This is a genomic window from Oleispirillum naphthae, assembly GCA_027864655.1.
Lineage (GTDB): Bacteria > Pseudomonadota > Alphaproteobacteria > Rhodospirillales > Rhodospirillaceae > Oleispirillum > Oleispirillum naphthae.
The window spans coordinates 113,136-161,052 of the sequence record JAQAZG010000009.1 but is presented as its reverse complement, the minus strand read 5'-3'; the positions used below and the strand labels follow the sequence as shown (position 1 = coordinate 161,052).

Annotated in this window: 43 protein-coding genes and 1 tRNA gene (1 of these 44 running past the window's edge); 28 read left to right on the top strand and 16 right to left on the bottom strand. The window is 67.7% G+C overall.

Annotated features, from left to right (window positions below; genetic code table 11):
• Positions 1 to 142: 142 nt before the first annotated feature.
• The 6 genes from O7R11_RS11310 to O7R11_RS11285 form a co-directional block, all read right to left on the bottom strand.
• Positions 143 to 1,021, bottom strand: coding sequence for an FkbM family methyltransferase (locus tag O7R11_RS11310; RefSeq protein ID WP_337997627.1), 879 nt, complete (start codon positions 1,019 to 1,021; stop codon positions 143 to 145).
• 4 nt (positions 1,022 to 1,025) lie between these two features.
• Positions 1,026 to 2,375, bottom strand: a complete 1,350-nt coding sequence (locus tag O7R11_RS11305) for a hypothetical protein (RefSeq protein ID WP_337997626.1) — start codon at positions 2,373 to 2,375, stop codon at positions 1,026 to 1,028.
• On the bottom strand, positions 2,372 to 3,121 hold the full coding sequence (locus O7R11_RS11300; protein ID WP_337997625.1) for a WecB/TagA/CpsF family glycosyltransferase: 750 nt from the start codon (positions 3,119 to 3,121) through the stop codon (positions 2,372 to 2,374). Before O7R11_RS11300 ends, O7R11_RS11305 begins: the two co-directional genes overlap by 4 nt.
• 19 nt (positions 3,122 to 3,140) lie before the next feature.
• Positions 3,141 to 3,857 carry a polysaccharide biosynthesis/export family protein gene (locus O7R11_RS11295; RefSeq protein WP_337997624.1) on the bottom strand — a complete coding sequence of 239 codons (717 nt, stop codon included), beginning with the start codon at positions 3,855 to 3,857 and terminating at the stop codon, positions 3,141 to 3,143.
• The gene (locus tag O7R11_RS11290) at positions 3,848 to 5,974 is read right to left on the bottom strand and encodes a GumC family protein (RefSeq protein ID WP_337997623.1); all 2,127 of its coding nucleotides are present in this window, start codon (positions 5,972 to 5,974) and stop codon (positions 3,848 to 3,850) included. Before O7R11_RS11290 ends, O7R11_RS11295 begins: the two co-directional genes overlap by 10 nt.
• A 90-nt stretch (positions 5,975 to 6,064) precedes the next feature.
• The gene (locus O7R11_RS11285; protein WP_337997622.1) at positions 6,065 to 6,556 is read right to left on the bottom strand and encodes a hypothetical protein; all 492 of its coding nucleotides are present in this window, start codon (positions 6,554 to 6,556) and stop codon (positions 6,065 to 6,067) included.
• A gap of 111 nt (positions 6,557 to 6,667) precedes the next feature.
• Here O7R11_RS11285 and O7R11_RS11280 point away from each other — a divergent pair, with 111 nt between their 5' ends.
• The 3 genes from O7R11_RS11280 (at position 6,668) to O7R11_RS11270 (ending at position 10,100) form a co-directional block, all read left to right on the top strand.
• The gene (locus O7R11_RS11280; protein ID WP_337997621.1) at positions 6,668 to 8,056 is read left to right on the top strand and encodes a lipopolysaccharide biosynthesis protein; all 1,389 of its coding nucleotides are present in this window, start codon (positions 6,668 to 6,670) and stop codon (positions 8,054 to 8,056) included.
• Positions 8,056 to 9,147 carry a sugar transferase gene (locus tag O7R11_RS11275; RefSeq protein WP_337997620.1) on the top strand — a complete coding sequence of 364 codons (1,092 nt, stop codon included), beginning with the start codon at positions 8,056 to 8,058 and terminating at the stop codon, positions 9,145 to 9,147. Before O7R11_RS11280 ends, O7R11_RS11275 begins: the two co-directional genes overlap by 1 nt.
• A 65-nt stretch (positions 9,148 to 9,212) precedes the next feature.
• Complete coding sequence (locus tag O7R11_RS11270) at positions 9,213 to 10,100, top strand: glycoside hydrolase family 18 protein (RefSeq protein WP_337997619.1); 888 nt, start codon at positions 9,213 to 9,215, stop codon at positions 10,098 to 10,100.
• Positions 10,101 to 10,185: 85 nt separating this feature from the next.
• Here O7R11_RS11270 and O7R11_RS11265 read toward each other — a convergent pair whose 3' ends face one another.
• Positions 10,186 to 11,109: a LysR family transcriptional regulator gene (locus tag O7R11_RS11265; RefSeq protein ID WP_337997618.1), complete on the bottom strand. Its 924-nt coding sequence runs from the start codon at positions 11,107 to 11,109 to the stop codon at positions 10,186 to 10,188.
• A 243-nt stretch (positions 11,110 to 11,352) separates the two neighbouring features.
• Between O7R11_RS11265 and O7R11_RS11260 the strand changes: the two genes are divergently transcribed.
• The 4 genes from O7R11_RS11260 (at position 11,353) to O7R11_RS11245 (ending at position 17,176) form a co-directional block, all read left to right on the top strand.
• Entirely contained in the window at positions 11,353 to 12,411 is a 1,059-nt protein-coding gene (locus O7R11_RS11260; protein WP_337997617.1) for a mandelate racemase/muconate lactonizing enzyme family protein, read from the top strand.
• 59 nt (positions 12,412 to 12,470) lie between these two features.
• Positions 12,471 to 13,955: an argininosuccinate lyase gene (argH, locus tag O7R11_RS11255; protein WP_337997616.1), complete on the top strand. Its 1,485-nt coding sequence runs from the start codon at positions 12,471 to 12,473 to the stop codon at positions 13,953 to 13,955.
• 93 nt (positions 13,956 to 14,048) lie between these two features.
• Entirely contained in the window at positions 14,049 to 15,029 is a 981-nt protein-coding gene (locus O7R11_RS11250) for a TAXI family TRAP transporter solute-binding subunit (protein ID WP_337997615.1), read from the top strand.
• A gap of 176 nt (positions 15,030 to 15,205) precedes the next feature.
• Positions 15,206 to 17,176: a TRAP transporter permease gene (locus tag O7R11_RS11245; protein ID WP_337997614.1), complete on the top strand. Its 1,971-nt coding sequence runs from the start codon at positions 15,206 to 15,208 to the stop codon at positions 17,174 to 17,176.
• Positions 17,177 to 17,185: 9 nt separating this feature from the next.
• On the opposite strand, the gene O7R11_RS11240 is transcribed toward O7R11_RS11245, so the two are convergent.
• Genes O7R11_RS11240 through O7R11_RS11230 form a run of 3 tightly spaced genes read right to left on the bottom strand, consistent with a single transcriptional unit; the run spans position 17,186 to position 19,448 of the window.
• Positions 17,186 to 17,632 (bottom strand): tautomerase family protein, encoded by a 447-nt coding sequence (locus O7R11_RS11240; protein ID WP_337997613.1) that lies wholly within the window; start codon positions 17,630 to 17,632, stop codon positions 17,186 to 17,188.
• Between the two features lie 56 nt (positions 17,633 to 17,688).
• Positions 17,689 to 18,804 carry a THUMP domain-containing class I SAM-dependent RNA methyltransferase gene (locus O7R11_RS11235; RefSeq protein ID WP_337997612.1) on the bottom strand — a complete coding sequence of 372 codons (1,116 nt, stop codon included), beginning with the start codon at positions 18,802 to 18,804 and terminating at the stop codon, positions 17,689 to 17,691.
• A gap of 8 nt (positions 18,805 to 18,812) precedes the next feature.
• Complete coding sequence (locus O7R11_RS11230; protein ID WP_337997611.1) at positions 18,813 to 19,448, bottom strand: TetR/AcrR family transcriptional regulator; 636 nt, start codon at positions 19,446 to 19,448, stop codon at positions 18,813 to 18,815.
• Between the two features lie 180 nt (positions 19,449 to 19,628).
• On the opposite strand from O7R11_RS11230, the gene O7R11_RS11225 reads away from it, so the two are divergent.
• From O7R11_RS11225 to O7R11_RS11215, 3 genes are read left to right on the top strand one after another with little or no spacing between them, the layout of a single operon-like run.
• Positions 19,629 to 20,804 (top strand): efflux RND transporter periplasmic adaptor subunit, encoded by a 1,176-nt coding sequence (locus O7R11_RS11225; protein ID WP_337997610.1) that lies wholly within the window; start codon positions 19,629 to 19,631, stop codon positions 20,802 to 20,804.
• A gap of 15 nt (positions 20,805 to 20,819) precedes the next feature.
• Positions 20,820 to 23,966 (top strand): efflux RND transporter permease subunit, encoded by a 3,147-nt coding sequence (locus O7R11_RS11220; RefSeq protein ID WP_337997629.1) that lies wholly within the window; start codon positions 20,820 to 20,822, stop codon positions 23,964 to 23,966.
• Positions 23,963 to 25,399 carry an efflux transporter outer membrane subunit gene (locus O7R11_RS11215; RefSeq protein WP_337997609.1) on the top strand — a complete coding sequence of 479 codons (1,437 nt, stop codon included), beginning with the start codon at positions 23,963 to 23,965 and terminating at the stop codon, positions 25,397 to 25,399. Before O7R11_RS11220 ends, O7R11_RS11215 begins: the two co-directional genes overlap by 4 nt.
• Positions 25,400 to 25,481: 82 nt before the next feature.
• Here O7R11_RS11215 and O7R11_RS11210 read toward each other — a convergent pair whose 3' ends face one another.
• Complete coding sequence (locus O7R11_RS11210; protein WP_337997608.1) at positions 25,482 to 26,930, bottom strand: SLC13 family permease; 1,449 nt, start codon at positions 26,928 to 26,930, stop codon at positions 25,482 to 25,484.
• A gap of 291 nt (positions 26,931 to 27,221) precedes the next feature.
• Positions 27,222 to 28,124 carry a LysR family transcriptional regulator gene (locus O7R11_RS11205; protein ID WP_337997607.1) on the bottom strand — a complete coding sequence of 301 codons (903 nt, stop codon included), beginning with the start codon at positions 28,122 to 28,124 and terminating at the stop codon, positions 27,222 to 27,224.
• A gap of 206 nt (positions 28,125 to 28,330) precedes the next feature.
• Between O7R11_RS11205 and O7R11_RS11200 the strand changes: the two genes are divergently transcribed.
• The 4 genes from O7R11_RS11200 (at position 28,331) to O7R11_RS11185 (ending at position 33,214) form a co-directional block, all read left to right on the top strand.
• On the top strand, positions 28,331 to 29,788 hold the full coding sequence (locus O7R11_RS11200) for a CoA transferase (protein WP_337997606.1): 1,458 nt from the start codon (positions 28,331 to 28,333) through the stop codon (positions 29,786 to 29,788).
• A gap of 183 nt (positions 29,789 to 29,971) precedes the next feature.
• Positions 29,972 to 31,117 carry a mandelate racemase/muconate lactonizing enzyme family protein gene (locus tag O7R11_RS11195; RefSeq protein WP_337997605.1) on the top strand — a complete coding sequence of 382 codons (1,146 nt, stop codon included), beginning with the start codon at positions 29,972 to 29,974 and terminating at the stop codon, positions 31,115 to 31,117.
• 81 nt (positions 31,118 to 31,198) lie between these two features.
• On the top strand, positions 31,199 to 31,843 hold the full coding sequence (locus O7R11_RS11190) for a flavodoxin family protein (protein ID WP_337997604.1): 645 nt from the start codon (positions 31,199 to 31,201) through the stop codon (positions 31,841 to 31,843).
• 153 nt (positions 31,844 to 31,996) lie between these two features.
• Positions 31,997 to 33,214 carry a hypothetical protein gene (locus O7R11_RS11185; RefSeq protein ID WP_337997603.1) on the top strand — a complete coding sequence of 406 codons (1,218 nt, stop codon included), beginning with the start codon at positions 31,997 to 31,999 and terminating at the stop codon, positions 33,212 to 33,214.
• A gap of 28 nt (positions 33,215 to 33,242) precedes the next feature.
• Here O7R11_RS11185 and O7R11_RS11180 read toward each other — a convergent pair whose 3' ends face one another.
• On the bottom strand, positions 33,243 to 34,028 hold the full coding sequence (locus O7R11_RS11180; protein WP_337997602.1) for an MBL fold metallo-hydrolase: 786 nt from the start codon (positions 34,026 to 34,028) through the stop codon (positions 33,243 to 33,245).
• Positions 34,029 to 34,309: 281 nt separating this feature from the next.
• On the opposite strand from O7R11_RS11180, the gene O7R11_RS11175 reads away from it, so the two are divergent.
• Positions 34,310 to 34,831: a hypothetical protein gene (locus O7R11_RS11175; RefSeq protein WP_337997601.1), complete on the top strand. Its 522-nt coding sequence runs from the start codon at positions 34,310 to 34,312 to the stop codon at positions 34,829 to 34,831.
• 60 nt (positions 34,832 to 34,891) lie between these two features.
• Here the strand turns inward: O7R11_RS11175 and O7R11_RS11170 are convergent, their stop codons facing one another.
• From O7R11_RS11170 to O7R11_RS11160, 3 genes are all read right to left on the bottom strand, one after another.
• Positions 34,892 to 35,935 carry an OmpA family protein gene (locus O7R11_RS11170; RefSeq protein ID WP_337997600.1) on the bottom strand — a complete coding sequence of 348 codons (1,044 nt, stop codon included), beginning with the start codon at positions 35,933 to 35,935 and terminating at the stop codon, positions 34,892 to 34,894.
• Positions 35,936 to 36,104: 169 nt separating this feature from the next.
• Positions 36,105 to 36,180, bottom strand: a tRNA-Ala gene (locus O7R11_RS11165).
• A 114-nt stretch (positions 36,181 to 36,294) separates the two neighbouring features.
• On the bottom strand, positions 36,295 to 36,669 hold the full coding sequence (locus tag O7R11_RS11160) for a TIGR02300 family protein (protein WP_337997599.1): 375 nt from the start codon (positions 36,667 to 36,669) through the stop codon (positions 36,295 to 36,297).
• A 266-nt stretch (positions 36,670 to 36,935) separates the two neighbouring features.
• Here O7R11_RS11160 and aroA point away from each other — a divergent pair, with 266 nt between their 5' ends.
• The 13 genes from aroA to O7R11_RS11095 form a co-directional block, all read left to right on the top strand.
• The gene (gene aroA / locus O7R11_RS11155) at positions 36,936 to 38,291 is read left to right on the top strand and encodes a 3-phosphoshikimate 1-carboxyvinyltransferase (RefSeq protein ID WP_337997598.1); all 1,356 of its coding nucleotides are present in this window, start codon (positions 36,936 to 36,938) and stop codon (positions 38,289 to 38,291) included.
• Positions 38,288 to 38,971: a (d)CMP kinase gene (cmk, locus tag O7R11_RS11150; protein ID WP_337997597.1), complete on the top strand. Its 684-nt coding sequence runs from the start codon at positions 38,288 to 38,290 to the stop codon at positions 38,969 to 38,971. Before aroA ends, cmk begins: the two co-directional genes overlap by 4 nt.
• A gap of 115 nt (positions 38,972 to 39,086) precedes the next feature.
• Positions 39,087 to 40,793, top strand: a complete 1,707-nt coding sequence (gene rpsA / locus O7R11_RS11145; RefSeq protein WP_337997596.1) for a 30S ribosomal protein S1 — start codon at positions 39,087 to 39,089, stop codon at positions 40,791 to 40,793.
• A 253-nt stretch (positions 40,794 to 41,046) separates the two neighbouring features.
• Entirely contained in the window at positions 41,047 to 41,337 is a 291-nt protein-coding gene (gene ihfB, locus O7R11_RS11140; RefSeq protein ID WP_337997595.1) for an integration host factor subunit beta, read from the top strand.
• A gap of 70 nt (positions 41,338 to 41,407) precedes the next feature.
• Complete coding sequence (locus O7R11_RS11135) at positions 41,408 to 41,725, top strand: LapA family protein (RefSeq protein WP_337997594.1); 318 nt, start codon at positions 41,408 to 41,410, stop codon at positions 41,723 to 41,725.
• A gap of 219 nt (positions 41,726 to 41,944) precedes the next feature.
• Positions 41,945 to 42,685: an orotidine-5'-phosphate decarboxylase gene (pyrF, locus tag O7R11_RS11130; RefSeq protein WP_337997593.1), complete on the top strand. Its 741-nt coding sequence runs from the start codon at positions 41,945 to 41,947 to the stop codon at positions 42,683 to 42,685.
• Complete coding sequence (locus O7R11_RS11125) at positions 42,682 to 43,338, top strand: phosphoribosylanthranilate isomerase (protein WP_337997592.1); 657 nt, start codon at positions 42,682 to 42,684, stop codon at positions 43,336 to 43,338. The genes pyrF and O7R11_RS11125 overlap by 4 nt, the downstream gene beginning before the upstream one ends.
• Before the next feature lie 112 nt (positions 43,339 to 43,450).
• A complete protein-coding gene (trpB, locus tag O7R11_RS11120; protein ID WP_337997591.1) occupies positions 43,451 to 44,662 on the top strand; it encodes a tryptophan synthase subunit beta in 1,212 nt (403 codons plus the stop codon).
• Position 44,663: 1 nt separating this feature from the next.
• A complete protein-coding gene (trpA, locus tag O7R11_RS11115) occupies positions 44,664 to 45,506 on the top strand; it encodes a tryptophan synthase subunit alpha (protein WP_337997590.1) in 843 nt (280 codons plus the stop codon).
• A 212-nt stretch (positions 45,507 to 45,718) separates the two neighbouring features.
• A complete protein-coding gene (locus tag O7R11_RS11110; RefSeq protein ID WP_337997589.1) occupies positions 45,719 to 46,309 on the top strand; it encodes a DUF2975 domain-containing protein in 591 nt (196 codons plus the stop codon).
• Positions 46,310 to 46,318: 9 nt separating this feature from the next.
• Entirely contained in the window at positions 46,319 to 46,552 is a 234-nt protein-coding gene (locus tag O7R11_RS11105) for a helix-turn-helix domain-containing protein (RefSeq protein WP_337997588.1), read from the top strand.
• A gap of 4 nt (positions 46,553 to 46,556) precedes the next feature.
• Entirely contained in the window at positions 46,557 to 47,402 is an 846-nt protein-coding gene (locus O7R11_RS11100; RefSeq protein WP_337997587.1) for a MipA/OmpV family protein, read from the top strand.
• A gap of 227 nt (positions 47,403 to 47,629) precedes the next feature.
• On the top strand, positions 47,630 to 47,917 hold the 5' portion of the coding sequence (locus tag O7R11_RS11095; RefSeq protein WP_337997586.1) for a carboxyl transferase domain-containing protein. The gene runs 639 nt beyond the window's last position; 288 of the gene's 927 nt are visible here — the first part of the coding sequence; the start codon lies at positions 47,630 to 47,632; the stop codon falls past the right edge of the window.

The following is a 47,917-nucleotide window of genomic DNA, read 5'->3' as shown; positions in this document are numbered from 1 at the left end:
CGGGGTGGAGCAGCCCGGTAGCTCGTCAGGCTCATAACCTGAAGGTCAGAGGTTCAAATCCTCTCCCCGCAACCAAATACCTAAACTAATACAATGCACAAGCGGGCGACATCAGTCGCCCGCTTTGCCGTATCCGCCCCCGTCACAGCAAACCGCCGAGACGGTCGTTCGCGGGGTGGGTGGCGATGACGTTGCAGAAATCCTGCGGCGGCGCGGAAAGCTTCACCGGGGCGTCGTCGATGATGCGGTGAAAGCCGTAGCCGAGGCCCTCCAGGAAATCCCAGGCCTGATGCGTGGGGCTGCTGCGCCGCCCGAGGGTGGCGATGTTCATCTCCAGGATCACCGCAGGATGAAAGCGCTCCAGGGTCGCCCGCCCGCCTGCGAGAACCAGAGGTTCGACCCCTTCGGCGTCCATCTTCACGCAGTCCACCTGCGCAAGGGCCAGATCGGCGCACATGGCGTCGAGGGTCGTCAGCGGCACGCTTTCCTCGCCGTTGGCGGTTTCGTCCGAGAGCAGAGAGAAGGCCTGCGGGTCGTACCCATTGCCGACATGGTAGAGGGTTGCCGTGCCCGTGTGGTCGCCCAGCGCGGCGGCCACCACCGTCACCGCGCGCTCCGGGTTGAGCGCCATGTTGCGGCGCAGCGCGGCGAGCGCATCGGCGCCCGGCTCGACGGCGACGATGCGTCCCTGCGGCCCGGCGAGGCTGGCCGCGCGCAGCGAATAGACGCCGATGTTGGCGCCGATGTCGATGAACACGTCGCCCGCGCGCACCAGCCTGGGCAAGTGGTGCAGCTCCGGCTCCAGATGATCCCGCATCACGAAGGCGGTCAGGGTGGTGTAGCGCAGGTTGGCGGGAACTTGCAGCCTCTCGCCGTCGGCGGTGAGATGGAAGGTGATCGGGCGGCCGAGCGCGACGCGGACGAGCAGCGCCGCGCACCGCCACAGCACCGCCGCCGGATGCGCCTTGAACCCGGGGTGGTCGAACAGCTTGCGAACCTTGGATACGATCCGACCGGTCATTCCGTCATCCCTTCCCTGTGCCGTGCGCGGAGAACTCCGCATCCAGATAAATCAGGCTCGCCGTCAGCGCGGCGACGATGCCCGGCGTGAACACCGGAGAGTAGATCGCCGTCTCCAGGCAGACCATTATGATCATGTCCCCCAGGGCTCGGCGGAAATCCCCGGCGGGGGTCCCGGCGCGCACCGGCGCGCGGCGCAGGGCACGGCGCAGGCCGACGGCATGGATCATGAGAATGAGGACCGCCCCCACCGCACCGTACTCGAAGACCACGCCGAGCCAGCCGATATCCGCGAGGAAGAACAGATCGGAGCCGAAGACGTCGTTCAGCGTCATCGAACTGAAGCGGGTGATCGAGCCGACGCCGAAGATCCACGACAGCGGGGAAACGAGCAGGTAGCGCGATGCCGTCGCCGCCGTCTCCTGCCGCACCGAGAGCGACGCGCCGAGGGAACCGATCAGCGTCTCGGTCCATCCGCCGTCGCCCCCCAGAAGCACCGTCAGGGCGGCGAGCAGGGCAAGGGTGCCGCCGACGCCGACCAGCCCGAGGATGAACCGCCGCGGCAGGCTGCGCAGCGCGATCAGCCCCACGACCACTAGCGCGGCGGCGATGGTGGTGCGCTGCTTGTAGATGACCAGCAGACTGATCAGTCCGAAGCCGACCGGCACCCACCAGGCCCACGCGGATAAGGACGACAGGGCGCGCCGGGCGGAAAAGAACATCAGGATCAGGCCGAAGGTCATCGGCATGTAGATGCGGTAGCCGCGCTCGTAGTCGAACAGGAACAGCTTGGTGACGGCGGAACTGCTGGCATAGAAGGACTTCGGCACGATCAGCCACAGCGCCCACATCACCGCGAAGGTGGCGATCCCCAGCGCCAGGACGACGCGGCGCAGGCGTTCCTCCCCCGGCTTCAGCAGCAGCAGCCCGCCGAGGGCGGAAAAAAAATAGGTCAGCGGCCAGACCTTGGCGGTGGTCGCCAGGGCGTCGAACACCGAATTGCCGAAGTGGATCATCGACAGGGCGGGCGTCACCCCCGCCACATAGACCAGGGTGAGGCCATAGACGCCCTGCGCCGCCGTCAGGCGGCCGCGCAGGCAGAGAAGGGCGAGCGGGAACGCCAGCACCGGCCACGCCTTGGAGAGATAGTAGAGGGGGCCCGCATCGACCATGTAGTGGAAGGACTGCAGGAACATCGGGAGCGCGACGAAAAGGATCAGGGTTTTCGCCCCGCCTTGCGCCTCCTCCGCGCCCTGCGGCGCGGCGGGTCGCGGAGTCCTCGGCCCTCCCCTGCCGGGGAGCGGGCGGATGCGGCCGATCCGCCCCGACGGTGCGACGATGCGCCCCCGGCTCATCGCCCGAACGCCCTGCGCAAGCGGTCGGCCGCCACCAGCCCCACCAGGGGCAGGGATTCGACGAATACCCGCCGGAAATGGCGGCGCGGGTCGGCGAGCAGGCGGTACAGCCATTCCAGGGCGAGGCGGCGCATCCACAGCGGCGCGCGCCGCGATTGCCCGGTGAGAAACAGAAGCGAAGCGCCGATGCACAGCCCCGTGCCGGTCGCGCCGCCGTGCCGGAATATCCGCTGCGCCATCGCCTCGCCCTGCGGCGTGCCGACGGCGAGGAACACGAAGCGCGCGGGATGCGCCGCCACGAAATCGACGCAGGCCCGCATCGCCGCGTCATCGCGCAGCAGGCCCATCGGCGGGAAATGGCATTGCAGGGCGCGCAGGCCGTAGATGCCGCGCAGGCGTTCCGCCATCTCCGCATCGCCGCCGACCACGGTGACCGTATCGTCGGGGCGGATGACCGAGCGGAACAGCCGCGCGGTGAGATCGCTTCCCGCGGCGGCGGGCAGCGCCGGGCCGCCCAGCAGGCGGGCGAGCAGCGCCAGCACCCGGCTGTCGCACAGGCGCAGCCACGCATCGCGGTAGGCGGTGGTGAGATCCGGGTCCGCGCGGTTGATCCGCACCACGTGCTGCGCGTTCGGCGTCACCACATAGGCGAAGGGCGCGTCCGCCGGCCTTTCCGCGACCGCGGCGGCCGCCTCGTCCAGCCCCAGGGGGGTAAAGGCGACGCCGAGGTACGGCAGGACGGGCACCGCGCGGATCATTCCGGCCTCACAGGTCGCGGTTCAGGGTGTAGCTGAACGCACGGCCGAACGGCAGGGCCCTGTTCACGAACTGCTCGATCCAGAGGTTCAACTCGCCGATGGAGCTGCGCGGCACGAAGACGATGTCGCCGGCGGCCAGCGGCACGTCGGCGGTTTTCGCCGCGGCGCCGCCCTCCAGGAAGCCCTGCAGGTCGATCACCTTCAGCATCGGCGTATCGCGCGGCGACCGCCGGATGAGGGCGATCGAACTCAGCAGCGCCTCGTCGCGGAAGCCGTTGGCCTGGGCGATCGCCTCCATCACGCCGATACGCCCGTTGATCGGGTAGGCGCCGGGGCGGGCCACCGCGCCGTCCACGTACACCTTGGCCGAAACCGCATCGGCCACCGCAACCGTCACGATCGGGTCGCGCAGCAGCTTCCGCGCCTTCTCCGTCAGCGTCGCCGTGGCTTCCTCGACGGTCTGGTCCATGACCGAGACGACGCCCGTGGTCTTCAGGGTGATTCGCCCGTCGGGCAGCACCACGGCGGTCTCGTCCATTTCCGGGGTCTTGCGGTACATCACGGAGAGATGGTCGCCCGGGCCGATCAGATAGGGCGGCGCCGCGTCGCTCCACGCGGCGAACCCCTGGGGGTTGCGGTCCCGGGGGGTGACGGTGGTGCCGCCGCAGGCCGCAACCAGCAGCGCCGCGGCGAGGATGAGGAAGCGGAACGGTCTCAGAGCCACCGCAGGACTCCTTTCGGGATGTAATAGCGCCGCCCGGCCACCAACGCCCCCAGCATGTCGCCGCCCACCGAGAGGATGGCGTCGCGGACGTACTGTGCGGTGGCGAGGCGCGTGGTTTCCGCCCGCACCACCAGGATCGAGCCATCGACCAGGGGCGCATAGCGCAGGCCGGCGCGGTTGGCGTTGAGCGGCGGCACATCGATGAGAATCAGGTCGAACGCCGCCGCCAGCTTGTCCAGGACCTCGCGGATCTGCGGGCGGTCCATCCGCGGGTCGCCGAAGACCGAGGCCGCCGCATTGGCGGTGAGGTAGAGGTTGGGCTGGAGCGTCTCCCAGACCTCGGGCGCCTCGCTGCCGCCCGCGGGGGCGATCTCCGGCGCGAACAGCGGCAGGCGCGCGGCATCCGGCGCGATCAGGTTCTCGCGGTGTTTGGAATAGGTCTCGTCGAGATCGAGCAGCAGCGTCTTCTGGCCGTAGCCCTGCGCCACCTCCAGCGCCAGCCCGCGCACCAGCCCGTGCCGGCCGACCGTCTGCGAGGGGGCGACCACCTGAATCACCGATAGCCGCCGCCCGTCCTCGCCGATATCGCGCAGGCGGTTGGCGAGGAAGATCATCTCGTCGGAATTCTGGCGGCTGCGCTCCGGCCCGGCGTCGTCGAAGGTTCCCAGCACCGGCAGGCCGACGCGCCGTTCCACCTCGCCCGGGGTCAGCATCACCTGCCGCCCGCGCGCCGCCGTCAGGCCGCACAGGGCGGCCAGCAGCACCCCGATGAACAGCCCCCCGGCAAGCAGGCTGGGCAGCATGCTGTGCCCGCTCGGCAAGGCGAACGCGGCTTCGATCACCCGCACGTTGGCGCTGCGGGAACGCGCCGCCGCCTCCTCCAGCCGCGCCGCCTCGGCACGGCGGCTGTATTCGCGGTAGTTCTCCTCCTGCACCGAGTAGAGCCGCTCCAGGTCCTTGATCGTCGGTTCCACGGTCAGCAGGTCGTTCATCCGCTCCTGCGCCCGCACTTTCTGCTCCGTCAGTTCCGCCACCTGGCGGTCCACCGCCTCCGCTTCCACCCTCAGGGTCAGCAGGTGGTTGGTCAAGAACTCGATGGCGGGGTTGCGGACCTGGCGGCTGGTCTCGTATTCGGGCTGGTATTTCTCGATGAAGGTATCGATCGCCTTCAGCTGCGTGTCGATCTCCTGGATGCGGGGGTAGTCCGGCTGGTAGCGCTCGATCAGCCGGTCGCGCTCCAGCTGCAGGGCGAGGCGCTGGTTGCGCGCCTGGTCGTTGTCGGTCTGGTTGGACTTCTCGGTGAAGCTGCCGACCACCTGCGGCAATTCGTCCAGGAACTTCTGCGCCTCGTCGATCTCCGCGCGCACCGCCACCCGGCGCTCCGCCATCTGGCGGCTGCGCTGGACGATGCTGTCCATCTGGTTGACCGCCAGCAGGGTTTCCTGTTTGGGGTCGAGCATGCTGTAGCGCGACTTCAGGTCGGAGAGGCGACGCTCGGTGACGTGCAGGTCGTGGAGATACCTCTCCGCCTCCTTCAGCAGGTAGGGGGAGCGGACGTTCTCGAACACCTTGAAGCGGTGGTCGAGGTAGATGTCCACCAGCGAACGGATCGCCTCCAGGGCGATCTCCCGGTTTTCGTGCTCGAACGACACCTTCACCAGGTTGGAGTTGGACGGGGTATCGACGCGGACCCGCTTCTGCGCCATCTCGATCGCGTGCTGGCGGCGCGTCTCCGGCGGATAGGGCGGCAGCAGCCCCAGGAAACGCCGCTGCTTCAACTCGGGGAACAGGGTCTCGGCGCCGATCTCGCCGATCATGCCCTGGATCACCTCGCTCGACCGCAGGATGCCCATCTCGGTTTCCGTCGCCCGCAGCCCGTCTACCGAGATCATCGACGGCACGCCCATCAGGTCCTGGGCGCCGGACTGCTCGCGGCTGAACAGCACCATCAGCCGCGCCTCGGCGGTGTAGAGCAGGGGGAAGCTCGGCGCAGCCAGGGCCGCCAGCAGCACCGGCAGCAGCAGGCTGACGAGGATGACCTTGCGGTGGAAGAACGCCGAGGACAGGCCGTCGCGCAGGGTGAAGGTGGGGCGTGGGGCTGCGCTGCCGGAAGTCATGGGGTCCGCCCCCGAAGGAACTGTTGCCGTCAAGTCCGTCTCTCCAGTTCTGGCGGGATATTCACCTTCGCATGCCTTTCGAACCCGGGTTCAGGGCTTTCGGCACTGGAACCCCGCCCACCTGCGGCTCTGCCAATACGGGTGAATGAACAGGCTCCGAACCGCCGTCCAGACGACGCTTCCCCGCGGGGGACACAGCGACATCGCGGCGGAGGCGGGGTTTCCCCCCCAGTTATCGGGAATGTGCAGATCGACGCGCCATCCCCATGGATCCATCACCGCATCCGTCGCCCACCATCCGTAGGGCAGAACGGAGCGGAAATACTCCCGCACCTCATAGCGGACGTCGCCGCGGTCCTTCTGCATCAATTCCGCCGCCGCCGGGGGAACGCGCAGAAAAAACGCCACGGCCGCCAGGGCGAGGGCACGGGCCGGGCTTCGTCTTCTCTTCCGTTCCCGCTGCGGCGCAGCACTGAAAAACGCCTGGCCTCCAGACACCGGGCCGACTTCCGACATGGCGTTTTTACCGTAACCCATTGTGAAATAATGGAATATTTTCAGAGAGGCCGCCTCGACACCCAAGACATGACATCATTTTAGATATGGCTGTTTTTTTTGCTTCCAAGCGGGAACACGCACGAACACCCACATCTCTCAGATAAGCTTTTTTAACCTATCAAAGCTTAAGATTTGATGGAAATGCAGAAGACGAAAGAGATGGTCCAGATTCCGGCAACGCCCGGACGGGCTTCCGGCATGGTTCGCGGTGCCGGAGCCGCCCTCCTTGTGCGCGGGGTGGAAGTGGGGGGCAAGTTCGTCCTCTATTTCGCCGTCGCCCGCCTGCTCGGCGGGGAGGAGAGCGGCTTCTTCTTCCTCTGCCTGACCTGGGCGCACGTGCTCTCCACCCTTACCCGCATGGGCCTCGACCGCGCCCTGATCCGCCACGTCTCCGCCGAGCTTGCGGTGGGGCAGGGCACGTCGGCGGCGCGCTGCATCCGGGAGGGCGTGGCAGGCAGCGGCCTGCTCGCCTGCGCCGTTGCGGCGCTTTGCTGGGCGGGGGCGGGCCTGCTCGAAACCCACGTGTTCTCCATGCCCGGCCTCGCTCCGGCGCTGCGCATGGCCGCCCTGGCGATCCCGCCGCAGGCCCTCTGCGTCGTCCTCTGCGCCGCCCTGGTCGGCCTGGGGCGGCCCGTCGTCTCCCAGTTCCTGCAGAACGCCTGGTGGCCGCTGGTGCTGCTCGCTCTGGTCGCGGCGGGCTGCCGCTCCGCCGCGGACCTGCTCGCCGGGTTTGCGGCGGCGGGCGCTTCCGCCGGGCTGCTCTGCCTGGGCCTGATCGCCCGCGAGCGCCGCCGCCTGCGCGCGGACGCCGTTCCGGCGGCGGATACGCCGCCGCTGCCGCCGCTGCGCAGCACCGCCCTGCCGCTGGCGGTGGTGGAGGTGGTGCAGGTGTCGATCTCCAACATGCCGGTGCTGGTCCTCGGCGCTTTCGTCTCTCCCGTCGCCGTCGCCGCCTTCAGCGTCGCCAACCGCATCACCCAACTGGTCTGGGTCGTCCTCATCAGCTTCGGCACCATCGCCGCGCCGCGCATCGGCGCCGCGCACCGCCTGCGGGATGATGCGACGCTGAAGTCCCTCAACCGCACCCTGCAGGTCCTGGGCGCCCTCTTCGGCGGCGTCGGCGCCGTCCTGATGGCGCTGCTCGCCCCGTATCTCCTCGGCTTCGTGGGAAGCGGCTACGAGATCGCGGCGGCGGCCCTGGCGGTGATGGCGGCCGGGCAGTTCCTCAACGCCCTGTTCACCGGCCAGGATGTGGTGCTGGCGATGACCGGGCACGGCCGCATCCTGCGACGCATCAACCTGATGCAGTTCATCGTGTGTCTGGCCGCCAGTATCGCCCTCATCCCCCGTATCCAGATGATCGGCGCCGCCATCGCGTCGGCGGTGCCTCTGGCGCTGGGGTGCACCGCATCGGTGATGGCGGTTGCCTGGCTTTTGCCGCGTTCCGCGCCGCTTGGGCCGCGACTGCCCGCGCGCTACGCGCGTCGGCTGTTCGGCCGTGCGCCGGGAACCGATGAGACGTGATGTCGAGCGAGGTCTTGATGGTCAAGAAACCGGAATTCCCAACCGCCTCCCCCGCCGCCGCGCCGACGGCGGAGAAAGACCGGCGCTTCCTGAAATGCCCTCTTGCCTCCGCAAGGCAGACGCGGATCGCCCTGGTCGGCGTGGGCCCGCTGTGCGAAGCGCTGGTCGAATACCTGCGCACCGAGGCGCAGGACACCCACAAGATCGTCGGCGTCTTCGACGAACGCAGCGAGCGGCCGCCGGACGAGATCGGCCGGGAGCCCGTGCAGAGCGGCCTGGTGGGCCTGCGGCGGCTGGTCGAACGCGAGGCCGTTGACGCCGTCATCATCACCCTCTACGACGCGCCGAACGAGCGGATGTTCGAGATCATCGAGCGCATCGGCACCACCGCGGTGGACATCTACCTCCCCCGTGAGCACCGGGACCCGGAGTTCCCCTGGCAGGACTACTGCGAATTCGGCGGCCTGCCCTTCCTGCGGATCAAGGGGCGGCCTTTTCGCGGATTCCCCTCCCTGTTCAAGTGGGTCGAGGACGTCTGCCTGGCGGTCGCGGCGCTCATACTCACCAGTCCGATCCTGCTGCTCGCGGCGATCGCCATCCGCCTGGAAAGCCCTGGGCCGATCCTCATCCGGCAGTTGCGCATCGGCCGGGACGGCCACCTCTTCCCGATGCTCAAGCTGCGCTCGATGCGCGACGACCCCGCCGACGACGGCCGCGTCGGCGTGGTGGACGACGACCCCCGCGTCACCCGTGTCGGCGCATTCCTGCGCCGGACCAGCATCGACGAGCTCCCCCAGATGCTCAACGTGCTGCATGGCGATATGTCGGTCATCGGCCCGCGGCCGCATGTCCCCTATATGCTTGTGGAGGACTCCGTCTACGGCGCAACGGTTGCGGAATACGTGGCGCGCCACCGCATCAAGCCCGGGATTACCGGATGGGCGCAAGTGAACGGGATGCGCAGTGGAATTCGCGATATCGAAACGGCGCGGCGTGGCGTACAATTAGACCTTTATTACATCGAAAATTGGACGCCATGGCTGGATATCAAGATCATTTTCCGAACCATACTCGGCGGCCTGTTTTCCTGATCTTCTTCTTTCTCCTCGCCGCCTGGGGAGTCCTCTGCTGCCTTGCCCCGGCCGCCCGGGCGGCGGTGCCGCGCCCCACGGTCGCCTACCTGCTCAGCTGGGCGGAACACCCGGCCCTCCACGCCGAGGATACCGGCCTCGCCCGGCTTCCCGACAACGTCAACGTCATCATCCTGGCGTTCGTGCGGCCCGATGCCGTCTATTCCGGCAGCGAGAACCTGAGTTCGACCGGCTTCAGCTTTCCCTATCCGCGCGCGCTGCTCGCCCAGGCGATCGCCGAACGCAAGGCCCGCCTGCCCGGCACGCGCGTCCTCATCGCCGTCGGCGGCGCCACGTACGGCGCATGGCGCGCCCTCGACCACCAGGCGATCGCCCGCCTGGTGGCGGACCTGGGCGCCGACGGGGTGGATATCGACATGGAACTCGACAATCCGGCCTGCGGTCCGGATGGCGGCGCCCACGTCTCCTGCAGCGGCGGCCGGTTGTGGCGTCTCGCCATCGAGCGCTTCCGCGCCGCCCTGCCGCCCGCGGCAACGATCTCCATCGCCGGATGGAGCGTCGCCGCATACGGCGAAGGCGCCTGGGCGGAGGCCAAGCCGCGCAGCCCGCACACCGGCGAGTTGCTGGGCCTCTTCCGCCACGAAGCCGGCAAGAAGATCGACCTGATCAACGTCATGGCCTACAACGCCACCGCCGATTACGACGCCGCCGAGGCCTATCGCGCCTACCGCGCCGCCTGGCCCGGCCCCCTGGCGGTCGGCATCCTGGTGCCGCCCGACAACGGCCGGCAGCCCGATATCTCGTTGGAAGGGGTGCGCAGCCTGTGCCGCGTCCTCGCCGCCGACCCCCAGGCCGGTCTGATGATCTACGGCTTCGGCATCGAACCGCCGCCCGGCAAACCCTCGGCCGCCGATATCGCGCAGGAAGCGGCCGGTTGCCTGCACGCCCCCTGACGCCGGTTGCGGGCGCGCCCCGCCGGATCGCGGCGACGTCGGCGGGATCGACCTGCGCTCAACGGCGCGGCGGCCGGTGCCGGGCTTAGGCCGTCTCCGGCTTGTCGGCCCGCCTTTCCGCGAGGAAGCGCCAGAACCGCTCGGCTTCGCGCTGCAACGGCTTGGCGGAGCGGTATATCCGGATGTCCATTTTCGTCGTCCAGGCGGACGATCCGGCGCAGACGAGTTTTCCGTCGGCGATTTCACCGGCAACCGCCGTCTCCGGCATCCACGTGAGCCCATAGCCCTTGAGGGCCATGGCCTTGAGCGCGAAGACGACGGCGCTCTCGTAGACGGTGTCGAGAACCGGCCCCTGCGATTGGTTCGCCAGGATCATCCGCACCAGCTTGATGATGAAGGTCTGCGGCCCGTAGTCGAGGTAGGGCACCGCGCGGTCCGCAGGGCCGTCGAGGGCGTAAAGCGGCGCGCCCGAAGCGTCGGGGACCGACACCGGGATCAGGCGCTCCTGCGCGACCTTGAGCGAGGGGTACTGCGCGCCGTCCAGCAGCAGCGGGCCGGAGGGGTGGAAATAGCACAGCATGAAGTCGCAGTTGTTGGCGCTGAGATTCGCCACGCAGTCGTGGATCGGGGCGCACAGCATGCGGGCGCGCAGCGGGCCGAACTCCGCCTCCAGGGTCTTGATCCAGTCGGGATAGAAATCGGTGGCGATGGTGTGGAGGGTGGCGAAGGCCATGAAGCTCCGCCGGTGCCGCGTCAGGCCCTGGCAGTTGTCGCGTTCCCGATAGATCGTCTGCACCGTCTCCTCGGCCGTCCTGCGGAAGCTTTTGCCTTCCTCGGTGAGGGTGACGGGAAAGGTGCTGCGGTCCACCAGGGGCACGCCGAGCCACAGCTCGAGGCTTTGGATGCGGCGGCTGAAGGTCGGCTGGGTGACGTTCCGCATTTCGGCGGCACGGGAGAAATTCAGGGTTGTGCTGAGTGCGAGGAAGTCCTCGAGCCACTCGAGTTCCATGGCTTCCCCCAAATCGTTGGCCGGTCACTCTCTCGCAGAGATAGTATACGTGTTATGCATAGGGCATTCAAACAATCGATTTCACGGTATTGTCCCGATGCCCTACCCTCGAAGCGTCGATGGGGCGTTCATCGCCGACAGGGATCGATATTGCCTGAGAGGAGAACCGACAGAATGAGCGGTAATTCTGCAAATAAAACGAAGATTTCCTCAATCGATATGTTTCCGGTTCGGATTCCCTTCTTGAGGCCCCATAAGATCGCCCTGGGTTCTGCCGAAGGCAGGGAAGTCCTGATCGTGCGGATGACCGCCGACAACGGACTGGTCGGCCTTGGCGAAGCCATCGCCCATCCCGCATTTTCCGGCGAGACCCTGGGCGCGCTCAAGGCGGGCGTGAACTGCCTGGCGGAATGCGCCCTCGGCGAAAATCCGATGAACCTGAACAAGATCTGCACGTCGATGGACCACAAGCTCTACGCCAACTACGGCGCCAAGGGCGCGATCGAAACGGCGGTCCTCGACCTGCTGGGAAGGTGCCTCGACACGCCCGTCTACAATCTTTTCGGCGGCATCACCAAGGACAGGTTCCCGGTCAGCCGCTCCGCCTCCCATTCCGATCTCGAGAAGGATATCGCCGAGGTGCGGGAATACATGGAGGAAGGCTACCGCATCATCAAGGTCAAGGTCGGCGTCCTCAGCGTCGGCGAGGATGTGGAGCGGGTCAAGGCGATCCGCGAGGTGACGGGGTCCAAGGTGTCGCTCCGCGCCGATGCGAACCAGGGCTGGGACGTGCCTACCGCGCTCAAGTTCATCCGCGGCGTCGAGGATTGCGGCCTCGAATTCCTCGAGCAGCCGGTCGCCAAGTCGAACCTCGACGGCATGGCCTATCTGAGAACCAAGTCGCTGACGCCGATTCTCGCCGACGAGTCCGCCGCCACCGAACACGACGTGCTGGAGATCATCAAGAAGGGGGCCGCGGACTTCATCAGCATCAAGCTGGTCAAGTCCGGCGGCATTCTCGCCGCGCGGCGGATCGCCACGCTGGCCGATTGCGCGGGGATCAAGTGCTATCTCGGCTCGCAAACCGAAACCAGCATCGGCACGGCCGCGGGCCTGCACTACGCCCTGTCGGCCAACTGCTTCGACTACGGCGGCGAGATTTACGGCCCGGCGTTCTTCCTCAAGGACATCACCAAGAGCTCGGTGAGAATCGAGGGCGGGGACATCTATCCCTCCCAGGAGCCGGGATTCGGCGTGGAATTGGATATGGACAGGGTCCGGGAATTTGCGATCGCGGACTGACGGCGTCCGCGCGAAGGACGTGCTTACGGCTGTTGATGGGTGTGATGATGGAGCGGCAAGTGTCTGCAGGGGAGAACGTATTCTTCAAATATCTGCTTGAACCGCAAATCGCGGGACAGGCGGAGAAGTTTTTCGACCTTATGCTCAAGGCCGACGACGCGCATGCGCTGATGCTTCTCGAGGAGGGAATCCTCCGCGAGGACGAGGCGAGGCAACTGCTGAACTTTTCCCGGCAACTCTCCGCCCAGGGCGTTGACGCCATCGAGCTGACGCCGGAAAAGGAAGACCTCTACCTGAACATCGAGGCGCACCTGATCGACACCCTCGGCGACTACGTCGGCGGCAAGCTCCACACCGGGCGGAGCCGCAACGACCTGTACGCCACCATCCAGAGGATCAAGTGCCGGGACATGGTCCTGGATGCGGCCGACGACATGCTCGACCTCAGAAGGGTCCTGCTGCGCATCGCCGAGGAAAACACCGAGACCATAATCCCCGGCTACACCCACATGCAGCCCGCCCAGCCGATCACCTTCGGGTATTACCTGGCGGCTTTGGGGCACGCGTTCGAACGGGATTTCGAGCGCCTGGCCGCGGCCTACGCCCGCACCAACCTCAACCCCTTGGGCGCTTGCGCCCTGGCGGGGACCGGCTTCCCCATCGACAGGACCCTGGTGGGGAGCTACCTCGGCTTCGACGGGAACCTCGAGAACGCGCTGGATGCGGTCGCCTCGCGCGACTACGTGGCGGACATCGTCTTCGCCATGACCATGCTGCTGTCCGATATCGGGCGGATCAACCAGGATTTCTATTTCTGGGTGACCTCGGAGTTCTCGATCCTCAAACTGCCGGACGAATTCGTCGTCGGCAGCAGCATCATGCCGCAGAAGCGCAACCCCATCATCTTCGAGCACACCATGGGCAAGCTTTCCTGCCTGCTCGGCGCCTTCGTCTCCGTGATCACGGCGATGAAGGGGGTGCCCTACACCCATTCCCGCGCCACCAGCGGCGAGGTCTTCACCACGCTGTGGGGCGCTTTCGATGAAACCAGGGCGGCGGTCAAATGCATGTCCGCCGTTCTGGAAAAGATAGAAATCGATAAAGAAAACGCGTTGAGGAACACAAACAAAAACTTCTCCACGGCGACCGAGGTCGCCGACGAGATCGTGCGGAAAATGGATGTTTCCTTCAGGACCGCCTATCAGATCGTGAAGAAATCCGTATTGCCCCTGTACCGCCAGGGGAAGACGTCGGAGGCATTGACCCTGGAGGAGCTGAACCACGCCGCGATGGAGGTGCTTCAGCGGCCTTTGGAGATCACCGCCGAGGACGTGGAGAGGGCGCTTTCTCCGTTGGGGAACGTCAAGAAGAGAACCGTTCTGGGCGGGCCGGCCCCGGAAACGGTGTCCAAGGATCTCGAGGAGATGCGGCTGCGTCTCCAGGGCCATGCCCGTCAGGTTCAGGACTGGCGTGGTAAAATCGAATCCTCGGAAAATACCAGGAAAGACAAGATCGCCAGGATCATCGGGAAAGCGGAGATATGAGCGCCATTGCCGTTTGAAGATTCATGGAAAATACGTTTGTTCTTGGGCCGGTCGGCGCATGTAAAGTTCACCGATTTAAATAAGGAGGAGAAAATGAAGCGAGTTGTCCCTCTCTTGTTTACCGCCAGTTTGATGCTTTCCACGGTTACGGCGGCAAGCACCGCCTCTGCGTATGATGTGCAGCGTCTGTTGCTGGGCACGTCGAGCGCGGGCGGCACCTACTACAATCTCGGCGCCGGTTGGTCCAACATCATCAACAAGTCGGGCAAGAACATCGACGTCACCTGCGAGGTGACCCCCGGCCCGACCACCAACATGCAGCTGATCGAGAAAGGCGACATGGATCTGGGCATGGTCACCGCGTGGCTCGCCGGCGAGGCGACCACCGGGACCGGCTGGGCGAAGGAGCACGGCCCCTACAAGAGCTTCCAGAGCCTGTTCCCCACCCACAGCAGCTATCTCTACATCTATACGCTGAAGGGCAACGGCATCGACACGATCTACGACTTCGCGGGCAAGCACGTCAGCGTCAGCACCGTCGGCTCGACCAGCGACGTGGCGGGCCGCGCGGTTCTCGATGTTCTCGGCATCAAGCCCTCGAAGCTCAGCCGCCTGCCTTCCGGAGCGCAGGTCAACTCGTTGAAGGACGGCACCATCGACGCGGTCTTCGGCGTGACCGGTTCTCCGGCGCCCTGGCTGCTCGACCTCGAGACGACGCACGAGGTGAAGCTCATCCAGCTGTCGGACGGCGACATCGCCAAGCTTTCCAAGGCGTATCCGTTCTGGAGCATCGACCAGATCCCGGCCAACACCTACAAGCATCAGACGAAGCCCTATAAGGCGGTTTCCTTCTGGAACTTCGTGGTGGTGAAGAAGGACGCGCGCGAGGATGTGGTCTACGATCTGGTGAAGACCACCTACGAGCACTACAAGGATATGCTGGCGGTCTCCAAGAGCGCTGCGGGCTTCAATCTCGAGAACGTGCCGAAGATGACCGTTCCGCTGCATCCCGGCGCTCTCAAGTACTACAAGGAAGTGGGGCTGAAGATCCCCGCCAACCTGATCGCGAAGTAACGGCTCCGTAAGCGGCGCATCGGCAGCTTGGGCCGGGACTGCGGTCCCGGTCCGGGCCGCCGCAATGCGGTTTCCGCGGCGGTCCGCACGGGTCCGGGGGGCAGGAGCATCGGCTGCGGCTCTCTCGCGCCGCCGCCGATGGGACTGGAGCGTTTTCGATTGAGGGATTGAACGCCATGCTGTTCAGGAAGAAGAAAGATTCGGACGAGATCGATCTGAAGAACCTCGATCAGGAAGGCTCCAGGCGGGAGCTGACGGGCGGCATCGACAATATCGTCTACGTTTTGGCGATCTTCATGTCCCTGTTCCACATCTACGCCCTGTCCATCCAGGCGGTGACGATGTGGTACGTCTATTCCTTCCATGTCGGCATGGCCGCGGTGCTCACCTTCGCGCTCTACCGGGGCTCGGCCAAGTCGTCCGGCAACGCCATTCCGCTTTACGATTACCTGATCATCGCCGCCACGGTGTTCGCCTTCGGCTATCTGATGGTGGAGGTGGAGGGGCTGGTCTACCGCATCGGCGTATCCCCCACGACCCTCGATCTGGTGGTTTCCATCATCCTGATCCTCGGGGTTCTGGAATTCACGCGGCGCACCTGCGGCAACATTCTGCCCACCATCGCCATCATCTTCCTCGCCTATGCCCAGTTCGGGCACCTGCTGCCCGGCAGGTACGGCCACAGGGCGTATTCCTGGGGCAAGACCCTCAGCTACATGATGGGTCTGGACGGGATATTCAGCACGCCGATTCAGGCGTCGGCGTCGTTCGTCTTCCTGTTCATCGTGTTCGGCGCGTTCCTGTCCGTATCCGGCGCGTCCAAGTTCTTCATCGACCTGGCGGTGAGCGTTTCCGGCGCCTACCGGGGCGGACCGGCGAAGGTGGCGATCATTTCCAGTGCGCTGTTCGGCACCGTGTCGGGCAATTCCGTGGCCAACGTGGTTTCGTCCGGGTCGTTCACCATCCCGATGATGAAGTCCATAGGCTACAAGAACGCCTTCGCCGCCGCGGTGGAGGCGACGGCCTCCACCGGCGGCCAGATCATGCCGCCGATATTGGGGTCTGCGGCCTTCATCATGGCTTCGATCATCGGCATCCCCTACATGGAGATCGTCAAGGCCTCCCTGATCCCGGCGCTGCTGTACTTCTACACCGTGTTCATCACCGTCGATCTCGAGGCGGTGAAGCACAACCTCACCGGCCTGCCGAAGGACCAGCTGCCGAAGTTCAAGACGGTCGCCCTCAAGGAAGGCTATCTGATCCTTCCCCTCTTCGTCCTGATCTTCACCCTCGCGGTGCTGGACCTCAGCCCGATCCGCGCATCGGTCTGGGGCATCGTCACCGCGATCGCGGTCACCTACCTGCGCAAGGAGACGCGCCTCGGCCCGCGGGGGATTCTGAAGGCGCTTTCCGACGGCGCCAAGTCCTCCTGCGGCGTCATCGCCGCATGCGCGACGGCGGGCATCGTCATCGGCGTGCTGAATCTGACCGGCGTGGGGCTCAAGTTCGCAAGCGCCATCGTCGCGCTTTCCGAAGGCAACCTCTGGATCGCTCTGGTGATGACGATGATCGCCTGCCTGATCCTGGGCATGGGCCTGCCGACCACCGCGGCCTATCTGATCTGCGCGTCGGTGGCGTCTCCGGCGCTGGTGCAGCTGGGCGTCTCGGAGCTGGCGTCCCACATGTTCGTGTTCTACTTCGCCTGCATCTCGGCGATCACGCCCCCGGTGGCGCTGGCGGCCTATGCGGGCGCGGGTCTGGCCAAGGCGAAGCCGATCGAGGTGGCCTTCATCGCCTGCAAGCTCGGGATCACCGCGTTCATCGTGCCGTTCATGTTCATCTCCGGCCCGTCCCTGCTGGGCGTGGGCAAGACAAGCGTCATCCTGCTTGCCACCGCATCCGCGATGATCGGCGCGACCCTGCTCGCCTGCGGTTTCCAGTTGCAGGCGTTTTCCCTGAAATTGGACAAGGTTTCCGGAATCCTGCTCGTCCTGTGCGGCCTGGTGCTGATCAAGCCCGGCATCTCTTCCGATGCGGCCGGGCTGGCGGTCGCCGCGGTGGTTCTGGGGTTCGCCTATCTGCGGAACAAAAAGGCGGCGGCGCGGAAGGACGGCACGGCGGCGTCCGGGCCGGGCGCGGACGCCTAGGCTCCGGACTCAGACCCGCACGCCTGCGGCGGCGAGCGCCTGGCGCTTCGCCGCGCCGATGCCCTGCCGCCATTGCGCCTCCTCCCCCGGCGCGGGCAGCACCCGGCCGAACTCCACCATCTGCTCCGCCGGAATATCCTGCACGTAGACCCAGACGTCCTCGGGCGAGAGCCGGGCGATGGCGGCGGCCTGGGCTGCGATCTCCTGCACCAGGGCGGTCTTGGTCTCGGAACTGCGGCCGTCGCGGATCAGCCCGTGGACGAAGAGGTGGGGCGCGGTGTTGGGTTTGCCGCCGATGTAGTGCCTGCCCTCCGCCACCGGCGCGAAGCGCACCTGGGCGAAGAAGGCGGGCGCGCCGGTGGTCGCATGGTGGGCCTGGGTGACCGCCGCGGCGAGGTCGGCCTCCTGCGCGGCGGTGAGGGTGAGGTTGGCGGCGGTGACGGTATAGGTCGGCATGTCGTCCTCCTTGTGCGGGCGTCGGAGGACGTAGATAGGCATTCCCGGCGGCGGCGTCACCCTGCCAGGGGGGCGGTCCGGAACAGCCGCACGTGCAGCCCGCCGTGCAGCACCGGCGGCGCGGGCGGCGCGAAGGGCAGCCCGGTGGCCGCGGCCAGGCCGGCCTCGTTGGTGACGAGGCCGACGCGCCAGCCGGAGAAGCGCGCGGTCAGCGCCTGCCCCAGCGCATGGTGGAGGGCGAGGAGGGGTTTCTTGTCGCCGATGCGCGCGCCGTAGGGCGGGTTGACGATGACCAGGCCGGGCGGCCCTTCCGGCGCGGCGAGGGCGGAGACCGCATGGCAGCGGAACGCGGTGATCCCGTCCACCCCGGCGCGCGCCGCGTTGGCGCGGCTCATTTCGACGGCTCCGGCGTCGCGGTCGCTGCCGTAGAAGCGGAAGCCGGGCGCGGGGCCGGGGGGCGCGGCGCGCATCGCCTGCCACGCCGCGGCGTCGAAATTCGCCAAGTGCTCGAAGGCGAAACCCCGCGAGCGCCCCGGGCTCAGCCCCAGGGCGATCTCCGCCGCCTCGATCGGAAAGGTGCCGGAGCCGCACATCGGGTCGAGCACCGGCTCGGCCCCGGTGAAGCCGCACTGGCGGAGGAACAGCGCGGCGAGGTTCTCCCGCATCGGCGCCTTGGCCACCGCCTCCTTGTGGCCGCGCTTGTGCAGGGGCTCGCCCGAGGTGTCGATGCTGAGGGTGCAGAGGTCGTCGTCGATGCGCGCGAGCACCCGCACCGGCGCGTCCTCGGCGACCGGCGCGCCCAGTTCCTCGGAAATCGCGCGGGCGATGCGCTGCGCCGCCGCGCCGCCGTGGTAGATGCGGCAGCCCTTGGCGCACGAGGCCTCCACCCGCACCGCCACGCCGGGGCGCAGCACCTCGCCCCAGGGGATGCGCCGCGCCCGCTTGTCGAGCTGCGCCAGGTGGAGGGCGCGGAACGCGCCGATGCGCGCCAGCACGCGCGCCGCGCCGCGCAGTTCGAGGTTGGCGCGCCACACCTCGGGCCAGCCGCCGCGCACGGAAACCCCGCCGCGGCCGGTGCGCGGCGCGGCGAAGCCCTTGTCCCGCGCCTCGTCGCAGAGGGCGGCCTCCAGGCCGGGGGCGGTGACGAGGAAGATTTCGAAATCGCTGTCCATGCGCTGCCTTAACCCGCCGCGCCGCCGGGCGCAAGGACGCCGGCGAGGAAAATCTCCACCGCGGCGTCGGCGTGCGCCTGCATCTGCGCCATCTGCGCGGTCATGTCCTCGCCGATGGCGTGACGGATGAGGGAATCGCCGATGACCATGCCGCAGAAGATCTGGGAGAGCATCACCGGGTCGTGCGGATGCAGCAGCCCCTTGTCGATGCAGCGCTGGAAATAGGCGCCGAGCTTGCGGTCGCGGGTGTCGGGGCCGAGGCGCAGGAAGGCTTGGCCGAGCTCGGGGAAACGCGGCCCCTCGGCGATGAGGATGCGCAGGAAGGCGATGGCGAAGGGGTCGTCGAACAGCGCCGCGACGAACCGCCGCGCGAAATCCCGCAGGGCCTCCTGCGGCGGCGTGTCGCTCTCCCCCAGGAAGTCGAAGGTGTAGGAGATGTGCAGGCTGCCCTCCTGCATCACCTCGGCGAACAGCCCCGCCTTGCTGCCGAACAGCCCGATCAGCGTGGAGCGCGAGCCGCCGGAGCGGGTGACGATGTCGCTGAGCGTGGTGCGTTCGAAGCCCTTTTCCAGAAACACCGCGCGCCCGGCCGCGAGCATGGCCTGGCGGCGGAGGGCGATCCTGGCGGAGAGGGGCTTGTCCATCGGCTGGTTTTCCCATCGTCGGCGCGGCCTGTCCCGCCGGTGCAGGCGGTTTTGCCACAGGGTGCGCGTTCCTGACCGGATTTGTGAGCTATGTCACCCTAAAAAATCTCGGATCGCTTGCTCGCAGGAAAATACTGTACTACATAGTACACGATTTTGGAACGCAGGGTCGAGGAAGCAATGAGAAGTTTCGTCAAAGCTGGGGCGCTGGCCCTGGGCGTGGTCGGCGTGGCCGTTCTGGGCGGTTGCCAGGATAAGGCGCCGCAGCCGCGGAGCGCCGTCGAGGTCGGCACCGTGACCCTGGTTCCGCAGCGGGTGGAGTTTTTCGCCGAGTTGCCGGGCCGGACCTCGGCCTACCGGGTGGCGGAGGTGCGCCCCCAGGTCAACGGCATCGTCAAGAAGCGCCTGTTCGAGGAAGGCGCGGAGGTCGAGGCCGGGCAGCAACTCTACCAGATCGACCCCGCCAAGTACGAGGCCAACCTCGCCAGCGCCCGCGCCGATCTCGCCAAGGCGGAAGCCAACGTCAAGACGGTAGAGGCCAAGGCGAAGCGCTATGCCGACTTGGTAGCGGTCCACGCGGTGAGCAAACAGGATCGCGACGACGTCGTCGCCTCGCTGGCGCAATACCGGGCGGAGGTGCAGGCGGCCAGGGCGGCGGTGGACCTGGCGCGCATCGACCTCGGCTACACCAGGGTCTACGCGCCGATCTCCGGCCGCATCGGCAGGTCCGCGGTCACCGAGGGCGCGCTGGTCACCGCCGGCCAAACCACCGCGCTCGCCACGGTGACGCAGCTCGATCCGATCTACGTGGACATGACGCAGTCCAGCGACGACATGGCGAAGCTGCGCCGCGCGGTGGAAAGCGGCCAGATGCAGGGCAAGCTCGGCACCGGCACGCGGGTGTCGCTGAGCAGTTCGAACGGCGGCTACGCCTATGCCGAAACCGGGACCCTGCAGTTCTCCGATGTGACGGTGGACCAGACCACCGGCACGGTGACCCTGCGCGCGATCTTCCCCAATCCGCGGCATGAGCTTCTGCCCGGCCTGTTCGTGCGCGCCCGCGTCGCCCAGGGGGTGAACCCCGATGCGCTCACCGTGCCGCAGGCGGCGCTGGTGCGCGATGCGGTGGGCGGCGCCAACGTCTGGATGGCCGGGACCGACGGCAAGGCCGGGCTGCACCCGGTCAAGCTCGCCCAGGCGAACGGCGACGGCTGGGTGGTCGCCTCCGGCCTCAAGGCGGGCGACAAGGTCATCGTCGATGGCCTGCAACGTCTGCGCGCCGGCGTGCCGGTCAAGGCCGTGGACCTTACCCAGACCGCCGAGACCGCCCCCCCCGGAGACGCCGCCGCGCGTTAAGGAATCCGTTTCATGATCTCGAAATTCTTCATTGACCGCCCGGTCTTCGCCTGGGTGATCGCCATCGTCATTATGCTCGCGGGCGGCCTGGCGGTGCTCAGCCTGCCGGTGGCGCAGTATCCGACCATCGCGCCGCCCTCGATCGCGATCACCGCCACCTATCCCGGCGCCTCGGCGAAAACCCTGGAAGACACCGTCACCCAGGTGATCGAGCAGAAGATGATCGGCCTCGACCACTTCCGCTACATGTCCTCGACCAGCGATTCGTCGGGTCACGTCAGCATCAAGCTCACCTTCGAGCCGGAGGCCGATCCCGACATCGCCCAGGTGCAGGTGCAGAACAAGCTGCAGCTCGCCACGCCGCTTCTGCCGCAGGAGGTGCAGCAGCAGGGCATCACCGTCGGCAAGGCGTCGAAAAGCTTCCTCATGGTGGTGGGCTTCGTCTCCGCCGACGGCTCGATGAGCCGGGAGGACATCGCCGATTACGTGGGATCCAACATCGTCGATCCGATCAGCCGCGTCTCCGGCGTCGGCGACACCACGCTGTTCGGCCGCCAGCACGCCATGCGCATCTGGCTCGACCCCGACAAACTCAACAGCTACGGCATCACCACCACCGAGGTCGCCGCCGCCATCGAGGCGCAGAACGCCACGGTCTCCGCCGGGCAGTTGGGCGGCCAGCCCGCGGTCAAGGGGCAGGTGCTGAACGCCACGATCATCGCGCAGCAACGTCTGGAAACCGCCGACGAGTTCAAGGACATCCTGCTGCGGGTCAACCGGGACGGTTCCCGCCTGCGTCTTGCGGATGTCGCCCGCGTCGAGGTCGGCGGCGAGGACTACAGCATCCTGTCCAGCTACAACCGCATGCCGGCGTCCGGCATCGCGATCAACCTCGCCACCGATGCCAACGCGCTGGATACCGCGGCGGCGGTGCAGGCCAAGCTGCAGGATCTGTCCAAGTTCTTTCCGCCGAGCCTGAAGGTGGTCTCCCCCTACGACACCACGCCGTTCGTCAAGATCTCGATCGAGGAGGTGGTGAAGACCCTGGCCGAGGCGATCCTCCTGGTGATCGCGGTGATGTATCTGTTCCTGCAGAACTTCCGCGCCACGCTGATCCCCACCATCGCGGTGCCGGTGGTGCTGCTCGGCACCTTCGGCGTGATGGCGGCGGCGGGGTTCTCGATCAACACCCTGACGATGTTCGGCCTGGTGCTGGCGATCGGCCTGCTGGTGGACGATGCCATCGTGGTGGTGGAGAACGTCGAACGTGTGATGGCGGAGGAAAGGCTTTCCCCCTATGCCGCGACGCGAAAATCCATGGAGCAGATTTCCGGCGCTCTGGTCGGCATCGCCCTGGTGCTGTCGGCGGTGTTCGTGCCGATGGCGTTCATGAGCGGTTCCACCGGCGCGATCTACCGCCAGTTCTCGATCACCATGGTTTCGGCGATGGTGCTCTCGGTGGTGGTCGCCCTGGTGCTTACTCCGGCGCTCTGCGCCACCATCCTCAAGCCGGTGGACAAGGATCGCGAGAAACGCAAGGGCGGCTTCTTCGGCTGGTTCAACCGCAACTTCAACGCCATGCGCCTGCGCTACAAGATCGCGGTGCACGGCGCGGTGCGCACCACCGGGCGCTACCTCCTGATCTACGGGCTGATCGTCGGCGGCTTGGCGTTCCTGTTTCTGCGCATGCCCACTTCCTTCCTCCCCGACGAGGACCAGGGCGTGATGTTCGTCCAGGTGACGACGCCGGTCGGCACGCCTCGCGAGAAGACCGCGGAGGTGATGCGTCAGGTCGAGGACTACTTCCTCACCAAGGAAACCGATACGGTGGAAAGCGTGATGTCGGTGGCCGGTTTCAACTTCGCCGGACGCGGCCAGAATTCGGGCATGGCCTTCGTCAAGCTCAAGGATTGGGATCTGCGCGGCAAGACGGAGCAGAAACTGCCCGCCCTGGTGAAGCGTTCGATGGCGGCTTTCGCGCCGCTGCGCGCGGCCCTGGTCTATGCCATCCAGCCCCCGCCGATCTCCGAACTCGGCAACGCCACCGGCTTCGACTTCCAACTGATGGATCGTTCCGGCGTCGGCCATGCCCAACTGCTGGAGGCGCGCAACATGCTGCTCGGCATGGCGGCGCAGAACCCGGCGGTGACGGCGGTGCGCCCCAACGGCCTGGAGGACACGCCGCAGTACCGCGTCACCATCGACCAGGAGAAGGCGCAGGCCCTCGGCGTCTCGATTTCCGATATCAACACCACCTTCTCCACCGCGTGGGGGTCGTCCTACGTCAACGACTTCAACGAACGCGGCCGGGTGAAGAAGGTGTACATCCAGGCCGATGCGCCTTTCCGGATGATGCCCGACGACGTCAACCGTTGGTACGTGCGCGGTTCGGGCGGCCAGATGGTGCCGTTCTCCGCCTTCGCCACCGGCGAATGGATCACCGGCGCGGCGCAGCTCGAACGCTATAACGGCGTCGCCTCCATGGAGATCATGGGCAACGCCACGCCGGGCAAAAGCTCCGGCGACGCGATGGCGGCAATGGAGGACATGGCGGCGAAACTGCCGGTGGGCATCGGCTACGAATGGACCGGCCTCTCCTATGAGGAGCGCCTCGCCGGGAGTCAGGCCCCGGCCCTGTACGCGATTTCGCTGATCGTCGTCTTCCTCTGCCTCGCCGCATTGTACGAAAGCTGGGCGGTGCCGTTCTCGGTGATGCTGGTGGTGCCGCTCGGCGTGCTCGGCGCGGTGGCGGCGGCGACGCTGCGCGGGCTGTCCAACGACGTCTACTTCCAGGTCGGCCTGCTCACCACCATCGGCCTGTCGGCGAAGAACGCCATCCTCATCGTCGAGTTCGCCAAGGAGCTCTACGAACAGGGCAAGCCCCTGATGGGCGCGACGATCGAGGCGGCGAACCAGCGCCTGCGGCCGATCCTGATGACCTCGCTCGCCTTCATCCTCGGCGTGTTGCCGCTCGCCATAGCGAGCGGCGCGGGCGCGGGCAGCCAGAACGCCGTCGGCGTCGGCGTGATGGGCGGCATGATCTCGGCGACGGTGCTGGCGGTGCTGTTCGTGCCGGTGTTCTTCGTCGTGGTGCTGCGGATCTTCGGGCGCAAGCCGCGGCGCGTCACCATACTCTCCGACCAGGAAGGAAAAGCGCAATGACGAGGACGACCGCCCTGCGCAGGGCGCTTCTGGCCGCGACGATGCTCGGCGCGCTTTCGGCCTGTTCGCTGATCCCGGACCTGCAAACCCCGGCCCCGCCGGTGGCGCAGGCCTGGCCCGCCGGGTCTGCCTATGCCCCCCAGGCGGCGGAACCCGGCGGCAAGACCCTGGCCGACCTCGGCTGGGACGAGGTGTTCCGCAGCAAGACCCTGCGCAGCCTGATCGCCGCGGCGTTGGAGGCCAACCGCGACCTCCGCATCGCCGCGCTCAACGTCGAGGCGGCGCGCGCCGCCTATGGCGTGTCGCGGGCCGACCTGCTGCCCACGGTGGACGCGAACGGCGCGCGCAGCCGCGCGCGCACGCCGCGGGAACTCACCAGCAGCGGCCGCGCGGCGACCGCCACCACCTACACCGCCAACCTCGGGGTGACGGCGTTCGAACTCGACTTCTTCGGCCGCCTGCGCAGCCTCAACGCCCAGGCGCTGGAGACCTTCCTCGCCACCCAGGAGGCGCAGACCGGCGCCCGCATCGCGCTGATCGCCGAAGTCGCCAACGCCTGGCTCACCCTGCAGGCCGACCGGCGGCAGCTGCGCCTCACCGAGGAGACCCTGGAGACGCGGCAGACCTCCCAGGCGCTGATCGACGCGAGGTTCGAAAACGGCATCGCCACCGAACTCGACGTGGCGCAGGCGCGCACTTCGCTGGAAACCGCGCGGGTCAACCTCGCCTCCTATACCCGCGCCGTGGCGCAGGACCGCAACGCCCTCGAACTCCTGGCCGGGCGGCCGCTCGCCGAGGCGGATATCGCCGACGACGGCGACGACCTCTCCTCCCTGGTGGCGCTGCCGCCCGCCGGGCTGTCCTCCGCGGTGCTGCTGCGCCGCCCCGACATCCGCGAGGCGGAGCACGCGCTCAGGGCCGCCAACGCCACTATCGGCGCGGCGCGCGCCGCGTTCTTCCCCACCATCTCGCTGACCGGCAGCGCGGGCTTCGGCAGCGCGCGGCTGGGCAGCCTGTTCGAGGGGGCGTCGCGCGCCTGGACCTTCGCGCCCTCGGTCAGCGCGCCGATCTTCGACGCCGGGCGCAACTTCGCCAATCTCGACGCGGCGAAGGCGCAGCGCGACATCGCGGCTGCGACCTACGAAAAGGCGATCCAGTCCGCCTTCCGCGAGGTCGCCGACGGCCTGGCGGCGCGCAAGACCCTGGTCGAGCAGATCGCGGCGCAGACGGCCCTGGTCGCGGCGAGCGAAAAATCCTTCTTCCTGTCGCAGGCGCGCTACGACCGCGGGGTGTCGAGCTACCTCGAGGTGCTGGATGCGCAGCGCTCCCTCTATGCGGCGCAGCAGGCGCAGATCGGCCTGGAGCTCACCCAGCTCGCCAACCTCGTCACCCTCTACAAGTCCCTGGGCGGCGGCCCGCCGCCGCAGTCCTGATCGGCGCCGCAACGAAAAAGCGCTCCGCCGTCCGGCTGGCCGGGCGGCGGAGCGCTTGCGGTTCAGGCCGCGGGCGAGGGGCTCAGAGCCACTGCCAGTAGGTCATGGCGCAAATTTCGTAGACGACGCAGGCGATCGCGCAGAGGACGATGCCGACACGCGGGAAATCGCCGACCTCGAGCTTGCCGGTGCCGTAGACGACGATGCTCGGCAGGGTGTTGTAGAACATCAGGAGCGGGTAGCCGCCGATGATCATGCCCATCGCCAGCATGGTCTGGCGCATGTCCATGCCGTTCGACTGCACCAGGGCGAGCACGATGGGCAGCAGCGCCGCCGCCATCGACGTCGTCGCCGCGAAGAGCAGGTGCATGAACTGGGCGACGACCATCAGGATCAGCAGCAGGATCATCGGCGAGACGCTGCTGAGGCCGAGAGCGCCGAAGACCGTGGTGGAAATCCACTTCGCCGCGCCGGTCTTGATCAGCACGCTGCCCATCGACAGGCCGCCGCCGCAGACCATGAGGACGCCCCAGTTGACCTCCCTGCTGGCCTCCGCCCAGTGGATCACGCCGAATTTCGGCGCCATCAGCAGGACCACGCCGATCAGGCACGCGGTCGAGGTGTCGATGCCGATGCGGTCGCCGATCGCCCACAGCGTCACGATCAGCAGGAAGACGGCGAGCACCCGCCATTCCGCCGGGGTGACCTTGCCCATCTCGGCGAGGCCCTTGGCGATGAACGCGTCGCCGCCTTCGATGGTCTGCTTTTCAGGCTTGTAGTACCACTGGATGTAGCCCCAGGTCAGGAAGGTCATCACCGCGGCCGGCGGCAGGCCGTAGATCAGCCATTCGAGGTAGCTCGTCGCGGCGTCGGCCTTCGCCATGAAGTCCGCGGTGATCAGGTTGGGCGGGCTCGCGGTGAAGATGCCGGCGCTGATCGTCGCGTTGGTGAACGACAGGGTGAGCAGCAGGTTGATTGCGAACTTGGAGCGTTTCTCCTCGGAGAACAGCCGGATGATGCTGAGGCAGGTGGGCAGCAGCACCAGGGTCCGCGCCGTCGTCGAGGGGACGAAGAACGCGAGGAGGACGTTGGCGACGGTGATGCCGAGCGTGACGTTGAACGCCGTACAGCCGATCTTCTTGAGGATGATGTAGGAGACCCGCTGCCCGAGGCCCGTGGTGACCATCGCCGAGGCGAGAATGAACGCCCCGAGCATCAGGTACACCGACGGCGCGGCGAAACCGGAGAGCGCTTCGCCGACCTTGCCCAGATGGAGGATGACGATGGCCGGAACGATGCCGACGCTGGTCACCGCCAGGGGCACCGCCTCGGTGGTGTAGAGGATGAAGACCGCGGCGAACAGCGCCACCGCCTTCTGCCCGTCGGAGGAGAGGCCGGGGAACGGGCCCATCAATAAAACAATCGCCAGCACTGCGGCAGCCAGGGGGATCCCCAGCGTCTTGCGCGCGGTTTCTATGGACCATGTACGCAATTCATTGTCCTCCCTGTGTCTGCGGGGTTCGCACGGCATATGCCGTGTATGCGGTTTCCGGCGCGATCTGCCGCAGACGGTTCAAAATCAATCGGGAGCCCTCTATCGATGGGGCCGTTACGCAGGCCCCGCAGGTATCCGCCGGTCTCGCCCGATGCGTACGGTCTGCATGCATGGATACGCTTCCGGTGCGTAAAGCGCACGCGTATCTGCATGCGATCGTCTGCTGGGAGAGGAGCCCGGTACCCTGGGAGCCGATCACGGGGAGATGTTGCGGGAAGGGTGTTCTTATGTTCAAATACAAAATTCTACATAGATCATAACTTCAATTTATGTTCTTGCGGCCTGAAATCGGTCGATCTGCAGGGAATCCAGAACCTCGATGAAGCTCTCCGCCAGGTTGGAGAGAGGGCGCTGGCGCATCCGGATCAATCGTGCCGCCATCGGAAAGCGGGGGACGAAGGGGCGGGTCTCCATGCCGAGCTGGCTTGCCGCCAGCACCGCGAAGCCGTCGAGCACGGCGATGCCGAGCCCGGCGTGCGCGAGCGCGCTAGCGATCGCCGATTGCGGCGCCTCCACGGCGACGCGCAGGGGGAGGTTGGCGTCCTCGAAGATGCGCGACACCAGGGAACCCACCGGCAGATGCCGGCGGATGGTGATCAGCGGTTCGTCGGCGAGATCCTGCACGGTGATCTCCTCACGCGCGCAAAGCGGGTGTCCGGGCGGCAGCACGCAGCCGGTATCGATCGCCGGCAACTCCCGTATGATCAGGCGCGAATCGCCGACATGGCCGATGATCAGGCCGAAATCGACGTGGGAATCGACGACGAGGCGCGCCACCTCCTGCGCGGTTTCGCTGCGCAGGTTGATGATCACCTCGGGGTGGTCGCGGCGGAACTGCCGGATCGCCAGGGGAATGATGCTGTGGGCGAGGGTCGGCGTCACCGCCAGGGTGATCTGGCCGATCCGCCCGGCGCGCAGGTCGGCGGCGAGATGGCGCACCACGTCCACCGCCGCGAAGGCGCTGACCGTCTTCGGGAACAGGGCCTGCGCCTCGGCGGTCGGGAAGAGCCGCTTTTTCTGCCGGATGAACAGCTGCAAGCCGAGCTGCTCTTCCGCCTGCTGCAGCATCTTGCTGACGGCAGGCTGGGAGATGCGCAGCGCGGCGGCGGCGGCGGTGACGCTGCCGAGCTCCATCACCTTGCGGAAGACTTCGAGTTCGCGGAGGTTCATTTTTATAACCAAAAGCTATGATCTGTGTAGATTTTTGTATTTGAACATAAGAAGTTGCCTCCCGCAATATCCTGGACGGGAGAATGCGCGGCATTCTTCGCACCCCCTTTCCCCGGGTGCGTTTTCGCCCCCCCGGCCGTTGCGCATTCTCCCGCCTCCCCGTGCCGGCCACGGAAAAAACACAACAATTCAAGGACATCTGAGCGATGGGACAAAAGCGAGGAACACCAGCCGTCGAACCGGGCAAGGATGCGGTCTTTGCCGAACTGATGGGCCTGCGCGGCCGTGGTGTAGCGGACGGCGAGGTCGCGATCCGGGGGAGAGACCCCTTCTTCCGCACGCCGTTCCGCGTCGGCGAGACGGTGGCGGCGACGATCGCGGCCACCGGCGTGGCGGCGAACGACATCTGGGAGATGCGCACCGGCAGGCGCCAGCGCCTCGGCGTCGATCTCCGCCAGGCGGCGGCGCGCCTGCGCACCGTGGACTACAGCCAGGCGCGCGACGCCGGCGGCGCGTTCCGCAACATCCCGATCCCGCAGGTGATGTCGGAGATGCTCAAGGTCACCCAGCCCTGGCGGACGCGGGACGGGCGCTGGGTGCTGCCGCACTTCAACCTGCCCAACCTCAAGGCGCGCGTCCTCGGGGTGCTGAAGTGCGACTATACGCCGGAGTCCGTGCGCGCCGCGGTGTCGCAGTGGAATGCGGACGATCTGGAAGAAGCGATCGCCGCGGTGCATGCCTGCGGCGGCAAGATCCGCACCGCCGAGGAATGGCTGGAACACCCGCAGGGGAAGGTTCTCGCAGCCAAGCCGGTGGTCACGGTCACCCGCATCGGCGACAGTGCGCCCGAGCCGTTTCACCCCGGCGACCGGCCGCTTTCCGGGCTGCGCGTCCTCGACCTCACCCGCGTCCTCGCCGGGCCGGTGGCCGGGCGGAGCCTGGCCGAACACGGCGCCGACGTGCTGATGGTGACCGCGCCCGGACTGCCGCAGACCCCGGAGCACGTGCGCGACACCAGCCACGGCAAGCGCAGCTGCTTCCTCGACTACACCAAGCCCGACGAGGCGGAGCGCCTGTGGGAACTCGCCGAGGGGGCCGACGTCTTCGTCGATGGCTACCGCCGCGGGCGGCTCGCCGCGCACGGCTTCGGCATGGAAGAGCTGATGAAGCGCCGCCCCGGCCTGATCTGCGTCAACGTTTCCTGCTTCGGTTCGGAAGGGCCTCTCGCCCAGCGGGCGGGCTGGGAACAGGTCGCCCAGGTGATGACCGGCGTCTGCCACGCCAACGGCATGCTGACCGGCGCGGGGCAGCCCAAGCTGGTGTTCGCGCCGCTCTGCGACTACACGACCGGCTTCCTCGCCGCCTACGGCACGATGCTGGCCCTTGCCCGCCGCGCGCGCGAGGGCGGCAGCTACTACGTCGAGACGACGCTCTGCCAGGCCGCGATGCTGGTGCTGCGCCAGGGCTTCGTCGAGGACTTCTCCGCCGCGCCGGAACGGCTGACCGAGGCGGAGATCGCGGCAAGCTACGTGCTCGAACCCGGCACCGCCTACGGCGACCTGCGCACCCTCGGCCCCGCCCTCGAAATGTCGGAGACGCCGTGCAACTGGCCGCACCCGACGCCGAAACTCGGCGGCGACAGCCCGGCCTGGATGCCGCGCTGAGGCGGGGGCGTTCCCCGGATGCGTCCCACCCTGCCGCATCCGGTTCCGGCCGTCGGCCTTCGTTCCGGCGGCCCCTACCCGGGCGCGTTGCTCTCCCTTCGCGACCGGCCACCGGACACTTCGGACAGCGGTGTCCGGTGGAGGCCTTTTGCGGGGTTCATGCGTGATCTGGTGAGGCGGACCATGAAGATCGTCGAATTGCGTGGCTATCAGGTCGGGTACACCCCGGCCGAACCGTTGGGCAACGCCTCCGGGTTCATCCGGCGGCGCGGGTTCTTTCTCGTCGAGGCGGTGACGGCAAGCGGCCTCTCCGGCTGGGGCGAAGTGTTCTCCTCGCCGTATGCGGCCGGGGCTTTTCTGCGGCATACCCTGGCGCCGCTGGTGCTCGGCGAATCGGTGTTCGACTACGGACGCCTGTGGCACAGGATGACCGCCGCCCTGGGCTACGACCGGCGCGGCGCCGGGATGATGGCGGTCTCGGCGCTCGACATGGCGCTGCACGACGCCGCCGCGCGCGAGCGGGGGCTGAGCGTCGCCGCGATGCTCGGCGGCGCCCTGCGGCAGCGCCTGCCCGCCTACGCCAGCGGCCCGTTCCTCGCCCCCGGCGGCGACCCCTACCGCGACTATCCGCGGCACGTCGAGGCCTACCTGCGGCGGGGCTTCCGCGGCATCAAGCCGCGCGCCGGGGTGACCCCCCGCGCCGACGGCGCGATGACCGCGGCGCTGCGCCGCCAGGCGGGGGACGACGCGGCCCTGATGATCGATTTCAACCGCGGCTGCACCCTCGGCTCGGCGCTCGCCTCGGCGCGCCGGATGGCGGAGGCGGACCTGCTGTGGATGGAAGAGCCGCTCTCCCCCGAGGCGATCCCCGGCTACCGCGAGATCGCGCGCGCCGCGGTGATGCCGGTCGCGGGCGGCGAGGCGCTCGCCGGCGTCGCGGCGTTCCGCGAGGTTCTTGCCGCGGGAATCTTCGCGATCCTCCAGCCGGATCTCTCGGTCTGCGGCGGATATACCGGCTTTGCGCGCGTCGCGGCGCTCGCCGCGGCCTACGACCTGCCGGTGATGCCGCATGTCTTCGGCACGGCGGTGAATTTCCACGCCTCTCTGCAGATGGCGGCGCTGCTGCCCGGCGCGCACAGCGGCTGGGCCGCGCCGTACCCGTTCATCGAGGTGGATGCGACCGACAACCCGCTGCTGCGGCTCTGCGGCGAAGCGGCCATTGCCGCCGACGGCACGATCGCCATTCCGGACGCGCCGGGAACCGGGCTCGACCTGCACCGCGAGCGGCTGCTGCCCTGGACGGAGGAGAGCTGGTGCGTGACGGCCTGAACGGCGGCACGCCACCTCTCGACATCGGCGGCCGACGGGCGGATGATCGTGCCCGGATGAGGAGTTCTTCAGGAGGCGCGGATGAAGGTGATGGCGTTCAACGGCAGCCCGCGCAAGGACTGGAACACCGCGACGCTGCTCGGCAAGGTGCTGGAAGGCGCGGCGGCGCGGGGGGCGGAGGTGGAGATGATCCACCTCTACGATCTCGCCTTCACCGGCTGCACCAGCTGCTTCGCCTGCAAGACCAAGGGCGGTAAGAGCTACGCCCGCTGCGCTGCGCGCGACGGCCTCACCCCGGTGCTCGCCCGCGCCGCGCAGGCCGACGCCCTGGTCCTCGGCTCGCCGGTCTATCTCGCCTGCGTCACCGGCGAGATGAAGTCGTTCATGGAGCGCCTGCTCTTTCCCTATCTCGCCTACGACAAGGCACGCTCCTCGCTGTTTCCGGGGAAGGTGCGCGCCGCCTTCGTCTACACCATGAACGTCACCGAGGCGGAGATGAAGGAGCGCGGCTATACCGTGCACATCGACTCCAACGCGCGCTTCCTGGAACGGGTGTTCGGCAACTGCGAAATCCTGACCGCCTGCGATACCTGGCAGTTCGCGGACTACGGCCGCGTCGTCTCCGACTACTTCGACACCGGCCGCAAAATCCGCTCCCGGCAGGAAACCTTCCCCGCCGACTGCGCCGCCGCGGCTCGCCTCGGCGAACGCCTCGTCTCCGCGTGAAGGCAGAAACTGCGCGGGGGGCCTCAGGCCCCCCGCAAAGTTTCGGTTTTCCCCGCGCCGCCAAGGGGGCCCGGCGGTCTTGCTCTTTCGCCGCCGCGCCCGGATAATCGCGGACATGCCGCGGCGTTCCGGGTCCGCGCGGGAGGTGCCGCCATGTTTGCCGCGTGTACGCGCCGTCGTTTCGTCGCAGGTCTTCTCGCCGTCGCGCCGCTTGCCGCCTTTCCCGGCTCCGTCCGTGCCGCCGAGGGACCGGCGCTGCGCCGCGGCCTGGTCATCCTGGCGGCTTTTCCGGGATTGAACCGGCCGATCGACAAGGAGTTCGCGGTCGGGCGCTTCCGCCTTCTCGACGGCTACGTGCGCCGCATGTCCTATGGCGCCGTCGGCCTGGAGCACCGCTTCACCGACTGGCTGCAATTGCCCGACGAGATCGGCAGCTATGCGATTTCTCCGGCCAATCTGGAGGTCGATAAATCGCGGGTCTCCCGGCTGGTGCGGGATGCCGTCGATGCGGCCGGGGCCACCGAGGACTTTTCCGCCTACGACCACGTTGCGATCTTCCTGCGGGCGCATTTCCGCGATTACGGCATGGTCGGGCTGTGCGGCTATCCGGGCATGCTCGGCTGGAGCGCGGGGGATGTGCTCAAGACCCGCCAGGGACAGGTGATTCCGGGCGGCGCGGCGATCTTCACCTCGTCGGCGCACCTGGGCACGCTGTTCCACGATTGCGCCCACATCTGGGGCGGCGTGAAGAACGGCAAGCGCGTGCTGCCCTGCCTCTACGACCACGATCTCCAGGCGCAGCACCCGACGCGCGATGCCGGTTGGGCGGAAGCGCTGATCAACATGGGGTTCTGGGACCCGATGTCGTGCCACTTCATCGCGTACAGGCGGCCGCCGCCGGGAATTTCCTCCTGGACCAAGTTGCGGCTGGGGTGGCTTCCCCCCGGCAAGGTCCGGGAGGTCGCCGCGGGGCAGTCGGCGGAGATTCTGCTCGGGCCGCTGGAGGATGCCGCTTCGGAGACCTTGGCCATCCGCCTGCCGTTGAGCGAAAGACGCTACGTGCTGATCGAGAACCGGCAGCCGATCGGGCTGTTCGACCAGGAGTTGCCCGGTCACGGCGTGCTGATCATGAAGGCGGACGACAACGTGTCGGAGTGCCGGCACGGGTGGTCCCCGGTCAAGCTGGTCGATGCCGACCCGGCGCAGAAATACCTGAACGGCGCGGCCTTCAGCCTCCCCGGCCGCGACAGTTACGCCGATGCGGAGAACGGCTTCGAGATCAAGCTGGTGGAAAAGGCGGGCATGTCCTACCGCCTGCGCATCACCCGCCGCGCGGGAGAAAACACGTCGGGGGGGGTGCGGGGGGCCTGAGGTCCCCCGCGAAGGTTCGGGTTTTCCCCTACTCCGCCAGGGGCTCCCAGCGGTAGCCCGCGCCTGCGGCGCGCACGTGGCCGATGCCGGGGAAGGCGATATGGGTGCCCGCCACCAGATAGCCCCGTGCCGCGGCGTCGGCGAGGAAGGCCTTGCGGGTTTCCCGCGCCTCCGCCTTGTCGATGTCGAAGTTCACCGAGACGTTGGGGTTGACGAACTGTAGCGCCTGCACGTGGACGATGTCGGCCCACATCAGCAGGCGCCGGCCCGCGCTTTCGATCATATAGCCGGTATGGCCCGGGGTGTGGCCATAGGCGGGCGACGACGCGATGCCGGGGAGGATGGCCGCCGCGCCGTCGAACAGGGTGACGCGGCCCGCCGCCTGGTAGGGCGCGAGCGCGGCCTTGGCCTTTTGCGCGCCTGCGTTGTCCGCGGCGAGCCAGTAGGCGGTTTCCCGCCGGTTGACGTAGACCTGCGCCTGGGGGAAGGCTGCCTTGCCGCCTTCCAGCAGGCCGCCGATGTGGTCGCCGTGCAGGTGGGTGAGCAGCACCGCGCCGATGCGCTCCGGCGCATATCCGGCGGCGCGCAGGCGGGCGAGCGTCTTGCCCGCCGGGTCGCCGAGGCCGGTGTCGATCAGCACCGTCTGTTTGCCGGTATCCACCAGGAAGGCGGCGACGGGCAGCGGCGAGGGGTCGGGCGCGGCGGCCGCGCCCGGCGTTCCGGCCAGTTCTCCGGGGTTGGCGATCAGTCCGGCGAGCGGCCGGGAGTTCAAGGCGTCCTGCAACGCGACGATGGTGAAGTCGCCCAGTTTCATTTTGTGGACTCCTGCCGGCGGTTCGGCGGCTTGCGCCGGGGCGGTGAGAAACATCGTCGCAACCATGGCGACAAGGGGGGAGATCGCGCGCATCGATGGCCTCCTCGGGGTGTCGGATGACTTGACGTGTGGTCGGCGGGCGGCGGCGTCAACGGCGGGCAGGCGTTGCCCCGAAAAAATTCAGGGCAATCAGCCGTGTAGAGTGCAGCTTAGGGAAACTTGTTGATCTTGCGCCGATCCGGCGGCACACTGCGGATCAAGCTGTTGAGGGACAGACGGACGTGCGAGTTTCCACCCTGCGTTTGTGCGCCGCTTTTTATGTCGCGTTGGCCGCCCCGGCCATCGCCGCGCCGGCCTGTCTTACTCTCGAGGAGGCGAGCGCCGTCCAGGTGCGGCAGTTCCACACCCGCCTGCAGGTGGCGGCGCTGAAGTGCAGCGACCCCGGCTGGGGCCTGCGCGACCGCTACAACGCCTATGTGACGCAGTTCGGCGGCAGCCTCTCGGCCAATGCCAAGGCGTTGCGCGCGGCGTTGAGCCGCACCGGCGTGGCGCGCTCCGACGCGCAGTTCGACCGCTTCATCACCCGCATCGCCAACCGCGCCTCCGGCGAGGCGGAGAACACCGCCGACTACTGCACGGAGCACCGCGACATGCTCGACGCCATGCTGTCCGGCGCGCCCTCGGCGCTCGGCGTCTTCGCCGCGGCGCACGAGCCGCCGGTGTCCGGCCCCGGGCTGTGCGTCGTGGTGCCGGAGATCCAGTCCGCCGCCGTGCCGCGCCGCCGCGCCGAAATCCCGCGCTGAATTCCCCCAACGAAAAAGGCCCCGCCGGAGAGCGGGGCCTTTTCGTATCTGCTGCCGCGCTTACGGCAGGACGATCTCGACGCGGCGGTTCTGCGGCTCGCGCACGCCGTCCGGAGTCGCCACCAGCGGCGCGCTTTCGCCCTTGGCGGCGACGGCGATCTCGGCGGCGGGCACGCCCAGGCGCACCAGGGCGGCCCTCACCGCATCGGCGCGGCGCTTCGACAGCTTCATGTTGTAGGCTTCGGTGCCGGCGCGGTCGGCATGGCCGGTGAGGTCGATGCGCGGCTTCTTGCCGTTCTTGAAGGCGACGGCGGCCTTGTTGAGGATGGTCTGCGCCTCGGGGGTGAGGACCGCCTTGTCGAAGTCGAAGAACACCATGAAGTTCTGCACCACCGGGGCCGGAGCCGGGGCGGCGGTCTTGGCCGGGGCCGGGGTGGCCGCGGCGACGGCGGCGGCCTGCGGCGCGCCGAAGCGGTAGGTCAGGCCGATCAGCACTTCGTGGCTCTTGTATTCGGTGTCGCCGCCGACGCCGCTGCCGCTCATCGACACGTCGCCGTCGAGGGTGGCGAAGTAGCGGTACTGGCCCTTCAGGGTCCAGTTCGCATCGATGTCGTAGCCGACACCGGCGAAGCCCTGGTAGGCGAAGCGCCAGTCCTCGCCCGAGTAGACGCGCGCGCCGTCGCTGTCGGTCACCGGGTTGATGTCCACATAGGCCGGGCCGATGCCCGCGCCGAGGAAGGGATGCAGCGCGCCGGTGGCGTTGAAGTCGTAGATCGCGTTGCCCATCAGGCTGTAGACGGTGGTGGAGCCGGAGGCGCCGTTGCGGCCGGAGGCGGTGGCGCGGTTCTTCAGTTTGTCGATGTCGTTGGTGCGCGCGCCGAACTCGCCTTCGAGCTTGAGACCGCCGAAGTCGTAGCCGAACTGGGCGAGGCCGACCGGCCCGACCTGGTGATCGGCCTTGTAATGGGTACCGTTGTTGAAATCGACCTTCTGGTCAGGCAGCCACGACGCGCCGAGATCGGCGCCGGCATACCACTCCGCGTGGGCGGCGGCGGGAAGCCCCAGCGCCAGGCCCGTGGCAACGATCATCGACAAGGAACGCATGATGCAGTGTCTCCAGGGTTGGATGTTTCCCCATGAAGTTATGCCGTTGCCGCCGCAGCGCAAGCGTTTGTCGCAAGAATGCGTGCGGATGGTCGGCGGGCGTGGCGCGGACGCCATAGCGGGGAATCCGGGCAAGAGAAAACCCGCGGCTTTAGGCGGCGGGTTTTCATGGTGGAGCCGAGGGGAATCGAACCCCTGACCTCTTGAATGCCATTCAAGCGCTCTCCCAACTGAGCTACGGCCCCGTCTCCGGGATCCGCCGGAACTCCGGCGGACATGGGAGGCGCAAGCTAGCCCGAGATTCGGTCCGCCGCAACAAAAAAAAGCGGGCCTTCCGGGCAAAAACCGCGCGCGGAGGCTCAGTCCTCCTCGCCGGGGGCGAGGTGCTCCATCATCTCCGACATGTCGTCGTCCTCGGCGAGATCGGAGGCGTCCTCCATCAGCGCGTCGTCCACGTCGTCGTCCTCGACCTCGACCTCGACTTCGACGTCCACGTCGTCGAGCGCGTCGTCGTCCGCCGCGACCACCGCCGTCTTGGCCTTGGTCGTCACCGCCGCCGCCACCGCCGCGTGGGCCACGGCGGGCTTCTTCATGCCGCGCCGCGCCTTGGAAACCGCATCCGGCGCGTTCTCGCTGCCGCATTTCGGGCAGACGATCGGCGTGCGTTGCATGTCATAGAACCGCGTGCCGCAGTTCAGGCAGGTTCGCTTGCTTCCCCATTCCGGCTTCGTCACGGATAGACCTCCTTCCCCGACACGATTCCGTCGGCGACCGTTCCGCCCCGCTTGCGGCGAATCCGGTGCCGGGAACGCGCATTTGCCATGAAGCGACTGTCCTGTCAAAGCGATTCATCTGTGCGGCGGCGTGCGCCGCCTGAAATCCCCCATAACATGGAAGCCGCCGCGTGCAAACCGGCTTCGCGCGGGGAAGAGTCTGGAAGCGGGGGCGGCAAGTGTGATACGACGGCGGACGAGCCCCGACCATCGCTGCGAGACCGCGCATGAGCACCGAGTCCACCACTTCTTCCCGCGATCTTCCGCTTCCGGCGGCGGCGCGCCGCGCGGCGCGGCTCGCCGGTTCGGCGCGGGTGCCGGGCGACAAGTCGATCTCCCACCGCGCGCTGATGTTCGGCGCGCTGGCGGTGGGGGAAAGCCGGATCACCGGCCTGCTCGAAGGCGAGGACGTGCTGCGCACCGCCGCGGCGATGCGCGCCATGGGGGCGAGCCTCGAACGCAGCGACGCAGGCGTGTGGACGGTGCGCGGAGTCGGCATCGGCGGCCTCGCCGAACCGGCGGACGTGCTCGACATGGGCAATGCGGGCACCGGCGCGCGGCTGCTCATGGGCCTGGTGGCGACCCACCCGATCACCGCGGTGTTCACCGGCGACGCCAGCCTGCGCAGCCGTCCGATGGCCCGCGTGATCGCGCCGCTTTCGCAATTCGGGGCGGAGTTCCTGGGGCGCGAGGGCGGCCGCCTGCCGCTTGCGGTGCGCGGCAACGCCGCGCCGACGCCGGTGACCTATACCCTGCCGGTGGCCAGCGCGCAGGTGAAGTCGGCGGTGCTGCTGGCGGGGCTCAACACGCCGGGCGTCACCACGGTGATCGAGCCGGTGGCCACCCGCGACCACACCGAGCGCCTGCTCACCGGCTTCGGCGCGGACATCGCGGTGTCCATCGCCGCCGACGGCGTGCGCACCGTCCGCCTCACCGGCCAGCCGGAGCTGCGCCCCTGCGACGTGATGGTGCCCGCCGATGCGTCGTCCGCCGCGTTTCCCGCAGTGGCGGCGCTGCTGCTGCCGGGTTCCGAGATTCTGCTGCCCGGCGTCGGCACCAACCCCCTGCGCTTCGGCCTGTTCCAGACCCTGCGCGAGATGGGCGCGGACATCGCGCTGGAGAACCAGCGCGCCGCGGCGGGCGAGCCGGTGGCCGACCTTCGCGTGCGCGCCTCCGCGCTCAAGGGGGTGGACGTGCCCGCCGCCCGCGCGCCGAGCATGATCGACGAATACCCCGTCCTCGCCGTGGCTGCGGCGTGCGCGGAGGGGAGCACGCGGATGCGCGGCCTCGCCGAACTGCGGGTGAAGGAGAGCGACCGCTTCACCGCGATCCTCTCCGGGCTTGCCGCCTGCGGCGCGGCGGTGGAGGCCGACGGCGACGACATTCTGGTGCACGGCGCGGGGCGGCCGCCCGCGGGCGGCGCGACGATTGCGGCCAACCTCGACCACCGCATCGCCATGGCCTTCCTGGTGCTCGGCACGGTGAGCGAGAAGCCGGTGGCGATCGACGACATCCGTTCGGTGGACACCAGCTTCCCGGGCTTCGTGCCCTTGATGAACGGGCTGGGGGCGGATATCGGATGATCGTCGCCATCGACGGACCGGCGGGCGCCGGCAAGGGCACGCTGGCGCGCCGCCTCGCGCGGGAATTCAACCTCGCCTATCTCGACACCGGGGCGCTCTACCGCGCCGTCGGGGTGCGGGTGCTGGAGATGGGCGCGGACCCGGCGGATCCGGCCTCCGCGGCGCACGCGGCGCGCACCCTGGACCCGTCGAGTCTCGAGTCGGCGCGTCTGCGCGACGAGGACGCGGGCGACGCCGCCTCCAAGGTGGCGGCGGTCCCCGAGGTGCGCGCCGCGCTTCTCGAATTCCAGCGCGGCTTCGCCAAGGCCCCGCCAAGTCCCTGCACCGGCGCGGTTTTGGACGGCCGCGACATCGGCACCGTGGTCTGCCCGCACGCCGATCTCAAGCTCTACGTCACCGCCTCGGCGGAGGAACGGGCGCGGCGGCGGACCTTGGAGTTGCAGGAGAAGGGCTTCGACGCTATACAGGAGCGCGTTCTCGCGGACATCATCGCCCGCGACGAGCGTGACCGCGACCGGACGGCGGCGCCCCTTGCCGAGGCGAGGGATGCGTTCGTCCTGGACACCACGGAGATGGATGCGGATACGGTCTTCGGGCTGGCCGCCGCCCTCTTCCGCTCCAGGGCCGACCAACTCGCGGAAACAGAGCCGGAGAAATCCGGCAAACCGGATCGCCCGTGACGCGGAGAAAACCCGCGGCCGCGGCGGTTTTTGTGCAACCCGGTCGCCATAGCGGCAAGACCACCGGAAAAACCGGTTGGCCCGAAAGCGACACGAGAAAAGGAAACCCTTCGGCATGACCGAAACCGGTACCATCCCGGGCGCGAACGAAGATTTCGCCGCCCTCCTGGAACAATCGTTCGCCGTCAATGCGAACCTCGAAGGTTCCGTCCTCACCGGACACATCGTCAGCATCAACAACGATTTCGCCCTCGTCGATGTCGGACTGAAGTCCGAGGGCCGCGTGCCTCTGAAGGAATTCGGCCACAGGGCCGAGATCAAGCTCGGCGACACCGTCGAAGTGTTCGTCGATCGCTACGAGGACCGCGACGGCCTCGTCGTGCTGTCGCGCGAGAAGGCGCGCCGCGAAGAGTCCTGGAACGAGCTGGAGAAGGCCTTCGAAGGCAACCAGCGCGTCAACGGCGTGATCTTCGGCCGCGTCAAGGGCGGCTTCACCGTCGATCTTTCCGGCGCGGTGGCGTTCCTGCCGGGCAGCCAGGTGGACATCCGCCCGGTGCGCGACATCGGGCCGCTGATGGGCCAGCCGCAGCCGTTCCAGATTCTCAAGATGGACCGCACCCGCGGCAACATCGTGGTGTCCCGCCGCGCGGTCCTCGAAGAGACCCGCGCCGAGCAGCGCTCCGAGTTGATCGAAAACCTCAAGGAAGGCCAGATCCTCGACGGCGTGGTCAAGAACATCACCGACTACGGCGCGTTCGTCGATCTCGGCGGCGTTGACGGCCTGCTGCACGTCACCGACATCGCCTGGAAGCGCATCAACCACCCGGCCGAGGCGCTTTCCATCGGCCAGACGATCAAGGTGCAGGTGATCCGCTTCAACTCCGAAACCCAGCGCATCAGCCTCGGCATGAAGCAGCTCGAAGCCGACCCGTGGTCGGGCGTCGAGGCGAAGTACCCGGTCGGCACCAAGTTCACCGGCCGCGTCACCAACATCACCGACTACGGCGCCTTCGTCGAGCTGGAGCCCGGCGTCGAGGGCCTGGTGCACGTTTCCGAGATGTCCTGGACCAAGAAGAACATCCACCCCGGCAAGATCGTTTCGACCAGCCAGGAAGTGGAAGTCATGGTGCTCGACGTCGATCCCAACAAGCGCCGCATCAGCCTCGGCCTCAAGCAGTGCCTGTCCAACCCGTGGACCGACTTCCTCGCCAACCACCCGGTGGGTTCGAGCCTCGAAGGCGAGATCAAGAACATCACCGAGTTCGGCATGTTCGTCGGCCTGCCGGGCGAGATCGACGGCATGGTGCACCTCTCCGACATCTCCTGGGAGATGAGCGGCGAGGAAGCCGTGAAGTCCTTCAAGAAGGGCGACATGGTCACCGCCAAGATCCTCGACGTCGATGTGGACAAGGAGCGCATCAGCCTCGGTCTGAAGCAGCTCACCAACGATCCCTTCGAGAACGCCACCAAGGGCCTGAAGAAGGGCGCGGTGATGACCTGCGTGGTCACTCAGGTGACCGATGCCGGTCTCGAGGTTTCGGCCGCCGAGGGCGGCGCCACCGGCTTCATCCGCAAGGCCGACCTGTCGCGCGAGCGTTCCGAGCAGCGCGTCGAGCGCTTCGCCGTCGGCGAGAAGATCGACGCCAAGATCATCCAGATCGACGCCAAGAGCCGCAAGCTCACCCTCTCGGTGAAGGCGCGCGAGATGGACGAGGAAAAGCAGGCGATGGCGGAATACGGTTCGACCGATTCCGGCGCGTCGCTGGGCGATATCCTGGGCGCGGCGCTGCGCCAGGCGCAGGACGAGAAGGCGAATTCCTGACCGGTTTTTCCGGAATTTGCGAAACGCCGCCCCATCGGGGCGGCGTTTTTGCGTTTTCGATTATGAAAAAGGCTTGCCCCTGAGAGGCTTAACCTTGAAGCAGGGGTTGAAATCTGGCAGTCTCGAAAACACGTATCGACAGGATTGCTGTTTCGGTTTCTCCGGGTGCGCCGGTTTTCCGCCCGAGGGATTCCCTGGCTTCGGCATGCACCATGGGCGGACGTCCCGCCTCTATCGAAGGGGATTGCACGCTATGACTAAGTCTGAGCTGATCGCGCGCCTGGCCGAACGCAACCCGCACCTCTACCAGCGGGATGTGGAACGGATCGTCGCCACCATTTTCGAGGAAATCACCCTGGCTCTGGCGCGCGGCGACCGGGTCGAGCTGCGCGGCTTCGGCGCGTTCTCGACCAAGACCCGCGACGCGCGCACCGGCCGCAACCCGCGCACCGGCGATGCGGTGCGGGTCGGCTCCAAGGTGGTGCCCTACTTCAAGACCGGCAAGCAACTGCGCGATCTGATCAACGGCGAGGCTTCCGCCTAGGCCGATCTGCCGCCGCGCCGGGGTTCCGGCGCGGCCTTTCTTCCCGCGTCTTCACCAAGGGCCCACGACCGTGCGCATTCTCACCTGGATCATCGGACTCCCCCTCGCCGCCGTGGCGGTCGCGTTTGCGGTCGCCAACCGCCAGACGGTGGAGCTCGATCTCTGGCCCCTGCCGATCTCCGTGGGATTGAGCGTCTACCTCGCGGTCCTCGGCGCGCTCGTCGTCGGCCTCATTCTCGGCCTGCTGCTCGGCCGCGCCACCGCGGGCAGCCGCGCCGCCGCCCGGGCGCGCGCCGCGGAGGTCAGGGCCCGCGAGGCGGAGGCGGAATGCGCCCGCCTGCGCGAGCGGACGACGGAGGCTCTGCCGCCTCCCGGCAGCAAGGCCTAGCGGGGCACGGAAAAACCATTGCCCGGCTGCGCTCGGGGTCTTTTCGTCAATCCCGCGTCGCGTTTTCGCAAGATAGTCCCGCTATCTTGCTTCAAATGCTCCTAGCCTTGCCGAAAATCTCTCTTCGCTCGCGCGTGCAAGCTTTTTTCCGTACCCCGCTAGCGCGAACCGCCGCTTCGCCGTAAAGTACCTCCCCACGCTTCCGGAAAGACCGTGCGCATGAGCAGCAATCCCGTCTTTTGTGCCATCGACACCCCCGACCTCGCGCAGGCGAGCCGCCTCGCCGCACAGATCGCCGCGCACGTCGGCGGGCTCAAGCTCGGCCTCGAATTCTTCTGCGCCAACGGGCCGGAAGGGGTGCGCCAGGTCGCCCGCGCCTCGGGCAAGGAGATCTTCCTCGACCTCAAACTGCACGACATCCCCAACACCGTGGCCTCCGCCGTGGTCGCGGTGATGCCGCTGCGCCCGCGCTACCTCACCGTGCACGCCGCGGGCGGGCTCTCCATGCTCAAGGCGGCGCGCGAGGCGGCCTGCGAAGCCGCCGACAAGGTGGACGCCGCGCCGCCCAAGCTGATCGGCGTCACCGTGCTCACCAGTTTCGATCAGGCGGACCTCGCCCGCGTCGGCGTGCCGGGCGCGGTGCTCGACCAGGTGCGCCGCTTGGCCGCGATCGCCGCCGAGGCGGGGCTGGACGGCCTGGTCTGCTCGGCGCACGAGGCCAAGCGTCTGAAGGCGGAATTCGGCCGGCTTCTGCGCATCGTGCCGGGCATCCGCCCGCCGTGGGCCGCCGCCCAGGACCAGAAGCGGGTGATGACCCCCGCCGAGGCGCTGGCCGAAGGGGCGGACATCCTGGTGATCGGCCGCCCGATCTGCAAGTCCGCCGACCCTGCCGACGCCGCCTGGCGCATCGCCGCGGACCTCGGCTGCGCCGACGCCCCCTACCGGAGCGCACCGGCATGAGCGCGCTGGTCAAGATCTGCGGCCTTGCCGAGGTCGATTCCCTCGATGCCGCGGTGGAGGCGGGGGCGGACTTCGTCGGCTTCGTCTTCCACCCCAAGTCGCCGCGCGCGATCCTGCCCGAGGCCGCGGCCGAACTGGCCGATGCGCTGCCTTCCGAGGTGCGCAAGGTCGGCCTGTTCGTCGATCCCACCGACGACGATCTGGTGGCGGTGCTCGCCCACCTGCGCCTCGACATGCTGCAACTGCACGGCGCGGAAACCCCGGCGCGGGTGGACGCGGTGCGCCTGGAATTCGGCCTGCCGGTGATCAAGGCGGTGGGCATTTCCACCGCCGCCGACGTCGCCGCGGCGCACGCCTACGACGACCACGCCGACTGGCTGTTGTTCGACGCCAAGCCGCCGGTGGATGCCGACCGCCCCGGCGGCCTCGGCCAGCCCTTCCCGTGGGAACTGATGCGCGGCTGGAACGGCGAAACGCCCTGGATGCTCGCGGGCGGCCTGACGCCGGAAAACGTCGCCGCCGCGATTTCCGCCTCGGGCGCGGGCGCGGTGGACGTCTCCTCCGGCGTCGAGCGCGCCGTCGGGGTGAAGGACCCGGCGCGCATCGCCGCCTTCATCAAGGCCGCAAAAAGCGCGGGCGCCGGGCGCTGGTGACGCTTTTTTCCTGGATTTCGACGCGCCGACGCGTCATTCAACCCTTTCATGATGCGGCGCCGCCCTTGCCCTTCCCGGCGAGGCGCGCGCCCTGCCGACAAGAGAGCAGTCCATGACCCTTGCCAATTCGTTCACCCAGGGCCCCGACGAGAGGGGCCACTTCGGCCCCTACGGCGGACGCTTCGTCGCCGAGACCCTGATGCCGCTCGTCCTTTCCCTGGAGAAGGCCTACGACGAGGCCTCCGCCGACCCCGCCTTCGCCGCGGAGATGAACCGCTACCTCACCCACTTCGTCGGGCGGCCGAGTCCGCTCTACTTCGCCGAACGCCTCACCGCGGCCTGCGGCGGCGCGAAAATCTACTTCAAGCGCGAGGACCTCAACCACACCGGCGCGCACAAGGTCAACAACTGCATCGGGCAGATCCTCCTCGCCCGCCGCATGGGCAAGACCCGCATCATCGCGGAAACCGGCGCGGGCCAGCACGGCGTCGCCACCGCCACGGTGTGCGCCCTGTTCGGCCTGCCCTGCGTCGTCTACATGGGCGCGACCGATATCGCCCGCCAGCAGCCCAACGTCTTCCGGATGAAGCTCCTCGGCGCGGAGGTCCGCCCGGTGACCAGCGGCAACGCCACGCTCAAGGACGCGATGAACGAGGCGATGCGCGACTGGGTGGCGAATGTGGAGGACACCTACTACCTGATCGGCACGGTGGCCGGGCCGCACCCCTATCCGCGCATGGTCCGCGACTTCCAGAAGATCATCGGCGAGGAATCGAAGGCGCAGATGATGCAGATGGAAGGCCGCCTGCCCGACAGCCTCTACGCCGCGGTCGGCGGCGGCTCCAACGCCATCGGCCTGTTCTATACCTTCCTCAACGAGCCGTCGGTGCAGATCGTCGGAGTCGAGGCGGCGGGCCTCGGCGCCGATACCGAAGAACACGCCGTCTCCATCGGCAAGGGCCGCCCCGGCGTGCTGCACGGCAGCCGCACCTACCTGTTGCAGACCGGCGACGGCCAGATCACCGAGGCCTATTCCATCTCCGCCGGCCTCGACTATCCCGGCGTCGGGCCGGAACACTCCTGGCTCAAGGACGCAGGCCGCGTCACCTACGTCTCGGTCACCGATGCCGAGGCGCTCGACGCCTTCCACCGCACCACGCGCTGCGAGGGCATCGTCCCCGCGCTCGAATCCTCCCACGCCATCGCCCAGGCTCTCAAGGTCGCGGGCGGGCTGCCGCGCGAGCACATCATGCTCGTCTCCCTCTCCGGGCGCGGCGACAAGGATGTGGACACCGTGGCCAAGGCGATGGGAGTGAAGCTCTGAAATGGAAAACGCATTCGCGAACAACCGCCTGACCCGCCGCTTCGCGGCGCTCAAGGCGGAAGACCGGGCGGGCCTCGTGGTCTACGTCACCGCCTCGGACCCGGACCTCGAAACCTCCGCACAACTGCTCGCCGGGCTGCCCGGCGCGGGGGCGGACATCATCGAACTCGGCATGCCGTTCTCCGACCCCATGGCCGACGGCCCGTCGATCCAGAGGGCGGCGCTCCGCGCGCTCGCCTCCGGGGCCTGCATGAACCGTACCCTCGCCATGGTGAAGGACTTCCGCAAGACCGAGGCGGACACGCCGGTCGTGCTGATGGGCTACTACAACCCCATCGACACCTACGGCGCGCAACGCTTCGCCATCGACGCCGCCGCCGCAGGGGTGGACGGCGTGATCGTCGTCGATGTGCCGCCGGAAGAGGCCGACGAAATCCAGCCGGTGCTCGCCGCACACGGCGTCGCCTTCATCTGCCTCTCCACCCCCACCTCCGACGACGCGCGCCTGCCCGCCATCCTCAAATACGCGGGCGGCTTCCTCTACTACGTCTCGGTGCTCGGCATCACCGGCACGGTCAGCGCCGCCGCCGACGCGGTGGCCGCCGCCGTCGCCCGGCTGAAACGCCACACCAGCCTGCCCATCGCCGTCGGCTTCGGCATCAAGACGCCGCAAGCCGCCGCCACCGTCGCCCGCGTCGCCGACGCCGCGGTGGTCGGCTCCGCGGTGATCGACCGCCTCGCCGCCGGGCTGGACGCAAACGGCAAACCCACGCCCCGGGCGGTGCCCGATACCCTCGCCTTCGTCGCCGATCTGGCCCAGGGCGTGCGCGGCGCGCGGCAGTAAAAAGGGCCGGGGCGCGCTGCCCCCGGCCGTCACCCCCGGACTTGATCCGGGGGTCCACGCCTTCAACAAAAAGGCCGGGTGCTGCCCTGACCCGAAAAACCCGTGGGCGCTGCCCACACCCGGCAAGGGCCGACCGGCCCTTGCATCCCATTCCCTTACTCCTCCGCCACGATGGTATGGCGCTTAATATATCGTTCATCGATAATTATTCGTTGACTAACGAGATCATTCGCACCAATAATCCGACCGACGAAGCGGTGGAGCGTGCGGCCATGAACAATCCCGACATGAAAAAGCTGATCTTCTGCCTGCACGGGCTCGCTCTCGGCGCACTGCCGCTGCTGGTGTTCGAGTTCGCCTATCGTCTTGTCGTCGGCACGAGTTTTTCGGTGGAATTCGCGGGCACGGACCACGCGTGGGCGCGTCCCGACCTGGGGGAGGCCCACTGGATGGTGCTGCAAACCCTGCAATGGGTGTCGAAGCTGGCGTGGCTGGTGGCGTTCCTGCAGATCGAAGCGGTTGCCCGGCTTCTCTCCGCTGGCGAGTACTTTTCGCAGCGGGTGGTCGCGCGGTTCCGCCGTCTCTCCCATGCTCTGCTTGGCTTCGCCGTCCTTGAAACCCTGGAGCATCCGGCGATTGCCGTTTACCTGGTCTTCGCCGATGCCCTGCCCGCGCTGCCGGAGATGTCGGTGTTCGACATCGTCCGCATTCATATCTTTCTCTTCACCGCGCTGTTCTTCGTGTTCACGCGTATCGCCGAGATCGGTCTTTCGCTGAAGGCCGACGCCGATCTGACGATCTAGGAGCGGACGATGCCGATCATGGTGAACCTCGACGTGATGCTGGCGCGGCGCAAGATGAAGCTGTCCGACCTTTCCGATGCGGTCGGGGTGACTCTCGCCAACCTGTCGATTCTCAAGACCGGCAAGGCCCGCGCGGTGCGATTCTCGACGCTTGCGGCGATTTGCGCCACGCTCCAATGCCAGCCGGGAGACCTTCTCGAATACGTGGAAACCGGGGCTGATGACCCGCAGGAAAAGGACTGAAATCATGATGCCATCGGTTTTGCGCCGCGCCGCGCTTACCGCTTTCGCAGGCCTTGCCTTCTGCAGCGCCGCACACGCCGAATCCCAACTCATCCTCGGCGCGGGCGCGGGCTGGAAGCCCGACTACCTCGGCTCCGACGACTACGAAGCCACGCCATTGCCGATGCTGTACTACGGTTGGAGCGGTGAGGCGGCGGCCTCGCCTGCCTCCGGCTACAAGACCAGCCTCGGCCTGATCGACGTGCAGGCGGGTTTCCCCAACGGCGTCGACGTCGGCGTCGCGCGGGTCGCCACCCCGACCCGCAACTTCACCCTGCGTCTCGGCGGCGGCTATCGTTTCGGACGCGATGCCGACGACAACGACGCACTCAAGGGCATGGGCGACATCGATGGGCAGGGGATCGCCCGCATCACCCTGGCGAGCGAGCCCGCGAATCCGCGCCGCATCGGCACCTCCTACGGCATCAAATACGAAGCCGACATTACCGACGAAACCAATGGCGATACCTTCTCGCTGTTCGTCGGCCATACGCTGCCGGTGACTCCCCGCACCACACTCACCCTTTCCGGCAACCTCCGCTGGGCGGACGATGACGAAATGCAGGCGTATTTCGGGGTTTCACCAGCTCAGGCGGCACGCTCCGGCCACGTCCGCTTCGAAGCGGGGTCGGGTTTCTCCGACGCGGGCCTCTCCGCTCGCCTCGACTGGTCGTTCGCCGAACATTGGCTTCTGAGCGGCGGGCTCGGATACACCCGCCTGCTCGGTGACGCCGCCGACAGCCCACTGGTCGATGGCGATGGTTCCGCCAACCAGTTCATCCTCACTACCGCCATCGCCTACCGTTTCTGAACGGCGGTAATCGATAAATTCGCCACCTCCCATAACCAAAATGAGCGGGGGGGCGAGGCCTCCAGGCCCCGGCTGGGGTGGGCAGCGCCCACGTCCTTGATTGCCTTCCCCAGACCGCAACCCATTTGTTTTTTCCACAAAGCGGATTATTCCTAATGGGGTTCGGGGGCCGCGCCCCCAGCGGGTCCAGGGTGGAGCCCTGGCCGGGTATTACCGGGGGAAACGGGATGAGTTGGCTCACCAATTTCGTACGGCCGACCTTGCGGCGGTGGATATCGCCGCGGGTGCTGCGCGAGGCGCAGTGGGTGACCTGTCCGAAGTGCGGGGCGACGGTGTTTCACCGCGACCTCGACGCCAACTGGCGCATTTGCCCGCACTGCGACCATCATCTGACGCTGTCCGCGGCGCGGCGGTTCGACCTGCTGCTGGATGCGGAGAGCTGGGCGCGCATCGAGATTCCCGGCGCGCCCGCCGATCCGTTGAAGTTCCGCGATGCGCGGCGCTATGGCGAGCGG

Bases quoted from the DNA above. Each gene is read 5' to 3' on its own strand.
- O7R11_RS11310 (WP_337997627.1), bottom strand. From the start codon at position 1,021: ATGACCGGTCGGATCGTATCCAAGGTTCGCAAGCTGTTCGACCACCCC.
- O7R11_RS11305 (WP_337997626.1), bottom strand. From the start codon at position 2,375: ATGAGCCGGGGGCGCATCGTCGCACCGTCGGGGCGGATCGGCCGCATC.
- O7R11_RS11290 (WP_337997623.1), bottom strand. From the start codon at position 5,974: ATGACTTCCGGCAGCGCAGCCCCACGCCCCACCTTCACCCTGCGCGAC.
- O7R11_RS11280 (WP_337997621.1), top strand. From the start codon at position 6,668: ATGGAAATGCAGAAGACGAAAGAGATGGTCCAGATTCCGGCAACGCCC.
- O7R11_RS11275 (WP_337997620.1), top strand. From the start codon at position 8,056: ATGTCGAGCGAGGTCTTGATGGTCAAGAAACCGGAATTCCCAACCGCC.
- O7R11_RS11265 (WP_337997618.1), bottom strand. From the start codon at position 11,109: ATGGAACTCGAGTGGCTCGAGGACTTCCTCGCACTCAGCACAACCCTG.
- O7R11_RS11250 (WP_337997615.1), top strand. From the start codon at position 14,049: ATGAAGCGAGTTGTCCCTCTCTTGTTTACCGCCAGTTTGATGCTTTCC.
- O7R11_RS11245 (WP_337997614.1), top strand. From the start codon at position 15,206: ATGCTGTTCAGGAAGAAGAAAGATTCGGACGAGATCGATCTGAAGAAC.
- O7R11_RS11240 (WP_337997613.1), bottom strand. From the start codon at position 17,632: ATGCCGACCTATACCGTCACCGCCGCCAACCTCACCCTCACCGCCGCG.
- O7R11_RS11235 (WP_337997612.1), bottom strand. From the start codon at position 18,804: ATGGACAGCGATTTCGAAATCTTCCTCGTCACCGCCCCCGGCCTGGAG.
- O7R11_RS11230 (WP_337997611.1), bottom strand. From the start codon at position 19,448: ATGGACAAGCCCCTCTCCGCCAGGATCGCCCTCCGCCGCCAGGCCATG.
- O7R11_RS11225 (WP_337997610.1), top strand. From the start codon at position 19,629: ATGAGAAGTTTCGTCAAAGCTGGGGCGCTGGCCCTGGGCGTGGTCGGC.
- O7R11_RS11215 (WP_337997609.1), top strand. From the start codon at position 23,963: ATGACGAGGACGACCGCCCTGCGCAGGGCGCTTCTGGCCGCGACGATG.
- O7R11_RS11210 (WP_337997608.1), bottom strand. From the start codon at position 26,930: ATGCCGTGCGAACCCCGCAGACACAGGGAGGACAATGAATTGCGTACA.
- O7R11_RS11205 (WP_337997607.1), bottom strand. From the start codon at position 28,124: ATGAACCTCCGCGAACTCGAAGTCTTCCGCAAGGTGATGGAGCTCGGC.
- O7R11_RS11200 (WP_337997606.1), top strand. From the start codon at position 28,331: ATGGGACAAAAGCGAGGAACACCAGCCGTCGAACCGGGCAAGGATGCG.
- O7R11_RS11195 (WP_337997605.1), top strand. From the start codon at position 29,972: ATGAAGATCGTCGAATTGCGTGGCTATCAGGTCGGGTACACCCCGGCC.
- O7R11_RS11190 (WP_337997604.1), top strand. From the start codon at position 31,199: ATGAAGGTGATGGCGTTCAACGGCAGCCCGCGCAAGGACTGGAACACC.
- O7R11_RS11185 (WP_337997603.1), top strand. From the start codon at position 31,997: ATGTTTGCCGCGTGTACGCGCCGTCGTTTCGTCGCAGGTCTTCTCGCC.
- O7R11_RS11180 (WP_337997602.1), bottom strand. From the start codon at position 34,028: ATGAAACTGGGCGACTTCACCATCGTCGCGTTGCAGGACGCCTTGAAC.
- O7R11_RS11170 (WP_337997600.1), bottom strand. From the start codon at position 35,935: ATGCGTTCCTTGTCGATGATCGTTGCCACGGGCCTGGCGCTGGGGCTT.
- aroA (WP_337997598.1), top strand. From the start codon at position 36,936: ATGAGCACCGAGTCCACCACTTCTTCCCGCGATCTTCCGCTTCCGGCG.
- cmk (WP_337997597.1), top strand. From the start codon at position 38,288: ATGATCGTCGCCATCGACGGACCGGCGGGCGCCGGCAAGGGCACGCTG.
- rpsA (WP_337997596.1), top strand. From the start codon at position 39,087: ATGACCGAAACCGGTACCATCCCGGGCGCGAACGAAGATTTCGCCGCC.
- ihfB (WP_337997595.1), top strand. From the start codon at position 41,047: ATGACTAAGTCTGAGCTGATCGCGCGCCTGGCCGAACGCAACCCGCAC.
- pyrF (WP_337997593.1), top strand. From the start codon at position 41,945: ATGAGCAGCAATCCCGTCTTTTGTGCCATCGACACCCCCGACCTCGCG.
- O7R11_RS11125 (WP_337997592.1), top strand. From the start codon at position 42,682: ATGAGCGCGCTGGTCAAGATCTGCGGCCTTGCCGAGGTCGATTCCCTC.
- trpB (WP_337997591.1), top strand. From the start codon at position 43,451: ATGACCCTTGCCAATTCGTTCACCCAGGGCCCCGACGAGAGGGGCCAC.
- trpA (WP_337997590.1), top strand. From the start codon at position 44,664: ATGGAAAACGCATTCGCGAACAACCGCCTGACCCGCCGCTTCGCGGCG.
- O7R11_RS11105 (WP_337997588.1), top strand. From the start codon at position 46,319: ATGCCGATCATGGTGAACCTCGACGTGATGCTGGCGCGGCGCAAGATG.
- O7R11_RS11100 (WP_337997587.1), top strand. From the start codon at position 46,557: ATGATGCCATCGGTTTTGCGCCGCGCCGCGCTTACCGCTTTCGCAGGC.